Source organism: Parafrankia elaeagni (assembly GCF_000374165.1).
Classification (GTDB): Bacteria; Actinomycetota; Actinomycetes; order Frankiales; family Frankiaceae; genus Parafrankia; species Parafrankia elaeagni.
On sequence record NZ_KB893712.1, the window covers coordinates 115,344 to 162,237 of the forward strand.

Sequence of the window (46,894 nt, forward strand, 5' to 3'; positions counted from 1 at the left end):
GTGCGGAGGAGGCCAGGGCCTGGTAGGCGGCGAGCTTCTCGCCACGCTCGTAGGTGCGGTGGCTCAGCGCACGGATCGTGACGTCGTGGCCCTCGGCCCGGGCCCGCAGCGCGCCGACCGTGGCCTGTTCGCGCGGGACGTGGGAGAACGGGTCGAAGGAGTACCAGCGCAGGGCGTTCTCGTAGGTCATCCGGTTGATGTCCGGGTCGGGGACGGCGAACTTGTCCATCACCGCGCCCAGCTCCTCCGGGGCACCCGGCCACATCGAGTCGCTGTGCGGGTAGTCGCATTCCCAGGCGATGTTGTCGATGCCGATGTGGTGGCGCAGCTCGACCCCGAGCGGGTCACTGATGAAACAGGTCAGGAAATGCTCGCGGAACACCTCGGACGGGAGCCGGCCGCCGAAGTCCTGCATCGTCCAGGTGGAATGCATGTCGAAGGTGCGGTCGACGCGCTCCAGGAAGTAGGGGATCCAGCCCGTCCCGCCTTCGGACAGCGCGATCCTGATGTCCGGGAAGTTCTTGATGACCGGCGACCACAGCAGGTCCGCCGCGGCCGAGACGATGTTCATCGGCTGCAGGGTGATCAGGACGTCCGGTGGTGAGTCGGGCGCCGGGATCGTCAGCTTGCCGGACGAGCCGATGTGGATCGACAGCACGGTGTTCGTGTCGCACACCGCGCGCCACAGCGGGTTCCAGTACGTGTCGTGGAAGCTGGGGTAGCCCAGCGCCGCCGGGTTCTCGGTGAACGTCAGCGAGTGGCATCCCTTCGCCGCCGCCCGGCGCACCTCGAGGGCGCAGAGCTCGGCGTCCCAGATGACGGGCAGGGCCATCGGGATGAAGCGCCCCGGGTGCGCCCCGCACCACTCGTCGATGTGCCAGTCGTTGTACGCCTGCACCAGGGCCAGGGAGAAGTCCGGGTCCTCGGTGGCGAAAAGCCGCGCCGCGAAACCCGGGAACGACGGGAAGTTCATCGAGGCGAGAATGCCGCCGGCGTCCATGTCCTTGACCCGCTCGTCGACCTGGTAGCAGCCGGGGCGGATCTCGTCCAGGGCCTGTGGTTCTAAGCCGTACTCCTCCTTCGGTCGCCCTGCCACCGCGTTCAGGGCGACGTTGGGGACGATGGTGTCCCGGAACTTCCAGGCGTCGGCGCCGCCCGGCAGGCTGATGACGTGCGGCGCGTCGGCCTTGTACCGCTCCGGGAGGTGGTTTGCGAACATGTCGGGCGGTTCGACGATGTGGTCGTCAACGCTGACCAGAATCATGTCGTCATGGCGCATGGGAGTCCTTTCGCGGGTGCGGGACGGACCGGCGGGCCGGCGGTCGGCCTTTCGTGACAGCCGGGCCCGCCGTCCCGTGGCACCTACTCTCCCCTGTTACGTCGGTCACGTCATGGGGTCGCGGCGCCTTCCTTCAATGCCGACACGGCGGGCACCAGGACGTCCGTGGTGCCCGCCGGCCCCGACGAGCAGGCCGCGACGGCGGCTGCGGCCAGGTCTCGCCGGGCGGCGGGCAGCCCGGGGTAGGCCGGTACGAAGACCAGGCCGGTGAGCATCCGGGTGGCGCCCGGCGGAGCGGGTTCGACCGCGGCGATCTGGCTGGTGGCCGGGGTCGCGTCGACGCCGGCGGCCCGCAGCCCGCGGACGGCCCGGTCCGGGTCGTCGACGACGACGGGGAAGACCCAGTGAGTGTGCCGCGCCGCGGTGGCGCCGGGCCTGAAAACCCCCGGCGGGAGCACGGCCGCGAAGGCCTCGCCGGCCTCGGTGCGGCTGGCCAGCCGGTGCGCGGGGAAGTGGGCCAGCCGCCGGGCCACGGTCCGGGCAAGCGCGTCGCAGGGCCTGCGCCGCAGCCACCGGGTGAAGCCGGGCTCGTCCCCGGGGACCCGGGAACGAACCAGCGCGGTCGGGTCGCACCTGCGCCCGCCACCGAAAAGGAGGCCGTACGGCACCGGGCGGGACGCAACCAGCGCGACCATGCAGGTGAGCACCTTCACCGCGTACGCCCGCCGGGACTGCACGGGCCAGCCCGCGTGCCGGGCGCGCATGGCGGCGGCGAGCGCTGGCCGGCGCACCCACGTGACCGCTCCACCCATCGCGGTCGCGGTCTTGAGCAGCCCGAAGCTGAACAGGGACACGTCGGCCCGCGGATCGCCCCGGTCGTCGGGGCCCTGGATGGACTGGGCGCAGTCCTCGACGAGAAGCAGCCCGCGGTCGTGCGCTGTCCGCGCGGCGGCGTCCAGCGACGACCGCGCGCCGAAAAGATGGGTGACGACGAGGGCGCGGGTCAGATCGGTGACCGCCGAGTCCAGCGCCGTCTCGTCGACGGCGAGGGTGCCGGGGTCGATGTCCACGGGGACGGCGCGCAGACCGTGCAGCTCGATGATCCGCACCATGTCCGGGTGGGTCACCGCGGAGATGACGACCTCGCTCCCCGCCGGAAGCTCCGCCGCGCTCAGCAGCAGATGGAAGGCGGACCGCACGGACAGGCACAACAGGCCGTCCTCGGTCCGGCTGCCCCTGGTGTCGGCCCTGCCCCCGGTGTCGGCCCTCGTCCCGGCCGGGAGCAGGGAACCCGTGCTGTCCGGCGCCGGCCACCCGGCGGCCCCGGGCCAGCCCCCGGCCGCCAGAGCGAACAGGGCGAAGACGCCATCAGCGATGGTCGCGTCGATGCGGTGCCTGACGAAGAGAGCCACAGAACGCTGCCTATCAGGCCAGACCGCCGAATATCGGGCCGGGTGCGACGCGGCCGTTGCGCATACGGCCCGCGACGGCAGGTCCCGGAGTCTCCGTGTCTCCACGACCTCAGGCGCGGATGTTCCCGACCAGGGCCGAGTGATGGAGGAACCAGTCCCTGGCCAGGGTGGCCACCGTCTCCAGCGCGCCGGGCTCGGTGAACAGGTGGGTGGCCCCCGGCACCACCGTGAGCTGGTTCTCGCACCGCAGCTGCGTCTGGGCACGCCGGTTCAGGTCGAGCACGACGTCGTCCTGCCCGCCGACGATGAGCAGGGTCGGGGCGGTGACCAGAGCCAGCTTCGGGGCAGCCAGGTCGGGGCGCCCGCCGCGGGAGACGACGGCGCTGATGCGTGGGCCGAGTTCGGCGGCAGCCCACAATGCGGCCGCGGAACCGGTGCTGGCACCGAAGAAGCCGGTGGGGAGACGGGCGGTGGTCGGCTGCTGGCCCAGCCACCGGGTGACCTCGACGAGCCGTCGCGCGAGCGTGCCGATGTCGAACACGTTCGTGCGGTCGGCTTCCTCGTCCGGGGTGAGCAGGTCGAACAGCAGCGTGGCCAGGCGGGCGGAACCGAGGACCTGGGCCACGTGGCGGTTGCGCGGACTGTGCCGGCTGCTGCCGCTGCCGTGGGCGAACACGACCAGCCCGCACGGATGTTCCGGCACCGTGAGCTGCCCGGTGAGTCGTGCCGCGCCGGCGGGGACGGTGACCTCGATCCGCTGGCCCGTGCCCGTGCCCGTGCTTCCTCCTGCGTCGGGACCGGGCATCCGGGCGGGCTCCGGCGGGGCGGCCAGCGCGGCCTGCCGTAGCAGGTCCGTCACCTCCTCATCGGGTGTCTGGGCGAAGTCGGCGTAGAACGAGCCGATGGCGAAGAACTCCTCCGGGGCGGCCAGACAGACCACCTCGTCGGCGTCCTGGCGCAGCCAGGCGATCCGGTCCGGCGGGGCGACCGGCGCGGCCAGCACCACGCGGGCGGCGCCGGCGGCACGGACCGCCCGGCAGGCGGCGGAGGCTGTCGCACCGGTGGCGATGCCGTCGTCCACCACGACCACCGTGCGGCCGGCCAGCGGAACCCGCGGGCGTGACCCGCGGAAGCGGCGGATCCGCCGGTCCAGCTCCACCCGCTCGCGGGCTTCGACGGCGGCGAGGTCCGCCGGGCTGATGGCCAGGTGCCGGGTCTCGTCGTTGATGACCCGCACGTCGCCCTCGGCGATGGCACCCATCGCCAGCTCCGGCTGGAAGGGCACACCCAGCTTGCGGACCACGATGACGTCCAGCGGCGCGCCCAGCACCCGCGCGACGTGGTAGGCGACCGACACCCCGCCGCGGGGGAGGCCGACGACCACCACGTCCGGTCCGCGCAGGTACGCCAACCGCCTGCCGAGCTCGCGACCCGCGTGTCCGCGATCACGGAAGAGCATCTCGTCGCTCCCTTCCGCCTCCTGGCGGTCTGTGCGCCCGGTGGCCCGTCCGCCCCTGAAACCCCCTGTTCCTCCTGCCCCGCCGCCAGCCGTCCGAACATCGGTGCCCCGGTCGTGGGTCAGCCCCGCTGCTGCGTGGATCCCGCCTCGGCCGCCGCGGTGGGTCCGGAGATGCTGATGTGGTGGGGCTCGCTGCGGCGGGCCTTCGGGAGCCGGACGGTCAGCACGCCGCAGTCCAGAGCCGCGGTCACCGTGTCCGGGTTGACCTCGCCGGGGAGCGTGATCTGCTGTTCGAACCGACCTGTCCGGCGGCCCTGCCGGCGCAGCGTCCCCTCACGTTCCCGCGCCCTGATCTCGCCGCTGATGGACAGCTCGTTGTCCCGCAGGTCGATCGAAAGGTCGTCGGCCCGGATACCGGGTGTCTCCAGTTCGACGATGAACGCCTCGTCGGTCTCCTCGATGTCCACCGCGGCCGTTCGGCTGCCCATGGCCCCGTAAGGCCGGTGCTCACCACCACCACCGACGACGTCGCCGAGCAGGCTGCCCATCCGGCTCCAGGCGTCCTCGATCTCGCGGAACGGGTCGAAGCGGACGGTGGGCAGCGGACGGCTGGCCCCGGCGCGCACAGGCTGAGTCATGATGCGTAGACCCCCTTGACTGTGACTTGGCGCTCTTGTCTGACTACGGAACCATCGTCGGTCGGGCCTGCCTGGCCGGCAAGCGGATGCCCGTCCGGCGGATGCCCGTCCGGCGGGTGGCGGTCCGCCCTGCGTGTGCCGGCGCGGGCCGACACCGGCTGGTTCGCCATGCGTGCCGGTCCGCCGTTTCCGTTTTCGGGCCGGCGGTAGGTGGTACCGGTCTGTCAGGTGGCAGTGCCACGGTTCCCCGCACACGCGCATCTGCGTGCATATGTCCACGCATATGTCGGAGGGGAGAAAGCGTCTCGTACCGGAAGGCTCTCGTCGGGAGGACATCGTGGGAAAGGCCGTGGGAATAGACCTCGGTACGACGAACTCGGTCATAGCGGTTGTCGAGGGCGGTCAGCCCACCGTCGTTCCCAATGCGGAGGGCTCCCGTACGACACCGTCGGTGGTCGCGTTCACGGAGAGCGGTGAACGCCTCGTGGGGGAACTGGCGCGCCGGCAGTCGATCCTGAACCCGAAGGGCACGGTCACCTCGGTCAAGCGGTTCATCGGCCGCCGTTACAGCGAGGTCTCCAGCGAGCGCAGGACCGTCACCTTCGACCTCGAGCCGGGCAGGGACGACGCCGTCCGGATCGCCGTGCGCGGGCGGCAGTACGCGCCCGAGGAGATCTCGGCGATGGTGCTGCGGAAACTGGCGGACGACGCCGGCCGGTTCCTGGGGGAGCGGGTCACCGAGGCGGTGATCACCGTGCCGGCCTACTTCAACGACGCCCAGCGGCAGGCCACGAAGGACGCCGGCCGGATCGCGGGCCTGGAGGTGCTGCGGATCATCAACGAGCCGACCGCCGCGGCGCTCGCCTACGGGCTGGACAAACGGTCGCACGAGACCGTGCTGGTCTTCGACCTGGGCGGCGGCACGTTCGACGTGTCCGTTCTCGACGTCGGTGACGGCATCGTCGAGGTGCGGGCCACCGCGGGTGACACCCATCTGGGCGGAAACGACTGGGACCGGCGCCTGGTGGACCTTCTCGCCGACGACTTCCAGAAGACGTCCGGCATCGACCTGAGGATGGATCCGCAGGCACTGCAACGGCTCTTCGAAGCGGCGGAGAAAGCCAAGACCGAACTCTCCTCGGTGACGCAGGCACAGATCAACCTGCCGTTCATCACCGCCGACGCGAACGGTCCGAAGCATCTCAACACCACCCTCACCCGGGCACAGTTCGAGGCGAGCACGTCCGACCTGCTCGAGCGGTGCATGCCCGCGCTGCGGCAGGCGATGAAGGACGCCAAGACCGCGCAGGGGGACATCGACGAGGTCATCCTGGTCGGTGGCGCCACCCGGATGCCGGCGGTCCAGGCCGCCGTCCGCCGTTTCGCGGGGGGCAGGGACCCGAACATGACCGTGAACCCGGACGAGGTCGTCGCGGTCGGGGCGGCCGTGCAGGCCGCGGTGCTCAGGGGCGAGGTCTCCGACGTCCTGCTGCTGGACGTCACCCCGCTCTCCCTCGGCGTGGAGACACTCGGCGGGGTCAGCACCACGGTGATCGAGCGGAACACGACAATCCCGGCGCGCCGCAGCGAGACGTTCTCGACCGCGGAGGACAACCAGTCCGCCGTCGACATCGTGGTGCTGCAGGGCGAGCGCGAGATGGCCGCGGACAACCGGACCCTCGGCCGGTTCCGCCTGGAGGGTGTCCGCCCCGCGCCGCGCGGCCAGGCCGAGGTCGACGTCACCTACGACATCGACGCGAACGGCATCCTCAACGTCACCGCGAAGGACAGGGAAACCGGCGCGGAGCAGCGGATCACCATCTCCGACAACACCAACCTCCCGCCGGACGAGATCGAGCGGATGGTGGCCGACGCGGAACGCAACCGGGCGCAGGACAGCACCCGGCGGGAGAACGCCGACGCCCGCAACCAGCTCGACTCGATCGTCTACCAGGTCGAGCGGCGGATCTCCGAGCTCGGTGACCAGGTGCCCGTGCACGAGAAGGCCCGTGCCGAACAGCTGGTCAGCGACGCGCGCCGCGCGCTCGACGAGAACGCCGACGTCGAGCGGGTCCGCCCGCTGGTGAACGATCTGCAGCAGATCCTGTTCGGCCTCCCGCCCGTCGGCGTCCGGCAGACGGCGTCGGCCGCCGACGATGTGATCGACGCCGACTTCACCACCCGTGACGATGACTGAGCCGTCCGGCCTGGCGGCCGAGCTGGAGGAATGCCAGGCCAGACAGCTGCGCACCCTCGCCGACTTCGACAACTACCGCCGCCGGGCCGGGCGGGAGCTCGACGCGGCCCGGTCGGCCGAGCGGGACAGAGTCGTCCTCGCCTGGATTCCGGTCCTCGACCATCTCGACCTGGCTCTGGAGCACGCGGCCGCCGACCCCGGCGCGCTGGTCGACGGCGTCCGCGGCGTGCGTCAGCTCGCGCTGGACGCGCTGCGGGTCAGCGGCGTCAGCCGGCTGGACGACGAAGCCGGCCCGTTCAACCCGAAGCGGCACGAGGTCGGGGCGGTGGTCGACGCCTCGACCATGCCGGAGCCGCCACCCGCCGGCACCGTCGTCGAGGTCCTGCGCCCCGGGTTCGCCGCGGACGGGCGGCTGCTGCGCCCCGCGACCGTCGCCGTGAGCGCCGGGCCGCAGGCGGACGCGCCGCAGGAGGAAGCGCCGTCATGAGCGGCAGGCGCACCGGGCCGGCGACCAGCCAGGACTTCTACCAGGTCCTGGGGGTGGCACGGGACGCGGATGCGGACGCCATCCAGCGGGCCTACCGCCGGCTCGCGCGGAAGTACCACCCGGACATCAACTCCGACCCGTCGGCGGAGGAACGATTCAAGGACGTGTCCGAGGCGTATGACGTGCTGTCCGATCCGCGGACGCGGGCCCGCTACGACCGCTTCGGCCCCGACTTCCGCCGGGTGCCCGAGGGGGCCGAGGGCGCCGAGGCCTGGGCCGGTCGCCCGGGCGGCGGCCCCGGCGGCGCAGCCGCCGGCAGTGGTGCGGGTGGCAGCGGTGCGGGTGGCGGTGCCGGTTTCGGCTTCGGCGCTGGTCCGCGCGGCGGTGGGTTCGGGTTCGGGGGGTTCGATTTCGCCGACCTGTTCGGCGCGGGTGCGCAGGGGTTCGCCCGCCGCGGCCGGGCCGGGGCGGTCCCCGGCGCCGACCAGGAGGCCGAGGTCCAGGCGACGCTCGGTGAGGCGTACCAGGGCGGGCGGCGCCGGGTGGTCCTGCCGGGCGCCGACGGCCCGCGTGAGATCGAGGTGACGATCCCGGCCGGGATCCGCGACGGCCAGCGGCTGCGGCTGGCCGGGCAGGGCGGCCGGGGGCGTGGCGGCGGCCCGGCAGGTGACCTGTACCTGGTGGTGCGGCTGCTGGCCGACCCGCGGTTCCGGGCGGAGGGCCGGGACGTCCACACCGATCTGCTGCTCGCTCCCTGGGAGGCCGCGCTCGGCACGACGGTCGCGTTGGACACCCCGGACGGGCAGCGGGTGAGCCTCGCCGTGCCGGCGGGGACGCCCAGCGGCCGTGCGCTGCGCCTGCGCGGACGGGGCCTGCCGGCCTCCGGACCGGGGGCGGACGCCGGTGACCTGTACGCACACGCCCGGATCATGGTGCCGCCGAAGCCGACCGAGCGGGAGAACGAGCTGTTCCGCCAGCTGGCCCGGGACTCGTCCTTCAACCCCAGGGGGCCGTCATGACGACGCTGCTGGTCCGTATCCGCCCGCCCGGCACCGGCGTCGGAGCCGATGCCGGTCTCGGCTCCGACGCCGGTGCCGGGCGAGACAGCCCGGTGCCGGGACTCGACCTGGAGGCGTTCGGCCTCGCCTCCGGGCTGCACCCCGATCTGGTCCGCCGCCTCGTCGCGCTCGGCCTGCTCGACGCCGAGCCCGACGCGTCCGGGCGCTACGTCCTCGCCGCACGGGCGGTGGCGCGCGCCGGGCGCATCGAGCGGCTTCGTCGTGACCTGGGGATCACCTACACGGCGACCGGGGTCGTCCTCGACCTGCTCGACCGCATCGACGAGCTGGAACGCCTGCTGCGGGCCCGGCCGGCGCGCGGCGAGGCGCACCGGCCGCCCGTCAGCTGACCGTGCCGGGCCCGCTGCCCGGCCTACCGGTTGCTGACCACCTTCGCCGACGACCTGGCGGGATGGTGGAGCTGGTCGTGGGTATCGGCCCAGGCGTACGCCTCGGCGGCGACCCGGGTGAAGGAGGCGGGCCCGAGCCGGCACTCGGCGCAGGACACCCCGAACAGACGACTGAACGTCCGCCCGCCGAACGTGGGCGTGGGGTCGGACTCGCGGGAGGCGTCGGAACGACGGCGGAAAAGTCCCATCAGATCGACCTCGAGGGCGACCCACCTGCCGATGGTGGACGACCGGTGACCTCTCCGGTGGCGGGTCGGCTGGTGCCGGCCGCCAGGTCGCCGTCCCGGGGCCCCGGGACGGGCAGCGTGGTCAAACACCGCAGGTTCATCTCGCGATGGTAGGACGAAGCCGGCCCGGACTCGACCGGTAAGGCCTGTACGGCATGTGTCAGCCGTGTCGGCTGCCCTCGACCTCGAAGACATCCGGTGCGGTCTCGCGGGAGGTCGAGCGCACCCGGTGTGCCCACTCGTTCCGCGGCCAGGTGGTCGCCGCGGACCAGCGGAGCCGGTCGAGCCGGGCCGCGCACAGCACCGCCTCACCGAGTTCGGTGCCCCGGGCGTCGGCGCCGCGCAGGTCCACCCGGTGCAGCCGGGCCCCGGCCAGCCGCAGGCCGCGCAGGTCGGCCGTGCGCAGGTCGGCCGTGTCGAGGATCGCGTCCGTCGCGTCCGCCCCCGCCAGGACGGCGCCGCGCAGGATGGTCGCGCCGGCGTCGGCGTCGCGCAGGTCGGCGCGACCGAGGAACGCCCCGCGCAGGTCGACGTCGCGCAGGTACGCCCCGCGCAGGTCGGCGCCACGCAGGTCCGCGCCGGTGAGGTAGGTGCCGACGAGCATGGCCCCGCTGAGGTCCGCACCGGCCAGCACCGCGCCGCTCAGGTCGGTGTCCCGCAGGTCGGCGCCGCGCAGCTGGGTGCCCCGCAGGTCGGTGCCGCGCAGGTCCGCGCCGCTCAGATAGGCCCCGCGCAGGTCGGCCCCGCGCAGCCCGCGGCCGCTGAAGACCCGGCCGGCCAGGTCGGCGCCGGCGAGCTCGGCCGCGGCGCCCCGCCGGCCGGGCCACAGGCCACGGCGGGTCGAGAGGCCACGGCGGGTCGAGGCGGCTCCGGATAACCGGTCCGCGACCACCCCGGTGCCGCCTGAGCGGCCCCGGCCGGTGCGATTGTCGCGCGTCATGACAGGTGAGATTAGCCACACAACCGGCTTCGGGGGAACTGTTACGCCACCTTCGGCTGCTCCGTCACCGGGAGCGGACGTGGTGGTCACAGCTCCGGCAGCTCACCGATGCCGTCGATGCAGCGGGCGACCCAGGCGGCTGACCTGGCGAACTCGTGGTTCGCGAGGCGCGGGTCGGTCGCGGGGGCGGTCCGGTCGGCGCGGGCATAGGAGCCGAGGAAGCGGATTCTGCTGCTGATCCGGTGCAGCCCCGTCAGTGCCTCCCGGACCGGGCGGTCGGTGACGTGCCCCTCGGCGTCGATCGAGAAGGAGTACCGGCCGAGTCCCTCGCCGGTCGGCCGCGACTCGATCCGCAGCAGGTTCACCCCGCGCACGGCCCACTCCGCCAGCAGCGCCAGCAGCGCCCCCGGCTCGTCGGCGGCCGGCCAGACCACGATGGACGTCTTGTCCATGCCGGTCGGCGCGGCGACGCGGCCGGGACGTCCGAGCAGCACGAAGCGTGTCATCGCGTCGGGAGCGTCGTTGATCTCGGTGATCAGCGCCTCCAGCCCGTAGCGGCGCGCGGCGAACTCCCCGGCGAAGGCGCAGTCGAAGCGGCCGTCGCGCACCAGGCGGGCACCCTCGCCGTTGGACGCGGCGGACTCCCACTCGGCGTGCGGAAGGTGCCGGGCCAGCCAGCGCCGCACCTGCGCCTGGGTCACCGGGTGACCGGTGACGCTCTTGACGTCGTCCAGGGTCGTGCCCGGCCGGACGAGCAGCGCGAAGCTGATCGGCAGCAGCACCTCGCGGCGGATCGTCAGCGGCCGCCCGGTCGCGAGCTCGTCGAGCGTGGCGGTGACCGCCCCTTCGACCGAGTTCTCGATCGGCACCAGCGCGGCGGCGGCCTCCCCGCCCCGCACCGCGTCGAGCGCACCCGCCACCGAGTCGGACGGGAACACCTCGTGCGTGGCAGCCTCGGGAAGGGTGCCCAGCGCGGCTTCGGTGAAGGTTCCCTCGGGGCCGAGGTAGGTGCATCGCTGCGGGTGGGCAGGCAAGACATCCCTTCCGGGACCGGCCAGGGCACGGGCCTCGCCGGTCTGGTGCGGCACGGAGATCGCCGGCGCGGGCCGGGGTGTCGCCACCACCGGCGCCGTGCCGGGCGAGACGGTGAGCGGGACCGTCGGCGCGGCCGGGCGCGAGGCCGGGCGCGAGGCCGGGCGCGAGGCCGGGCGCGATGTCGGGGACGGGGCTGGCGGAGCCACCGGGCGGGTCGTCACAGGTACCGGAGCAGCCGGACGGGGTTCTCGACGGCGTCGGCGACGAAACGCAGGAACGCACCGGCGGTAGCCCCGTCGCAGACCCGGTGGTCGAAGGTGAAGGACAGCTGCGCGACGCTGCGAACCGCCAGCGTTCCGTTGACCGCCCAGGGCCGCGGGATGATCCGGCCGATACCGATCATCGAGGTCTCCGGGTGGTGGATGATCGGAGTGGCTCCGTCGACGCCGAACACTCCGTAGTTGTTCAGCGTGAAGGTGCCTCCGGAGAGCTCCGCGGGGGTGAGGCTCCCAGCCCGCGCGGCGGTGGTCAGCCGGGTGATCTCGCCGGCGAGCGCGGCGGTGGTCAGCGCGTGGGCGTCCCGGACCACGGGGACGACCAGGCCCCGCGGTGTCTGCGCGGCGAAGCCGAGGTGCACGGCCCGGTGCCGGCGCACCGCGGTGGCCCGGCCGTCGAGGTCGGTGACAACCTGCGAGTTGAGGTCGGGGAAGCGCAGCAGCGCCGCCACGCAGACACGGGCGACGATCGCCAGCAGCCCGATGGAACCGCCACCGTCCGTGCCGGCCGTGCTGCTCGTGCCGGCCGTGCTGCTCGTGCCGGCCGTGCTGCTCGTGCCGGCCGTGCTGCCGGTGCCGGGTGCGCCGGCGGTGGGTGCGTTCTGGTTGAGGGTCGCCCGGGTCGCGAGCAGCGCGGTGGCGTCCGCGTCGACCCAGCAGGTGGAGTCGGCCACCTCACGCCGGCTGCGGGTGAAGGCCTCCGCCGCGTGCCGGCCCAGTGGGCTGAGCGGCACCACGTCATGGTCATCCGTGCTGACCGTGCTGACCGTGCTGGCGAGCGGGCTGCTGGACGTCGCGGTACGGGCCGTCATGACCGCGGCCTCGACGTCCCGGCGGCGGATCAGGCCGTCCGGCCCGCTGCCGGCGAGCGAACGCAGGTCGACGCCGTTGTCCCGGGCCAGGCGCCGGACCAGGGGCGAGACCACCCTGACGACCCCGTCCGCCGCCCTGGCCGCCGGTTCGGTCACCGGCCGCGGAGCTGGTGCCGACCGTGGGGCTGGTGCCGACCGTGGGGCTGCTGCCGAGCGGGAGGCTGGCGCCGAGCGGGAGGCTGGCGCCGGCTGAGGGGCCAGGCCGCTCCGGGCCCGCCGGCCGGTACGGGCCGGCTGCTCGCGGGTGCCGTAGCCGACGAGAACGCTGCCGGACCCGCCCGCCCCGTCCTCCGACCCACGCGCGGGCCCGTCGGACGGCTCACCCGCGGACCCGACCGCGACGGTGATCAGCGGCCTGCCGACCTGCAGCTCGGTGCCGGCCGGGCCGGCCAGTGAGGTGACGACGCCGGCGTGCGGGCAGGGGACCTCGACGACCGCCTTGGCGGTCTCGACCTCGGCCACCGGCTGGTCGACCTCGATGACGTCCCCGACCTCCACCAGCCAGTGGACGATCTCGGCCGAGGTCAGCCCCTCGCCGAGATCGGGCAGGGCGAATACGTGTACCGCGGCCACGGGTTCACTGCTCCCACTGGAGTCGGGCGACGGCATCGAGGATCCGGTCGACGTCGGGCAGGTAGTGGTGCTCGAGCAGCGGCGGCGGATACGGGATGTCGAAGCCCGTCACCCGCAGCACCGGCGCGGCGAGGTGGTGGAAGCACCGCTCGGTGACCCGGGCGGCGATCTCCGCGCCGACGCCGCCGAACCCGGCCGCCTCGTGGACGACCACGGCCCGCCCGGTGGCCCGGACCGCCGCGCACACCGTCTCGTCGTCGAACGGCACGAGCGAGCGCAGGTCGACGACGGCCAGGTCCCAGCCCTCGGCCGCGGCGGCGTCGGCGGCCTGCAGGCAGACCGGCAACGAGGGCCCGTAGGTGATCAGCGTGGCCGCGTTGCCGTGCCGGCGCGTCACGGCGCGGCCGATGGGCGGTACCGCGCTCGGGGTGAACTCCTCGCTGGACCAGTACAGGCGCTTCGGCTCGAGGAAGACCACCGGGTCGTCCGAGGCGATCGCGGCGCGCAGCAGCCCGTAGCAGTCGGCGACAGTCGCCGGGGTGACCACGTGCAGCCCCGGCGTGTGGGCGTAGTACGCCTCGCTGGAGTCACTGTGGTGCTCGACCCCGCCGATCCCGCCGCCGTAGGGGATCCGGATGGTGATCGGGAGCGGGACCCGGCCGGCCGTGCGGTTGCGCATCTTCGCCACATGCGACGCGAGCTGCTCGAAGGCCGGGTAGGCGAAGGCGTCGAACTGCATCTCCACGACGGGCCGCAGCCCGTACATGGCCATGCCGACCGCGGTGCCGAGGATGCCGGCCTCCGCCAGCGGGGTGTCCAGGCAGCGGTGGGCCCCGAACTCGGCGGCGAGCCCGTCGGTGACCCGGAAGACGCCGCCGAGCGTCCCGACGTCCTCACCGAGGACGTGTACGTCCGGGTCCTCGCGCAGCGCGTCGCGCAGCGCGGTGTTGAGCGCCCGCACCATGGTCGTCCTGGTGCTGCTGGTGCTGCTGGTGCTGCTGGTGCTGCCGCGGGAGCGCCCGCCGGGCCGGCCGAGCGCCCCGGCGGGCACCGCGGGCCTGGTGGCCGCGCCGGCCTCGGCCCCGGCGACCTCGGCGGCTGCCCCGGCCGCCCCGGCGGCGGTGGCGCCCGCCGGGGCGCTCGCGGTCGTGGCGATCGTGGGGGGGATGCTGGTCGCGTTGCTCATGACAGGTCACTCCGGGTGCCGGGGCCCGCCGCGGGCTCCGCGGCGGCGAGGTCCCCACGGGCGTCAGGGTGGACGTCCGGCCGGGCGCTCGGACCGGAGTCCGGGCGGACGTCGAGATCGGCGTCGAGGTCGAGATCGGCGTCGAGATCGGCGTCGAGGCGGGCGGCGAGCTCGGCGGCCTGCTCGCGAAGCTGGCTGGTCGGCTCGGCGTAGACATGGGCGAACAGCGTGTGCGGGTCGGGAGCGGGTGCGTGCGCGGCCTGGGCTACCTGCGCGCGCATCCGGGCGGCGAACTCCTCGGCGGCCCGGGTGACGGTCGCGACGCCGGTGTCGTCCAGCTGCCCGGTCTCGCGCAGGTGCTGTTCCAGGCGGGTGACCGGGTCGTGCGCCCGCCAGGCGTCGACCTCCCCCTGGGACCGGTAGCGGGTCGCGTCGTCGGCGCTGGTGTGCGCGTCCAGTCGGTAGGTGATCGCCTCGACGAGCACCGGGCCGTGGCCGGCCCGTGCGTGTTCGACCGCCTCGCTGAGCACGGCGTGGACCGCGGGGGCGTCGTTGCCGTCGACGAGACGTCCGGTGACGCCGTAGCCGACCGCCTTGTGGGCCAGGGTCGGCGCCGCGGACTGCCGCGACAGCGGCACCGAGATCGCGTAGCCGTTGTTCTGCACCAGGAACACCACCGGCGCCCGCAGCACCCCGGCGAACGTCAGCGCCTCGTGGAAGTCACCCTCGCTGGTGCCGCCGTCGCCGACCAGCGCGAGAGCGACCACCTCCCGGTCCGCCGCCGGATCGGCGGCCGCGCGCAGCCGGGCGGCGTGGGCCAGACCGACGGCATGGCAGGCCTGCGTGGCGAGCGGAGTCGACAGCGGGGCGGTCCGGGCGTGCCTCGGGTCGTAGCCACAGTGCGTGTGACCGCGCATCAGCGCGAGGACGTCCATCGGCGGCACGCCGCGCGCCGTCACGGCCAGGGTGTCGCGGTAGCTGGGGAACAGCCAGTCCGTCTCGCGCAGCACCATCGCCGCGGCGATCTGGCAGGCCTCCTGGCCGGTGGACGCCGGGTAGACCGCGAGGCTGCCCTGGCGGGCCAGGGTCGTGGCCTGCTGGTTGAAGCGGCGCCCGAGGACCAGGCGGCGGTACAGCTCGCGGAGCAGACCGGGGTCGACCTCGCCGGCGGCGTCCGTGCCGAGAACCCGCACCGGCTCGGGGTCGGGGAGCAGCGGCGCGGGGTCGCACCGCGGGCCGTGGGAGCTCGGCGGGCCCGTCTGGCCGGGTGCGGCGCTGGCGTCGACGATCGTCATAGTCCACCTTCGGCGGTTGGTGGCGGAGTGCGGTCTGCGGCGCCGGGGCCGGCGGCGGGGCCGCGCCCGGCGCGGTCGGGCGTGCTGCCCCCGCGACGTCCGCCGTTCAGGAAACGAGCTGCGGTGAGCGGTGGCCGGACCCGGCCTGTTTCGGCTCGCCGGCACGCCCTGCCCGGGCGATCTCCGTGATCACGATCCTTCTCCGCTCAGCTTCTCGGTACCGGCTGGACCTCCGCGGCATCCCGTAACCCGAACCCGAACCGAACCCGGGCACTAGCCGGCCGCTGCTCACCGATTTTCCGCCTCGGGTGAGTGGCTGGATCGTGTTCAGAATCACCCCGGGGCCTCGTCCGGGGGTGACCCGCCTCCGCCGACCGGTGTGTGGGAAAGGGGAAGAAAGCCTGGCGGACGTGCCGATGGTGTTACCAGGTCGTGCCGGGTATGCGTTCCCGGGAATGCCGCCCCGGCCTGTGCGGCGAGGTCGACATGTCGGATCGACGGCGCTGTAGCCTCTGGTCAGAGGCATGATCGTGAAGCTTCTGTCGGTCGGGGCAGGGCGGAAAAGGCGCAGAACGGTGTACTGGTTCCGCCGGGGATCGTTGTCGGTCGCCACGGCCTGAGGGTGGACGGAGTGGGCGCCGGAGAATCCGGGTGGTGGTACCCGAAAGGCCATTCTCTGTGGCTGTGACAAGGGTCTCCGGGGTGCCCGCCGAAGGTGCCTTCGGGTGCTGTCGGCTAGCCGTCCAGGCCGGGTCTGGCCCTTTGCGAAGGTGTGGCTTCAGACCCGTCCGCGATTTACCGTTGTCATGGTGCGGGCCGTTTCCCGTGCACCCTGCCGCCCGGGTACGGAATCGCGGGTGCAGCATTCCGGGTGCCGTATCCCGAGTGCCGGGCTCGGGTCCTTGGGCCGCCGGGTCGTGGGGTCGCCAGGTCATCGGGCCGCCGGGTCGATGGTCCCTCGCGGGAGCGCACCTTGGTGCCGGTGGCCCGGTTGTACGGTTGTCATGAGAAAACGCGCTGTATCCGCAGGTTGCCGACTCTGACCGCTGCGAGTGATCAACCTCTTGCTGTGCGTCCCATATGCCAGACGGGAGACGTCCACCACAACCCTGGATGTCGTGTCAGGCACGGGCAGTAATTGATGCATGGGTATAGGTTCCTTTTGCGCACAGATGCGCCAATTTGTCAGGGCTGACGATCGGACGCTCCAGACCTGTACCCACTGCCCGCGGACGGGTGGGGGGAGCGTCTGATGGCTCTGCTCGGCGCGATCAGAAAGTCCGACTACACGCCGGCGCACGTGCGCCCGCTGACCCCGGGAGACCGGGCCTATCTCGCCTTCGTCCAGCGCAACCCCGGTGAGCACCAGGACATCGGCGCGCTGCTGTTCTTCGACGGCCCGCAGCTCGACCTCGCCGAGCTGCGCGCGCACGTCGCCGAGCGGCTGCGCGCCCCGGAGGCGCGGACGCTCACCGACCGACTCGACACCGTGACGATCTGGTCGCCCGAGCGGGGGGCGTCGGCGCGCGAGACCCGCTGGGTCTCCGATCCGAACATCGATCTCACCGATCATGTCGTCGCGATCGACCTGCCCCCGGTCGGCGACCTGACCGCTGACGGTCCGAGGGGCGGTGGGGAAGACGCCGGTGCCGCGGCGGGCATCGGCGCCCGCGGCGGTGTCGACGACGCCCGCCTGCGGGCCGCCGTCGACAACATCGCCAGCCGGCCGATCGACCTGACCCGGCCGCCGTGGATGCTGTACCTCCTGCGTGACCCCAGCCCGGGCGCGACGGGCACGGCGCTGGTGTACCGCTCCAGCCACGTCCAGCAGGACGGGATGGCCATGTACCGGGCCATGCACCTGCTGTTCGGGGAGAGCGACACGGTCGATCTCGGCCTGCCGGCGACGATCCGCCGCCCCCGGCCGGCCGAGTACGCCAAGTTCGTCGGGCGTGGGATCAACTGCCTGCTGCCGACCCGCCGGCTGCGCGGCTGGGGCGGGCCGCCCACCGGCCCGGCCCGGCACAACTGGGTCACCGTCGAGCTGGGCACCCTGCGCTCGATCGCCCGCCAGCACGGCGTCACCGTGAACGACATCTACCTCGCCGCGCTCGCCGGCGCACTGCGGGCCTGGTCACCGGCGGACTGGAGACGCGGCACCCGTCCCATCCACGCGCTGATGCCGGTGAGCATCCGCTCCGCGGCCGAGCAGGACGTCCTGTCGAACTACAACACAGGCGGGCGGGTGCCGCTGCACTGCGGTGAGCCCGACCCGGCGCGGCGGCTGGCCCGCATCGCCGCGGCCACCACCCGGATGAAGGAGGGCGGCCTGGGCCTGGTGGAACGGCGGCACTTCCCGGCGATGGCCCGGTTCGCCTCCCAGCGCATGCTCGCCGGCGTCGGGAGCTACCCGACGCAGATCAGCAAGATGGCGCTGGTGGCGACCAACGCCCGGTCGATCCGCGGCCCGCTGTCCGTCGCCGGCCGCCGGATGACGGGGCTGATCGGCACCGGGCCGCTGCTGATCGGGCGCCAGCACCTGGCCGTGGCCATGTTCGGCATCGACGACCAGGTCGGGGTCATGTTCGTCGCCAGCGAGAGCGTGCCGGGCCACGAGCGGCTCGCCCAGCTCTGGCTGGACGAGCTCGACGCCCTGCGTGCCTGCGCCCCCCGGCAGCGGGTCAACGTCCCGGCCCAGCGGCTGCCCGCGGCGGCCGCCGCCGTGACGGCGATGATGACCGGCACCGTGACCGGGGCGGTGACCGGCGTCGTCACGAACGAGGTCGGCGGTCGGCTCCGGCCCCGGCGCCGCCGCACGACGGCGCCGTCCGCCTCCGCCGTCTGACAGCGGGGCCAACGCCCGCCCTGCGGCGCGCCGTGCCGGTGCCGTGGGGCGGGCAGGTCTGGCACGATTGCGGCCCCGGTAACCGCTCCGACCGCGGCCCGGCCTGAGGAGGGCTGCCAGATGGTCCCGTTCGATGATCACAGCTGGATGAGGCGGGCCATCGAGCTCGCGCGCCGATGCCCGCCCGCGGCTGGTGCCTATTCCGTGGGCGCCGTCATCGTCGGCGCGGACGGATCCGAGATCGCGTCCGGCTACTCCCGGGAGGTGGACGACGCGGTGCACGCCGAGGAGTCCGCCCTCGCGAAGATCCCCGTGGATGACCCCCGGCTCGCCACGGCGACGATCTACAGCACGCTGGAACCCTGCTCGCAGCGGAGGTCCCGACCGCGTACCTGCGCCCAGCTCATCCTGGCTGCCGGCATTCCCCGGGTGGTGATCGCCTGGCGCGAGCCCAGCCTGTTCGTCGCCGACTGTCAGGGATTCGAGCTCCTCACCGCCGCAGGCGTCACCGTCGTCGAACTCCCCGACCTCGCGGACCAGGCCCGTGCTGTGAACGCCCACCTGGCCCTCTGAGCCGGGCCCGGACTGCCTGGCTGGAGATGTGCGCGGGCGGTGTGGCCGGCGGTTTGGTGCGCCTCCCGCGGTCCGGGTCCGGGTCCGGGTCCGGCGATCTGACGCTGTGACCAGCGTTCTGCCGCGAGGTCAGGTGTTGCGTTCTCGAGACTAAAGGGCCACACGTGTCTCCTCTCTCGGAACCGTTGACACCCCGGTGTGGGCGCTGTCCGCAAACCCTCGCCGACGGTGGCCACCAGGAGACACCACAGGCCATCCAGCCCCGGAGATCGGACCTTGTCCTTGCCCCGCAGGCTCCAGAACCCCCTGGTCGTCGGCCTGACAGCCTCCCGGAGCGGCCCGAGGGCGTCCCCCCGAAGCCCGTCCTGACCGGCCCCCGCGCCTTGCTCGGGCGTCGACGTCCGGAGGGTCGACCAGCTGGCCGCGAAACTGTGCCGGACGGGCCGCCGCGCCATCCACCTGGTTACCCGATTCATCGCGGAGTCGAAAATCTGACATTGCTGGCACCCTGACCCAGGAGCGACGGTGCGGCAGCGGCGGCCGGGAGTTGCCCGGCGGTTTCCCGCCTGTGTCGACTACGGTGACAATGATGCCAGAAGTGATCCCGGTGGTCGGCCAGGCGCCCGGGTGGACGTCGGGGTGGCCCGTCCGGGATGGTGCTCGGTGTGTGGCGGTAGGCCGGCCGGACGTCGGTGCTGTGGGGGACCGTGACGGTCGGCCAGGGGTGGGGTTCGCCAGCTCGCGACTGGGCTCCGAAGCGGCTGCCAGGGCGGCTGAGCAGGAGTTTTGAAGGCCCGCCAAGGACGGACAAGGTCCGCCTCCGGGGCTGGATGGCCTGTGGGTGTCTCCTGGTGGCCACCCTCGGCGAGGGCTTGCGGAGAGCGCCCACACCGGGGTGTCAACGGTTCCGAGAGAGGAGACACGTGTGGCCCTTTAGTCTCGAGAACGCAACACTCGAGCTCGCGGCGAGGAAGTGGCCACAGCGTCAGATCGCCAGCGGCAAGGCCTGGGCGGGGAGCCCTGGCAGCGAGGCGCTCGGCCTCTCGATGGGCGCAGACCATCGTCGTGCAACCGGCTGAACGAGGACCTGCTGGACTTTCTCACCGCCGGCCCCCGGCGCGGGCGTGATCCGCGGCCGGGGGCGCCGACGCCACGTCGGCTGGTACGACGTCGTCTAGTACGACTTCGGCAGGCCGAGGACGTGCTGCGAGACGTAGTTGAGGACCATCTCCTGGCTGACCGGGGCGAGCCGCATGATCCGTGACTCGCGGAAGTAGCGCTCCACGTGGTACTCGCGGGCGTAGCCCATGCCGCCGTGGGTCTGGATCGCCTGGTCGGCGGCCTGGAAACCGGCCTCGGCGCAGAGCCACTTCGCCGAGTTCGCCTGCTGGCCGCAGGGCAGGCCCTGGTCGTAGCGCCAGGCGGCCTGGCGGGCCATCAGCTCGGCGGCGTCCAGCCGGATCTGGGCCTCGGCCAGCGGGAACGCGACACCCTGGTTCTTGCCGATCGGGCGGCCGAACACCACCCGCTCCTTGGCGTAGCGGGTCGCCTTCTCCAGCGCCGCCCGCCCGATGCCGAGCGCCTCGTGGGCGAGCAGGATGCGCTCCGGGTTGAGCCCGTCCAGCAGGTACTTGAAGCCCTTGCCCTCCTCGCCGATCCGCGCCGACTCGGGGACGAACAGGTTGTCGATGAAGACCTCGTAGGAGGAGACCGCGTTGCGGCCCATCTTCGGGATGGCGCGCAGGTCGATCTTCTCGCGGTCGATGTCGATGAGGAACAGGGTCATCCCGTCGGTGGAGCGGGTGACGTCCTCACGCTTCGTCGTGCGGGTGATCAGGATCATCTTCTGCGAGTCGCCGGCCTTGGTGATCCAGACCTTCCGGCCGTTGATCACATAGCCGCCGTCGACCTTCTCGGCGAAGGTCGTGATGCTGGTGGTGTCGGTGCCGGCGTTCGGCTCGGTGACCCCGAAGCAGACGTGCAGCGACCCGTCCGCCGCGCTCGGCAGGATCTCCTTCTGCAGGTCCGCGCTGCCGTGCTTGACGATCGTGTTCAGACCGAAGATCGTCAGGTGCATCGTGCTGCACCCGTTCATGCCGGCGCCGGAGGCCGCGATCTCCTCCAGGAGCAGCGCCGCCTCGGTGATGCCCAGCCCGCCGCCGCCGAACTCGGTGGGGATCGCGATGCCGAGCCACCCGCCCTCGGCGAACGCGTTGTAGAACTCCCAGGGGAACTCGACCTTCTGGTCCTTCTCCGCCCAGTAGTCGTCCCCGAAGCTGCGGGCGAGTTCGCGCGCCCCGGCCCGGAGCTGCTCCTGATCCGGAGTGAGTTCGAAGTGCATCAGTCGACCTTCCGCTGGACGAGGTGGGCGGGGCGGTGGCGAAGCGGCCGCCCCCCACACGATCCCGCGTAAGACGGGACCACGCATCTGATTCGCCGCAGACGAGTATTACATTCCGTAGTTTTCAGGTTGCCGGGATCGCCCGTCGGGGGGCGGAACGGGTCAGCCGGCCCGGGCGAGGAAGGGGAGCAGGGCGGCCAGGTAGGCGTCGCGGTCACGGCTCCACAGGTCGTGCCCGGCGTCGTCGACGGTCGCCAGCTCGACGGTCGGGAGTGCCTCCCGCCACTGCGCGGCGACCTCGTCGGTCACCACCGCCCCGCGCCGCCCGCCGCGGATCACCAGGACACCGCAGCGCAGCTCGCCGAGCCGGTCCCACAGCGGCACGTCCCGGGCCTGGGCGAAGACGGCCCGCGCCGCGTGGCCCGGCATCCGGTCGGCGACGGCGACGCCCCGGATCCGGGCCGTCAGCTGTCGCTCCACCGCGGCGTCGGGCGGCCGCGCGTGCCGGGCCCAGTAGTCGCCGACGACGAGGCCGCCGACCTCGTCCGGGTATCGCAGCGCGTACCCCAGCGCGTAGGACGAGCCGCGGGAGAACGCGACCAGCACGGGCCGGTGCAGGCCGAGCGCTTCCACGACAGCCCGCAGATCCGCGATGTGGTCCTCCCAGGAGTACCCGGCGGAGTCGGCGGGCGGCGCGTCGCTGCCGCCCCGCCCACGCAGGTCGACGGCGACGGCCCGACGGTCGCCGAGCCGATCGAGTAGCCACCCGTACTCGCCGGCGTACTCGCCCATGCCGGGCACCACCACCACCGGTGCCGGTGACCGGTCGGCCTGATCGGCCTGATCGGCCTGATCGGCCTGATCGGCCTGATCGGCCTGACCGGACGGCGCGGCTCGGTCGTTGCCGAGGACGTGCAGCCGGACCGGGCCATGCTGGACGAAGGTGCTCACGCCGGTCGCCGCGCTCTCGGGAGCTGTCACCGGCCCGGACCTCCTTCCAGGGCTTCCGCCGGCCTGATCGGGATGGGCGAGACGGCCGAAACCGCCGGGACGGCCGGGGCGGCCGGGCTCTCGTCGTCGTGGCCGGCCGCCCCGCCGAGGCTGCGGGCGAGGGCGAACGTGGCGCTGTGTAGTGCCGCCAGCGGCACCACCGCGGTGACCAGGCCGAGGCTCTGCGCCTCGGCCGCGGTCAGTGTCCCGGTGCCCCCACCTCCGGGTGCGGGCCCCGGGTCGGCGCCGCCCACGGCCAGGCGGACCTCGGAGGCGCAGAACTCGGCGTCGTCGGCGGCGATGACGTGGTCGCACGGCCAGCACAACAGGGCGCCGCCGGCCGCGCACCGGCCCTGGACGGCCGCGACGGCCGGTTTGGGCACGGCCTTCCACGCCCGGGCGTAGCGCAGCTGCCAGGCCTGCCCGCCCTGCACCGGTGGGCCGGCGGCCGGCGGGTCGAAGAAGTGCAGGCCGGTCCCGCGGAGCACGATCACCCGGACCCGGCTGTCCGCGCCGGCGGTCCGCCAGGCGTCGTCGAGCTCGCGCATGAGCTGGGCACCGTGCGCGTCGGCCGGGTCGCCGGCCGCGGGTGCGCCGACGGCGCGGGGAAGGCGAAACTGGAACGTGATGACGCCGATGTGCTGGTCGACGACGTCGTACTCGACATGTTCGGGACGCATCGGTCTCCCTCGCCGGTCGCAGGCGGACGGAAGCAAACCGCGGTCGACGGTCCCCCCGGGGACAGCGACGTCGATGTCGCATTGACCCACACCTCCACACCGAGGGTCAACAGATCCACACGCGCGGCGCTCGCGCGCGCCCGCCGAACGCCCGATGGCAGGGTGGGGCGGGGCCGAGGGAGGGATTGGTGTGGAGATCACCGGAATGATGCTGGCGCTGCTGGACGTCGCGGCGGAGCACACGGTCGACTACAACCGCTGGTACGACCTGGACCACATGCCCGAGCATCTCGCCAAGCCGGACGTCCTCGCCGGCCGGCGCTACGCCGCGCCGCGGGACCTGCGGGCGGTGCCGGGGGCTGTCCGGTCCGAGCTGATCGGCGGGCATCCGTCCTACCTGACCACCTACTGGTTCGGCGGCCCGCTCGACATGACCAGCCCGCAGGCCCGGGAGGGCTGGCTCACGCTGGACCGGACGATCCTGCGGGCCGGCAGGTTCTGGCGCCCCGGCCAGGTGCGGCACAACTCGCGGTGGCGGGTCTCCTCGGCGTGGACCCGCCCGGGCTGTCTGGTGCGTCCCGTCGCTGTGCCCTACCTGGCACACCGGGGAGTGATCATGGCGTTGGGGCGGGCGCCGTCGCCGGAGCGGGTGGACGAGGCGGTGGCCTGGTGGGAGGGCGTGCACCTGCCCGACCTGGCCGCGGTGCCCGGAGTGCTCGCCGCCGTCCGGCTGGCCCGGGCCGACGACGAGGGCGGCGGCGAAGCCCTGCCCGGGGCTGCCGCCGCGTCGGCGTCGGTATCGGCCGGGCCGGCCGTGCGGGTGGCGGAGTCGGGGCTGGCGGAGCAGACCGGCCTGGTTCTGCACCTGCTGTTGTGCGAGGACGACCCGGCGGTGGTCATCGGCCGCATCGCGCGGGCCCGCCGGTCCTGGCAGGCGGTCGGCCGCTTCCCGGCGCACCGCGGCGCGTACGAGGAGCTGGCCTTCCTGCCGTACCGGCTGATCCTGCCGCTCCAGTACGACTTCGACATGGGCGAGGACGATGCCGACGCGGGCCCGGTTGCCGGTGTCGACGGGGGTCCGGTGGGGGGGCGGTGAGCTGACTGCGAGCTGACTGCGAGCTGACCGCGGTCCCAGTTGCTCGCCCCGGGCGGCCCGGCTGGGAGCCGTTCCGGCGGTCCCAGGCCAGTAGATGCCGGGGTCGGGACTTGTCCCCGGGGCCGCTGTCGGGTTACCTGTTGAACACCGGTCAAATTCGCCTATAGGTTTTTCTCACCTCCTGCGGTGCTGGGTGTCGCGCGGGGGCTCAAGCGACGTGGAGGTAGGACTGTGCTGCTGGAGTTGGACGCCGATCAAGAGGTGCTGCGGGAGGCGACCGCCCGGTACCTGAGCGACCAGGTTCCGGTCGACCGGATCCGCACGCTCCGCGACAGCCCCGCCGGTTTCGACGCCGACTACTGGCGGGCCGGCGCGGAGCTCGGCTGGACGTCCCTGCTCGTCTCCGAGGAGAACGGCGGCGGCTCGATCAGCGGGGCGGGCCTGGTCGACCTGACCATCGCCGCCCACGAGTTCGGGCTGCGCGCGGCGCCCGGGCCGCTGGTGCCGACGAACGTCGTCGCGGCCGCGCTCAGCGCCGCCGGCGGCGAGGCGCACACCGAGGCGCTGGAGAACCTGCTGGCCGGCACGACGGTCGCCTCCTGGGCGCACGCCGAGCCCGCGCCGCACGACCGGCTGGGCACGGTGGGGCTCACCTGCCGCGTCGAGGGCGACGAGATCGTCCTCGACGGGGTGAAGCGCCCGGTCGAGTCGGCCGAGCAGGCCGGGTACCTGCTGGTCACGGGGCGGACGGCGGAGGGCCTCAGCCAGGTGCTGGTGCCGGCCGGCACGCCCGGGGTGACGATCACTCCGCTGAAGACGGTGGACCTGACCCGGCGGTTCTTCACCGTCCGGTTCGACGGTGTCCGCGTTCCGCGCGGCGCCGCCGTCGGCGAGCTCGGCGGCGCGGCGGACCAGGTGGAGCGCCAGCTGCAGCAGGCTCTGGTGATCCAGTGCGCGGAGAGCGTCGGCGCGATGCAGGCAGCCTTCGACCTGACGGTGCAGTGGTCGTTCGAGCGCTATTCCTTCGGCCGGCCGCTGGCCTCCTACCAGGAGCTCAAGCACCGCTTCGCGGACATGAAGTCGTGGCTGGAGGCGGCGCACGCGATCAGTGACAAGGCGGCCAGGGCCGTCGACGCCGAGACCCCGGACGCACCCGAGCTGGTCAGCGTCGCCAAGGCCTTCATCGGCGACTACGGCTCCGAGCTGCTGCAGGACTGCGTCCAGATGCACGGTGGCATCGGCGTGACCTTCGAGCACGACCTCCACCTCTTCCTCCGCCGGGTCGTGCTCGACCGGGCGCTGTACGGAACACCGTCCGAGCACCGGCAGCGGATCGCCGGCGTCGTCGAGCACCTGAAGGAGCGGGCATGAGCACGGGCGCCACGAGCGGCGGGACAACCCCGTCGGGCGACATCGAGGATGTCGAGAGCTTCCGCCAGCGGGCGCGGAGCTGGATCCGCGCCAACCTCGCGCCGCTGCCGCCGAACGCCGGCGTCGGCGTGATGCGGGCGGGGCACAGCGACGAGGAGGAACTCGCCGGCGTCGCCCGCCAGCGCGAGATCCAGCGGATGTTCTTCGACGCGGGCTTCGCCGGCATCTGCTTCCCGAAGGAATACGGCGGGCAGGGCCTCACTCCCGACCACCAGCGGGTGTTCAGCGAGGAGATCACCGGCTACGAGTACCCGTCCGAGATCCAGGCGCCGACCTTCTCGCCGTGCGCGGCGGTGCTGCTGGACTTCGGCACCGAGGAGCAGAAGCGCACGCACATCCCCGCGATCCTGCGGGGCGAGGAGCTGTGGATGCAGTTCCTCTCCGAGCCCAGCGCCGGGTCGGACGTCGCCGCCGCCATGACCACCGCCGTCCGTGACGGCGACGACTGGATCCTCAACGGCTCCAAGATCTGGACGACCGGCGCCTGGTGGTCGGACTGGGGCCTGGTGCTCGCCCGGACGAACTGGGACGTCCCGAAGCACCGCGGGCTGACCGTGTTCATCATGCCGATCCACCAGCCCGGCATCGAGGTGCACCGCATCGAGATGCTGAACGGCAACAAGGAGTTCTGCCAGGAGTTCATCACCGACGTGCGGGTACCCGACTCCGACCGCGTCGGCGAGGTCGACGACGGCTGGACGGTCGGCACCCGGTGGATGTTCCACGAGCGGATGCTGCACAACTCGCCGCTGGTCACCATCCCGAAGGGCGGGGCCCGCGGCAGCATCCGCGCCACCCACCTGGTGGAGATCGCGCGGGACGCCGGCCGGCTCGACGACCCGCTGGCCCGCGATCTGATCGGCGAGGGCCGGATGCTCGACATCGTCACCCACGCCCTGCAGGAGCGGCTCTCGCAGGGCCTGCGCTCCGGCCGGATCCCGGACCAGTCCGCGGCCGTCGGGCGGCTGTTCACCGGTGTGGTGGCAGCCCGGACGTCCACCCTGTCCTTCGAGCTCGCCGGCGGTGCCGGGGCGGCCTGGGCGGACGACGACGGCGCCACCGCCGAATGCGGCAACGACTACCTGCTGCGCCAGGTGAGCTGCATCGGCGGCGGGACCACCGAGATGGCCCGCAACGTCATCAGCGAACGGGTGCTGGGCATGCCGCGGGAGGTGGCGCTCGACCGCGGGGTGGCGTTCCGGGACGTCCCGCGGGGCGGTTCGAGCCGGCGCTGACCGCGGACCGCCGGCCGGCGGACCTGGACCTGGACCTGGACCTGCCAGCGGTGGCCGGCGTCGTCGGGTGCGACGCCGGCCACCGCCGGGCCCGCCCCGCCGGCACGCCTGCGGAGACCGGGTGGGCCGTGGCCGGGAAAGGGCTGCGGATCACCCCCTGGAACCGTTTGACCGTTCAACCTTTCTGAAGTGCGATGTACCGCCCTCGGGATCGCTTCCGCGTACGGTTTTCGTGACGGCCGGGATCGATATCCGGGAAACCTGCCACGATTTTCGTTTATGTTTCGAGAAACACGCTCTCACCAGAAAGAGTATCGTTACCGCAGCTGTCTCCTCGAAGTCGTCGTCGCACCGCGGTGGTGCCGTTCGTGCGGCGTGCCACGGTGGCGGGCGGTCGCCGGCGGAAGCCCGGCGCGGTGCCCGGGTGAGGCACTCCGCCGCCGTTGTCCGCTGGTGGTGGAGCTGTCCGGCTGCCCGGCGGGGCCTCCGGCGGCTGTCGCCGCCGGGTTCCGTGCCGTCGCGCCGCGCATATCACACGCATTCTCGGATGCGCCATATAGGCTTCTTCCAGATGGCGGTGAGATGGCCGGGAATGTCCGGTGCCGCGACTCGCCGCGGCCCGGTGTCGGGTTGTCCGGTGTGGGGCAGTGGCTCAATCTGTGGCTCTTGACCGACCGAACGACAGATGATAGCAATTTTTTAGGATTCGTTCGGTTTGCGTGATGCTGTGTCCGGCTGGTCGTCGGGCCTGGTCATCCGCCGGGCGTTCGCTGCTTCACGGGCGGAGGGCTCTGAAGACATGGCACGGATCGAACCGCGTCCCCTGCGGCAGTGGCCGAAGGAGATGCGCGAGGCCCTGGCGGCGATGACGCCCGAGGCGCCGCGGCACCCCCCGCTGCCCACCGAGGGGCGTTCCAAGGCCCTGAACACGCTCGGAACCCTCGCCCACCATCCCGAGCTGGCCCACGCGTTCTTCACCTACAACGGGCACATCCTGCGCGGCACCACGCTCACGCTGCGCCAGCGCGAGACGCTCGTCCTGCGGGTCTCCGCGGTGCGTAAGAACGCCTACGAGTGGGCCCAGCACGTGATCATGGCCCGGGATCTGGGCATCACCGACGCGGAGATCGCGCGTATCGCCTGGGGGCCGGACGCCCCGTTCCTGGACCCGCTCGACGCCGCGCTGGTCCGCGCGGTCGACGAGCTGATCATCGACGGCGAGATCGCGCTGCCGACCTGGGAGGTGCTCAGCGCCAAGCTCGACGTCCAGCAGCTGCTCGACGTCATCTTCACCGTGGGCACCTACGAGACGCTCTCCATGATGATGCGCTCGTTCGAGCTGCCGCTCGACGACGACCTCCACGAGAGCTGAGGCCACTGTGGCCGTCACTGTCTCCGCTGTCAGCCCGGGTGTCGGCGTCGAGGTGGCCGGCCTCGCCGGGCCCCAGCTCGTCGCCCCGGCTGTCGCCGCGGAGTGCCAGGCGCTCCTGGAGAAGCACGGCGTCGTCACACGGCGACGTCGCACCGGCTGATGCACCGAACGACCCTGCGGGGCGAAGAAGTCGTAGCCTGACCTCCGCGCATCGAGCAGATGCGCGGCAGGATGACGCCCATCGGAGCGCCGGCCAGGTCTGCCAGGCCGGACTTGGCGGCGCGGCGGACGTGATCCCGGTCTGGAGTGTGTCGGTCTGACGGAGGGTCAGCATGCGAGTGGTCGTGGATTTCAAACTGTGCGAGAGCAACGCGCTGTGCGTGGGCATCGCCCCGTCGGTGTTCGAGCTCGACGACAACGACTATCTGGTCATCCTCGACGAGGAGCCGGACGAGGATCTGCGTAAGGACCTCAAGGCCGCCGTCTCGGCCTGTCCCAAGCAGGCCATCGCCATCGCCGAGGACTGAGCCTCGGCCCTGGGAGCCCGGGCACCGGCACGGGCGGACCCCGCCCGTGCACACGCCGCCCGGGGCTCCCCACGGGGGAGAGAAACACTTTTTGTCAGGTGATACGCGCTCTGCGCGCCTAGGATCATCCAGGATGAGCCGTCTGCCCCCCGTCGCCGCGCGCGTGTCCCGCCTGCGGCGGGTGCCCCGCGGTCGGGTGTCTGCCGCGGCGGCCGCACCGGTCGGGGCCCGGGCGGCGGGCCGCCGGCGGGCGGCGCAGCAGTTCTGGCAGCTTCCCGAGCCCGAGCTCGACCGCCTGCTGGCCCTCGCCAGCGAGGTGGACCGGGTCGAGCTCAAGCTGATCGTGCCGGCCCACGCGCACGGGAGCACCTGTGAGGCCCTCGGGGTCGACTTCACCCGGGCCCGCAGGCTCCGCGTGTGCTACCTCGACACCCCGGACCACGCACTGCACCGCAACGGGGCCGTGGCCCGGATCCGGAGCATCGCCGGTGGGCCCGACGACGCCGTCGTCAAGCTGCGCCCGGTCGTCCCCGCCGACATCCCGCGGCGGCTGCGGCGGGCCCGGGACTTCGTCGTCGAGGTCGACGGGATGCCCGGCTACTACGTGTGTTCCGGGGCGCTGCGGGCCCGGCTCGGCGCGGACGACGTCGCCCGTGTCATCGCCCGGCGCCGCGCGGCGCACCGCCTGTTCACCCGACGGCAGCTGCGGCTGCTGTCGTCCCGCCTGCCCGCCGGTGTCCGGCCGGAGGACCTGGTGATGTTCGGCCCGGTCGACGCCGGCCGGACCAAGATCCGGGTGGCGGGCCTGGACCGCCGCCTGCTCGTCGAGCGGTGGACCTACCCCGACGGCTCCCGCCTCCTCGAGCTGTCGACCCGCTGCCTGCCCGCCGAGGCCCTGCGGGTCGGTGCCCGCACCGCGGACGTCCTGCGCGCCCACGGCGTCGAGCTCACCGGCCCGCATCCGACCAAGACCCGGGCCACGCTGGACTACTTCGCCGGCGCCGCGGCGGCCCAGCGCCCGCACTGACGCGCACCGAGGCGCACCGAGGCGCACCGACGCGCACCGAGGCGCACCGACGCGCACCGACGCGCACCGAGGCGGTCCGGGACGGATGCGCCGGACCGGTGGCCTGGGAGAAGCTGTACAGATGGTGTCCTGACGGGCGGATACCGGGGACCGAGGAGGCCGATACCGTGATCCGGCTCAGCGTGCTGTACCCGAGGAGCGAGGGCGCGACCTTCGACCACGAGTACTACGTCACCAACCACATCCCGATGGCCTGCCGGATGTGGGGGCTGACCGAGGTCGAGGTCGACCGGGGCATCCGCGGGCCGTACGTGGCGGCGGCGCACTTCCGCTTCGCCTCGATGGAGGACCTGAAGAAGGCGATGAGCTCCGACGCCTCGGAGATCAGTTCCGACCTGGTGAACTACACCACGATCACCCCGGTTATGCAGATCAGCGAGTTCACCGGCTGACCAGCCCCAGCCGCCCCCGCAGCCGCAGCCGGTCACGTCGGCCTGCGGCTGCGGGGGCGGCGGGGGCTGCTGGGACGCCCGGTGACTACGCCGGGTCGTAGGCGAGGTTCGGCCGCAGCCACCTCTCGACCTCGCCGATGCTCATGCCCCGCCGCCGGGCGTAGTCCTCGACCTGGTCGCGGCCGATCCGCCCGACGGTGAAGTACCGCGCGGACGGGTGGGCGAAGATGATCCCGCTCACCGCGGAGGCGGGTGTCATCGCGAACGACTCGGTCAGTGCCATGCCGACCCGGTCGGCCTTGAGGAGGGCGAACAGCGCCTGCTTCTCGCTGTGGTCCGGGCTCGCCGGGTAGCCGAACGCGGGCCGGATCCCGCGGAACCGCTCGGCGTGCAGGTCCGCCAGCTCCGGCTGCGCGTCCGGCTCGAACCAGGCCCGGCGGGCCTCCAGGTGGACGTACTCGGCGAACGCCTCGGCCAGTCGGTCGGCCAGCGCCTTCACCATGATCGCCCGGTAGTCGTCCTGGTGGGCCTCGAAGCCGGCGGCGAGCCGGTCGGCGCCGTGCACGGCCACCGCGAACGCGCCGAGATGGTCACCGGCCGGTGCCACGTAGTCCGCGAGGCTGCGGTTCGGGCGCCCGGTCGGCTTCGCCGTCTGCTGGCGCAGCATCGGCAGCCGCAGCCGGCCGCCCTCGGCCGGGGCGCTGGTCGCGCCCGCCTCGGCGGTCTTCACCCCGGCGGTGTCGATCACGGCGGTGTCGATCACGATGTCCTCGCCGTCGGCGACGGCGGGCCAGAAGCCGTACACACCCTCGGCCCGCAGGCCGCCGTCGGCGATGATCTGGTCCAGCAGGGTGTTCGCGTCGTCGTACAGCTCGCGGGCGACCGGCTGGTCCAGGATCGCCGGGAACTTGCCCTTGAGCTCCCAGGCGAGGAAGAAGAACTGCCAGTCGATCATGGCGCGCAGTTCGGTGAGTGCCGGTGTGACGACCCGCAGCCCGGTGAAGTCGGGGACGGGCAGATCGTCGAACGCGACCTGCTCGCGGTTCGCCCGGGCCCGGTCGAAGGTGAGCAGCGGCTGCTGCTGGCGCCTCTCGTGCTGTTCCCGCAGTTCCTGCTGCTCCTGGCGGGTGCGCGCGGCGAGTTCGATCGCCCGGTCGTCGTCGAGCAGGTCGGAGACCACGCCGACGACCCGGGAGGCGTCCAGCACATGGACGGTCGTGGCGTCGTAGGCGGGAGCGATGCGCACGGCGGTGTGCTGGCGGGAGGTGGTCGCACCACCGATCAGCAGGGGCAGCTTCAGCCCGCGGCGCTGCATCTCGGCGGCCACCGAGACCATCTCGTCGAGGGACGGGGTGATCAGCCCGGAGAGGCCGACCGCGTCCGCGCCCTCGGCCACGGCGGTGTCGAGGATGACCTTGGCGGGGACCATCACCCCCAGGTCGATGACCTCGTAGTTGTTGCAGCCCAGGACCACGCCGACGATGTTCTTGCCGATGTCGTGGACGTCGCCCTTGACGGTCGCCATCACCACCCGGCCGTTGCCGCGGCGGCCCTGGTCGGCGTCGGCGGAGCCGCCGGCGGCGAGCAGCGCCTGCTTCTCCGCCTCCATGTACGGCTCCAGGTAGGCGACGGAGCGCTTCATCACCCGGGCGCTCTTGACCACCTGCGGCAGGAACATCTTGCCCGCGCCGAACAGGTCGCCGACGATCTTCATCCCGTCCATCAACGGGCCCTCGATCACGTCGAGGGGACGGGCGGCCTCGGCGCGCGCCTCCTCCGTGTCGGCCTCGATGAAGTCGACGATGCCGTGGACGAGCGCGTGCGCGAGGCGCTCCCGGACCGGGGCCTCCCGCCAGGACAGGTCCACCACCCGCTTCGTGCCGCTGCCGCTGACCGTCTCGGCGAACGCGACGAGCCGGTCGGTGGCGTCGTCCCGCCGGTCGAAGAGCACGTCCTCGACCAGCTCGAGCAGGTCGGCCGGGATGTCCGCGTACACCGCGAGCTGGCCGGCGTTGACGATGCCCATGTCGAGCCCGGCGCGCACCGCGTACAGCAGGAACGCCGAGTGCATCGCCTCGCGGACGACGTTGTTGCCCCGGAAGGAGAACGACAGGTTCGAGATGCCGCCGGAGAGGCGCACCCCCGGGCAGCGTTCCTTGATCAGCGGCAGCGCGTCGATGAACGCCTTGGCGTAGCCGTTGTGCTCGGCGATGCCGGTGGCCACCGCGAGCACGTTCGGGTCGAACACGATGTCGGTCGCCGGGAAGCCGACCTGCCCGGTGAGCAGGTCGTAGGCCCGCCCGCAGATCGCCACCTTGCGTTCGGTGGTCTCGGCCTGGCCCAGCTCGTCGAAGGCCATCACGACCACGCCGGCGCCGAAGTCGCGGATGCGCCGGGCCTGCTCCAGGAAGGGGCCCTCGCCCTCCTTGAGGCTGATCGAGTTGACGACGCCCTTGCCCTGCACGCAGCGCAGGCCCGCCTCCAGCACGCTCCAGCGCGAGCTGTCGATCATGATGGGCAGGCGGGCGGCCTCCGGCTCGGTCGCCAGCAGGTTCAGGAACGTCGTCATCGCCCGCTCGCTGTCGAGCAGGTCGGCGTCCATGTTGACGTCCAGCAGGTTCGCCCCGCCACGGACCTGCTCGAGGGCGACGTCGATCGCGGCCTGGTAGTCGTCCGCCTCGATCAGCCGGCGGAAGCGGGCCGAGCCGGTCACGTTCGTGCGCTCGCCGATCATGACGAACCCGGTGTCCGGACCGATCTCGAACGGCTCCAGGCCGCTGAACCGGGTCCGGTCCGGCGGCTCGGGGACCGGGCGCGGCGCGGCGCCCTTCACCGCGTCGGCGATCCGCGCGATGTGCGCCGGGGTCGTCCCGCAACAGCCGCCGACCACGTTGACCAGGCCCTCGGCCGCGAAGCCGCCGATCAGCCGGCCGGCCTCCTCCGGGGTCTGGTCGTAGCCGCCGAACGCGTTCGGCAGGCCCGCGTTGGGATGGCAGGCCGTGTACGTGCCGGCAAGCCGGGCCAGGTCCATCACATGCGGGCGCATCTCCTCGGCGCCCAGCGAGCAGTTCACCCCGACGACCAGCGGCTCCGCGTGCGCGATGGAGCTCCAGAAGGCCTCCACCGTCTGCCCCGACAGCGTCCGCCCGCTCATGTCGACGATCGTCACCGAGATCCACAGCGGCAGCTGCGGGGCGACCTCGCGGGCCGCGGCGATCGCGGCCTTCGCGTTCAGCGTGTCGAAGATCGTCTCGATGAGGAGGAGATCGACACCGCCCTCGGCCAGCGCGGCGATCTGCTCGGCGTAGGAGTCCCGGACCTGGTCGAAGGTCACCGCCCGGTAGGCCGGGTCCTCCACCCGCGGAGACAACGAGAGGGTCACGTTCAGCGGCCCGATCGACCCGGCGACGAACCGGGGGGTGCCCGTCCGCTCGGCGGCCTCGTCGGCGGCCTGGCGGGCCAGCCGCGCACCCTGCACGTTCATCTCCCGCACCAGCGACTCCAGGCCGTAGTCGGCCTGGCCGATGCCGGTGGCGGTGAAGGTGTTCGTCGTGGTGATGTCGGCGCCCGCGGCCAGGTACTGCCGGTGCACGTCGAGGATGACGTCCGGCCGGGTCAGGTTCAGCAGGTCGGGGTCGCCGGTGATGTCCTTCGGGTGGTCGGCGAACCGCTCGGTGCGGTAGTCGGCGGGGGTGAGGCCGGCGTTCTGCAGCATCGTGCCCCACGCGCCGTCCAGCACGACCACGCGCTGTGCCAACAGCTCCCGCAGCACCTGCCCGCCGGCCCCGGCCGCCTGGGCATCGGGACTGCTGACAACCGCGCTACCGAGGACCTCGGATCCCGCCATGACACACACCTCCCTGTTGAGGGAGGCGCCCTTACGGAGTGGTACCGGCCGAGCGTGGCGGACCTGAGCCCGTTACAGAACCAGGGTCCGTTGCAGCGCCCCTCGACTTGGTTGCCGACATTACACGGTGCCCCGCGAGGCACCGACGTCCAGCCGGACCCCTGGCCCGACGTCCCGCCGGGGTTCCCGCCCGGGTTCCGGCCCGGCCTGCGCAACGACCTCCGGGCCGCCGGTGAGCAGGTCGCGCAGCATCGCCCGCAGCGAACGCCGGTCGCTCCACATCGGAGCTGTGGCGGGAAAAACATGCGTCCTCGCATGGGGGAGGGCGGCAGCGACCTCGCCCACCACCAGGGTGCGGTGGATGAAGTCGCCGTCCTGCCCGACGACCAGCACCCGCGACTGGACCCGGGCCAGCCGCCCACGGTCGGTGACCGGGGCGTTCCCCGGGCGCTGCGTCGGCGGTGTGCAGGCCGCCAGCATCAGCGCGTAGGCCCGCAGGTACGCGTCCGCGCCGCGGACCGACAGCAGCTCCGGGGACATGCACGCCGCGATCTCGGTGCGCAGCTCGTCCGGGTCGCCACCGTGTCGGGCCAGGTGGATCCGGCGGAACAGTTCCCCGACATCCGGCGGGATCGGCTCGTCCAGCGCCGGCGGCAGCAGCAGCGCCAGTGCCTCGAACCGGCTCGGCTCCCGGTCGACGAGTGCCATCAGCGCACCGGCCCCCATGCTCTGCCCGATGGCGGAGGTCGCCCCGACCGCATCGGCGACCGCGGCCAGCTCCGCGGCGAGCTCGGGGTATGTCCAGCCGTCGGGCCGCGGCGACGAACCGCCGTAGCCGCGGAAGTTCACCACGGCCTTCGTGCCCGGCAGGTTCAGAACAGTGGGCAGCATCACCCGCGCCGACGCGCCCCAGGCGTGCGCGGCGAGGATGACGGGCTCTCCCTCCCCGACCACGAGCACCTCGTTCGACGCACCGGGCCCGCCGACCGTGACCGTCCGAACCTTCTTCGGCACTGCCCGGAGCTGCCCCGTCCCTGTTGCCTGCACCGACACCCCGTCCCTGCGCTGTCGCGGTCCCCCGCGCTGTCGCGAAGACCATCCTGCCCTCCGCTGACGATCCCATCGTGGCTCTCCCGGTGTCGGACAGGGCACCGGGCGTCACACCCGAGCAACGGGGGAGTCGTCAGCTGCCCTGCGTCGTCAGCTGCCCTGCGTCGGGAGCTGCGCGGCCAGGAGCTACTCGTTCCGGACCTTCGGGGGGAGCTGTTCCTCGCCGGTGAGGTAGTCGTACGGGTAGGTCGTGGTGGTTCCCGACGGCCCGGCCCATACGAATGTCCCGGGGGTGGGCTGACGGACCCTCCACAGCCGGCCTGGCCGGTGCCGCATGCGGTGGTGACGCTTGCAGCAGGGGCCCAGGTTGATCGTGAGGGTGGGCCCGCCCTCGGAGTAGGGCACGGTGTGGTCGGTCTCGGTGCGTGTCGCCGGGCGGGTGCAGGTGGGATGGACGCACTGCCGGTTCCGGGCCCGGACGTGGCGTACCTGGCCGGGGCTGGGGAGCCGCCGTTCGGCCACCTCCAGCAGCGCGCCCTGTGCGTCGGTGAGAAGACGGCGCCACGTGGAGCCTGGCCGCATCGCGATCTCTCTCGCGACCGCGGCGGGCAGCGGGCCGTAGTCGTCGATGGCCAAACTACATATGTGATGTGCATCACATATGCTGGTGAAGTCGCGCGTATGCCGCCGGGCCGGTCCACCTGGGCTTGGAGCGGCACGCCGCGCATGCCGGATGATCAATCGGTGGCGCTCGTCGACTTGAGGTCTGTGCGCGTGCCCCGCCCTGGTCGGCCGAGTAGCCACGCCTCGACCGTCGACGTCTTCCATCTGGGTCGGTCGGGCACCGACAGGTCATCCGGCTCGGGGAGCAAACCTTTATTGCGGTAGCTACGTAGCGTGCCTGGCTTGATGCCAGCCCGTTCCGCCATCTCCCGATAGCCGATCAACGGGTCTTCGTCCGACACGCATCTCCTCGTTCACCGGAACTATGGGACGCGGCGTCCTATAGTTGTTGTCATAGGCGGTTCCGGGGCAGAGCTTGCACCTCCAACCCCGGAACCTTGATCACAACCTGCGTGAACAGGGGTGACCCATGTCTAGTATTCCGCCGTCCGGTCCGGGTAGGTGGCGCAACCCGTTCGACGGACACCGGTTCGTTGCCGTGACGTCTCGCGCCCACGGGGTCTATGAGGTGACGGTCGCGGCTGGCGCGCTCCTGCGGGATCTCGTCGACGCCACGGCGACCCTGCCGCGGGCCATCTACACCGACCATCGCCCGGTTGCTCCGGGTCACACGGACGTGTTGTTGACCTTCCGGACGCTGGGTGACCGGCTGCCGGCGTCTGGTGGCGGTGACGGGTGGGTGCCTCCTGACGGCACGTGGGCGATGCCCGCGTGGAATTCCTTTCAGGAAGCTCTTCACGTGCTGCTGACCAGGATTCCGGGCGGTCCAACCGGTGAGCGGCTGTCCTCGGAGATCCTCGGGCTCGACCCTCGGTCCGTCGTGGCACTGGCGGACATGGTCCGCGACCATCGCCCGGTGCGCACGTAGCTTCGACAGGCCAGCTCTACGGCCGGCATCCGATCTTCGGATGTCGGCCGTTGCCATTGATCGGCTGCGTTCAGATTGTACAGAACATTAGCGACGGCGATCACCCTCTACATCAGAGGGTGTCACGGTCGCCGTTTTTGATCTCTGTGGTCCTGAGTGACCAACTCACGGTCGGATGAGAAGCGTAACTCGGGTACGTTCGCCCAGGCGGCCGGGTAGTTCGGTCAACGGGGCCCAGCGGTAGTCAGTGACCTCTTCCAGTTGCAGCGCCACGTTGGCGTTGCCAGCTGGTGGATCGATGGACAGCAGGAAGCGAAGATCGTAGTGGATGTGCTCTGGCTCCCGCTTCGCGGGATTCAGCGGGATCACGTGTGCGTCCACGTCCACGGGCCGTTCGAGGACAGGGCTGACCCAGGTCCGGGGAATCCCTGTCTCTTCGACCAGCTCCCGTAGGGCCGCGTCCAGAAGCGAGGCGTCATCCGGCTCGATGTGCCCGCCGGGCAGGAGCCATCGGTTCAGGCTGCGGTGGTGGATCTGGAGGACCCGGCGATCACGTGTGACTGCGACCACTCCGCAGGTCACGTGGCCGGGTGCGGTCGTCCTGGAAGCTAGGGGTGCATCGCTTCCGCGGGCCGTTTCCAGTAGAGGGGCCAGGGACTCCGTGTCCTCCGGGTGCGCATCGAGATGCGCACTGATCGTCTTGGCGATGTTGTCATTCGTAACGGGCACGGGCGTTCACTCCTCGTTGAAGCATCGCAGCCAGGACCGGGCGATGATTTCACGCTCCCGGTTGCCGACCTCGTGTAGGCCCGGCTCCATGACCTGTCCCGACGACAGCAGCGCGAGGGCCGCGAGGATCTCGCCCTGGACGAGGAAGATGAACGGGCCGACCGCGGCACCGTGGACGAAGTTGACTGCATTTCCATCATTGAGTAGATAGAAATGATGGTTCCACGAGGTCATGCGGCTGAGGTGCGGGCCGAGCCGCTCGATGCGGTAGGTTCCTCGGAGCGAGGCGAGGTTAAGTTCGTCGTCTGACGACGTCACAGACGCCACGTAGGAGCCGGGCCGTAGGTAGGTGAAGTCTTCACCCTCCAGCGCTCGGTTGCCGGTGGCGCATACGACGACATCGGCGCGGCCTAGCGCCTCGGCTTTTGACCATTTCACCGCGAAGCCGTGCGACATGGCTTCGACGGCACGCACCGGGTCCGTCTCGTACACGGTCGTGCGGACCGATTTGGCGCGGAGGGTGTTCGCCACGCTGCGGCCAATCTTGCCGTAGCCGATGACGCAGGTCTCGCGGCCGTGCAGGATGTCCCCGTGTTCTCGGAGGAGCGATTCGGTAGAGAACACGATGGACTGACCCACCAGATAGTCTTCCGGCTGTTTCAATGGACTGCGGGCTACCGAGAAAACCGGGCAGGGTAATTTTCCGCACGAAAGGTACTTGCGGTACCCGTTCTCCGTGTCCTCGACGACTCCCACGATTCGCCCGCTGAACTGTCGGCACAGGGAGGTCAGCGCGGGCGCGAAGTAGCCGCCGATATCCAGCAAGGCGAGGTCTCGACCCGCGGCCCGCTCCTCGATGTACGCAAGAACTTTCGCCGGATGGACGAAGCGGTCACGCTCCAGGTCATCGCAGTGGTACCGGCTGCTGACGGCAGCCCGTGTCCCAGGGTCACAGGACTTCGGCTTGGGGAGAATCGATATCAGGTCGTTCCCGTGCGCCACTGCGTCCAGGAAGAAGGGTCGGTCGGGCAGCATATGAGTGACGACGATGGTCGCCACCTCACGCGTTGACGGGAATGAGTTGTTGATCGTCAGGAAGTACTGCTCAATTCGTCTTTTTGTCGAAGGTTCGGCGACGATCGTCGCGTGCGTGGGGCGGTCGAGGGTCAGCCTGCCGTCCATCTCGTCCACGTTCGGTCGACTCCTAGATCCAGGACGGAATTATGCAGGGGGGTTGCTGTGGACCTGATTCTCGTCGGGGTTGCCAGGGGATGCATCGGTCTCCCCGTTCATCGGCTCGCAGCCACCGACCTTCGTGAAAATCGTCCACGCGATGAGTTCGCACGTCTCCCGTGTGATTCGCCGCGTGATCCGCTGCGTCCGATCCTCCACCTCCAATGGTAGGATAACGTCAGGGTTCTGTAGTTTCTCGTGTGCCCAGACGTGGGCCTCATCCCAGGTGGCGAAGATGGCGACCTGTACGCCGTATCCGTTCAGGACAGCGTAGGGTCGGATGTGCCGGGCAAGTACCTCCCCGAATTCCGCTCCTCTCTGCCCGTGATCTTTTCGATCTGATCCTTGATCCACCGGACCTCCTCCGTAGCGTTCTCCACTCGTTCCAGTAGTGCCGCGTACTCAAGGGGCTCGGCGGGGAAATAGCCCTTGTAGCCCGTGAGCTTGCTTTCCAGCTCCTCCATTGCGGTGACGGCAACGTCGCTCTGCAATCGCAGCAACCTCAAAGGAAGATCGCCGGGCAGCCTCGGGGCGCCCGACCAGCTTCCGCTCATCCGTTCCACTGCCCGATTTCTCCCTCGTTCGATGTCCGGCCCGGAGCGGCGCCCGAGGCCGAGGAGCCCACCACTGTCATCTGAAGAACGGTTTCCTCGACCCGGCCTCGGGGCCTGGAGGTAAGTTTGAGATCAACGATTCGTGATCACTAGACGTGGCACGCATAGGCGCCATGCGTCGTAGGTATGAGTGATCCGCGGCGCTGGATAGACTGCGCAAGCACCGTCCGGGCATGGGAGGTCACGAAGGGGCGCCCCTGCGATGAGCAACCAGGTAGACGATTCTCGCTACTGCCGTTGCGGCACACGCCTTGCCCGCGACAACGACCGGGGATCGTGCGGGCCCTGCCAGCGCCGGGCGCGAGAACAGGGCACGGCTGCGCCAGAGGTACCGGCCGGATTCTGGACCGCCTCCGATCAGCTTCAGGACGCCCTCGATGAGTGGCACATGGGCCGGGTGATCGCGGCCTACCGCAACCACCCTCATCACACCGTCGCCCTGTCACAAGAGACGGTGGCCGGGTGGATGGGCATCACCCAGACCCAGTTGAGCCGCATCGAATCGGGTGAGCCGGCGACTGACCTTACGAAACTCATCCGGTGGGCTGAGCTCCTGCACATCCCGGAAGATCTGCTGTGGTTCAAGCTCCCACGACAGCGCCCCAACGAGGCAACCTCTGCCCCTGCCCCGGTTGTCTCTCCCACCGCACCGGCGGTTCCCGACATCCTCGGGGTACCGCCGGGAGACAGCGCGGCTCCGCCGGCGGACCCATACCGGGTGATCGCAAACGTAGGGGAGGTGGTCATCGTGGCCATCGATCGGCGCACGTTCCTCGCGGGAAGCGGTGCCGGGTTCCTAGTCGGTGGCACGGTTATGCCTCTTGCGTCGTATCAGCAGGTCGCACCTGAGGCCATCGAGTATCTGGTGGCCCAGCTTGACGGCTACTACCGGGCCGACGCCGCGTTGGGGCCACACGCCGTGATTCCGTCGGTGCTGGTGCAGCAGGAACTCATCCGGCAGTTCCTGCGCGTCGCCCGGGGGCCCGAACGGCACGCCCTGTTGCGCACAAGCGTCGCCTACGCGGGCCTGACGACCTGGCTTTACCAGGACGCGGGAGACCTCGTGACCGCGTCGCACTGGGCGAACCAGGCACTCGAACTCGCCCACCGGGTGGGAGATACCCAGCTCGTCCGGCACGCCCTGACAAACAAGGCCATGATCTGCACCGACCAGCAGGACGGACCTGGCACTCTCGACTTGACCAGCGCGGCCCTGACGGACGAGAACGGGCTGTGCGCGAAGGTCCGGGTACAGGCGATGCAGCAGACCGCCCACGGTTACGGCCTCATCGGCGACCGACGCGGTGCCGAGTACGCCTTGGACAAGGCTGCCGCGCTGCTGGCCCGCGTCGACGATGACTACCCCTGGTTCAACGCCTGCCGGCGCACCCCCGGCTACATCGAAGTGCAGCGGGCTACCTGCTACAACCGGCTTGGCCTCGGCCGCGAGGCCCTGCCGCTGTGGGAGCAGGTCATCTCGGCCCTGCCCTCCACAGCCCGCCGAGACAAGGGCGTGTACCGGGCGCGGCAGGCCACCGCGCACGCCCAAGCCGGAAACCCTGAGGCCGCCGCGGACGCCGTGACGCACGCCGTCACCGTTGCCCAGGAGACCAGTTCGGCGCGGCTACGGCAGGAACTCCACGGAGTTTGGCAGCACCTCACGCCGTGGCATGACCATGAGATTGGACGACAGGTCAAAGCTCTGCTGGTCACGCTGTAGGAAGGGACAACGAGCATGGGACTACGCGACCCGCTGTCGGCCGAGGAGGTCACCCGACGTCTGGCCACGCTGGACGGATGGGTGAAGGCCACCGACCGCGAGGAGATCCACAAGACCTTCCCCGTGGAGTATTACGCCGCGATCGAGGCACTCGGCGCCGTGGCCGAGTCCGCGAAGGAACTGGAGCACCACCCGGACGTCGAACTGCACTGGGGAGAACTGACGTTCAGCCTCACCACCTACAGCGCCGGGCAGCAGATCACCGAACTCGACTTCCGGCTGATCGACCGTATCGAAGATGTGCTGGCCCGCTACGTCCAGGAAGAAACGGCGGGATAGCCGAAGAGCACCCAGAGGGGGACATCTGAAATCCGCGGTCTCTACTCGATCCGCTCCCTCGACTGACGACCCCGCGACCTTCCCCGTGCTCCCCCGGCGGATGTGGTCCGGGGTCGTCTTCGGTGTGGGGACGTGGGACAGCCCCGGGGCTCGTCCGCTGGTGTGGCGGGTGCCCCGGGGCTGTGGGGTGTGCTGGTGGTGCGCGGGGTGGTGGTGTGTGGGTCATGCGGCTTTGCGTCGCTGTTGCCAGATCTCCCAAGCGATGTCGTGGAGGTAGGTGCCTTCGCGTCGGGGTCGGCGGAAGGCTCCTGGGGTGATCCCGATGCGTTTGGCGGCGCGTTTGCGTCGGTCTTCGATGCCGTTGTGCCAGGTTCCGGGTTCCAACCCGAGCATGATCCGCATCGCCGCGCTGACGTCGGTTCCGAGAGGCTCGATCGCGTCACGGATGATCTGCTCGGCGGCGATGGCCCGTTCGTCGGGGCTGCCGGTGTGGCTGGGGGTGAGCAGGTCGACCAGGTGTGGCGCGTGGGTGGCAAGGCGCGTGGCGCGGACGCCGTGGCGCATTGCCTTCCGGAGGTGCTGGGTGAGCGTCGGGACGTCGATCGGGTGTTCGGTCGTCATGTGCGGTCTGGCTGGGGCCGTTGATCGGCCCCCGCTTTCCCCCGCCGTTCCCTCCTCTCGTGTGTGTCGCCCGGAACGCGGGGGTTCGGGGCAACGCTGAGCATTCTGACACGTTGACCCACGTGTTGCGGTGTTTGCATCCACTAGCCTCCAGCAACGCACCCTGTGATCACCTGGCGTCTCTCCGAATCCGGTCTGTCTGATCCGGTGCGGTGCGCGTCCTGGCGGGGGTGCCCGGGTTCCGTCTTCCGGCGCGCGGGGCGCTGGGGCCTGTGAGTGCCGGGGTGTCTGCATGCAGCAAGGATGCCCACCATCGGGGGCTATCGCAGGTCGCTGGACGCTACGGCCGTTGTTCGGATCCGTGACGTTGTGTCCGCCAGTGTCCGCCAGTGTCCGCCAGTGTCCGCCAGTGCCCGCCAGTGTCCGCCAGTGCCCGCCGGTGTCGGAATGTGCCGCTCCGTCCGGCCCAAACTTTCTCGGTGTGACTGGCACTTAAGTGGGGGTGGGCCCGCGCTGAGACTCCCACGGCCCGGCCTACGGCACCCAGCGACCACCCCCGACGCTTTGTGGTACAGCTCACAAAGAGGCGAATCGGGGCTGTAGGTCCCCGATGGGGTGTGCTGCGGGGGTGCTGGCTGGCGGTGCGCGCGTCGGGGTGGTTGACCTGGGCGTATGCCGGTCGTGTGCCAGTGGGGTGCCGGCCGCGGTGGCGGGCTGATACCGGTTGAGCGCCTTTCCTGTGCCGCTTTGATGCTGGTTAGCGGCCGGTTATGGGTGCAGCGCGCTGCCAGCGTTTCGAGGAATTCTGCGTGCACGGCGGGAAACGCCCCGCCAGATGCCCCGCATGGGGCGTCACGTTCTTTCCTCGGAAGGTGGTTCCTGGTGGCTCGGTATGTGTATCGGCGGTCGTTGTGGTGGACGTTCGCGAAGATCTGCGCGGCGATGTGCGCGTTGTATCTGGTGCTCGCGGCGGTGGAGTGGGTGTTCGAGACGGCGCCGTATCTGGTCCTCGGGTCGTTGACGGTGGCGGCGGGCGCGGTGGCTGCGCGGGTGATCCGCTGATGGGGGAGGACATCGCCCGGCGACAGCGCATTCTGTTCTGGGCCGCGTTGCTGGCTCTGAATGTGGGTGTTGCGGTCGCGTCGTTCTCGGTGATGGCGCTGGTCGGGGTTCTCGCTCGGCCGGATCCGGCTCCGTTGGCACCGGTGTCGGTGACGGCGGACCGCGTGGACCGGGTGGAGGTGTCGCGGTGACCCTCCCCGAGCTGGCGGATGTGTGGGTGGAGCTGGACGGCACGGTCCGGCACGGCGCGCGGGCGCAGGCGCTCGTGGAACACGCCCCGGACCTGGTTCGACTCTTGGCCCCGGACGACGCAACCCCCCTGGTCATCAGGGCTATCACGGCGGAAGGACTGCTCCGGCTGGCGGTGGCCGGTCTGGGCGGGGTTCAGGGTGTGGCGGTGGCTGCGCTGTTCGGGCTGGCGGACGGGATGGGCGGGCAACCCCTCGGGGTCCGGCGTGAGCACGCGGCGGCGGTGTTGGGGCTCACCGGGTGGGCGTTGCAGAAACCCGCCCGTCGTGACGGCCTGGTCCTCGGGCTCGCGGTGGAGGTCTGCCGGGTACTCCACGCGGTCCGAAACGACCAGCACCGGCCGTAGAACGGCGATCCGCTGGCGGCGGTCCGATTCCCTTCCTTCTCCGGTCCGTGTTCTGTCCTGCAACTTTCCGCAAACTCGGCTGCCCTTTTCCTCTTCGACCGGTGGATCGTTGAAGGACGATGAAAGCCGGTCGGCACCCCCCACTCGACAACCCTTGGAGGTTTTCTGATGCGTGTGATTCCGATCGACGTGGCGGCGTTCACGGTGACGTTGGCGATGGGTCCGGCGGCGCCGGTGATGGAGATGGACAAGAAGAGCCAGCGCGCTAACACGGACGGCGAGGCTTTGTATCAGGTGCCGGTGGCGTTCGGAATGTCGGACGGCACGGCGAGTGTGGTCAACGTTCGTGTGGCGGGTGCGGCTCCGACGGTGCAGGTCGGCGCTCCCGTGGTGATCACGGGTCTGGTCGGGCGGGTGTGGGAGATGGGCGGCCGTCACGGCATCTCCTACTCCGCGGCGTCGGTCCGGCCGGCGGTCGGGTCGCCCTCGAAGGGCTGAGTAGACGGGGCGGCGGTCTGGTGATGTGCCGGGCCGCCGTGCCCTTTCCCGGTTCTGGCTGATCTTCATGTGAAGGGTGGTGGGTGTGGTGCCGGTGTTGCAGGTGCGGGCGGGCAGGCTGCGGCCGGACAACTTCCGGCTACGGCTGCGTCCCTCGGTCTGGGAACTGGCGTTCAAGTACGGGGCCCGGACGCTGTGGGGGTGGCGCCGTGAGCTGGGGGTGCTGGGCGGGCTGGTGTGGCTGCGCGGGCAGCTGGCCGGACTGTTCGGCGCGGACGGCGGCATGGTCGTGCTCGGCGTGCTCGCCGTGCTGGTCCTGGTCGTCGCGCCGTGGCGACGCGCGGTGCTCGGCTGGCTGGGGGTCGGGCGGCTGCGGCGGCGCTGGTCGGCGGCGTGTCGGGCGTCCGGGTTGGAAGTAGCGGGGCGTTCTCCGGGGATCCGGCGGGTGCGACGTACCGCGGCGGGGCGGACCTTCCGCGTTCGTCTGCGTCCCGGTCAGGACGTGAACGATCTGCAACGGGTCGCGTTGAAGCTCGCGGCGGCGCTCGGGGGCCGTGATCTGCGGATCGCTGCGGACCTGGCGCATGCCGGGCGGGCGGATGTGGTGTTGGTCAACCGGGAGGCGCTCGGGGCCACGGTCGGCGCGGTGGACCTCGACGGCGGCGGCGATGACCTGTCGGATCTGGATGCGGTGCCGGTCGGGCGGCGTGAGGACGGCGGCCCGTGGCTGCTACGGCTCCGTGGCTCGCATGTCCTTGTCGCTGGCGCATCCGGTGCGGGTAAGGCGTCGGTGTTGTGGTCGATCGTCCGCGCGTTGGCGGTGGCGATCCGCTCGGGGCTGGTGCAGGTGTGGGCGGCCGATCCCAAGGGCGGGATGGAGCTGGGGTTCGGTGAACCGCTGTTCCGTCACTTCGCTACGGATATCGAGGGCATCGCGGATCTACTCGAAGACGCGGTGGGCACGATGCAGCGGCGGACGGGCTGGCTCCGTGGCCGGACCCGGCTGCACACCCCGACCCGGAAACACCCCCTGATCGTGATCATGGTGGATGAGATCGCCGCGCTGACCGCCTATGCGGCGGACCGGGAGACCAAACAGCGGATCTCCGGGGCGCTGTCGCTGCTGCTATCCCAGGGCCGTGCGGCCGGGGTCGTCGTGATCGGCGCGGTGCAGGACCCGCGTAAGGATGTGGTGCCGTTCCGGGACCTGTTCCAAATCCGGGTTGCGCTACGGATGAAGGCCGCGGAAGCCAACCTGGTGCTGGGCGAGGACGCCTACCTGCGCGGCGCGTGGACCGACCGGATCCCGATGTCGCTGCCGGGTGTCGGCTACGTGTTGGAAGACGGCGATCCCACCCCTGTGCGGGTGCGCGCCGCGTGGGTGGACGACCAGGACATCCACACCATGGCGGCGCAGTACGGGCAGGCACCGCAGTGGGCGGCCCCGGCCTGGGCGGCGCTGCCGCACAGCGCTCCGGCACCGAAGCTGCCCCGCCTCGTCCCGCCCACGGCGGCACTGCCCCCACCGGTACGGCCTGCCGCCCCACCTCCACCCGTGCCACCCCCGGCGCCATCCTCGGCGGGGGCTGCGGCGGCTGGCGGCTGGGTGCCTGACCTGAGCGCGTACGGCGTGGATGACGACCCGACGATTCCGCTTCGCCTGCCGCTTCCCCCACCCCCGGCGTTGCCTCCGGTGCCTCCACCGACAGCGGATGACGGAAGTCCCGCGTCTGAGGCGCTGTGGGAACGGTTCGCGCGCCGTCAGCGCCCCCCTGAGCAGAGCTAGCCCGAAAGCCCCTCCTCTCCTTCTCGTCGCAGGGGCGTGACCGGCCTGGCGTTCGTGCCGGGCCGGTTCCCGCCGTGCCCGAAAACAGGGACACGATCATGAGTGAGGCTTCCCCCGACGATCGGTCGATCGCGGGTGGCTGTTCCCGTCCGATCCGCCTGGCGGGACATGTTGACCATGTTGATACGGCTACGGGTGAGATCCGCCGGGCGTTCACCAGCTCGGATCAACCGGGCGGGGTGCTGCATGTGCGGTGCAACAACCGGCGGGAGAGCGCGTGTCCGGCCTGCTCGGCGGTGTACAAGCGGGACGCGCGGCGGCTGGTCCTGGCCGGGCTGGCGGGTGGCAAGGGTGTGCCGGAGACGGTCACCGGGCATCCGGCGTGGTTCGTCACGCTGACCGCGCCGTCGTTCGGCCCGGTGCATTCCCGCCGTCAACAGGGCGGGAAAACCGGTCCGGTGCGGGCGTGTCACCCCCGGCGGGGGCTGTGTCCGCATGGCCGTGCGGCGGGCTGTCATGAGCGGCACCGTGAGGATGATTCCCGGCTCGGTTCCCCGATCTGCCCGGACTGCTACGCCTATGGCCGGTCGGTGACCTGGAACGCGCTCGTCCCCCGGCTGTGGAAGGCCACCCGCGACGCGACGGAATCCGCGGTGGCGGCGGCGGCCGGGTTGACCGTGGCGGGGCTTCGCCGTTCGGCGCGGTTGAGCTTCGTGAAGGTCGCGGAGATGCAGGCACGGGGCGTGGTGCACCTGCATGTGGTGGTCCGGGTCGACGGGCCGGACGGGCCTGGTTCTGCTCCCCCGGGGTGGGCGGATGGAGAGCTGGTCGCGGACGCTCTGCGGGATGTTGTCGGGTCGGTTGCGGTCCCTGCTCCCGATCCGGACGCGCTCACCCACGGCACGGGCACGGGCACGGGTGCCGATGACGGGTGGGCGGTGCGCTGGGGTGTCCAGGTCGACATCCGGCGCATCGCGCTCGACGGTCCCACCGACGTCGGGCGAGTCAGCAACTATCTCGCGAAGTACATCACCAAGTCGGCAGCGGCCGGTGGGGCGTTGGATCATCCGGTGCGGTCGTTGGCCGCACTCGGCCGGCTGGTCCTGGCGCCCCACGTGCGGCGGCTGGTGGAGACCTGCTGGCGACTCGGCCACGACCCGGCATTCACGGCGGCGTTGGATGCGGCACTCGGCCGGGACTCCGGTGATGTCCCGCGGCTGCTGCGCTGGGCCCACCAAATGGGGTTCGGTGGCCACTGGCTCACGAAATCGCGGGCCTACTCGACGACGTTCACCGCGTTGCGGACGGTGCGGCGGGTGTGGTCCCGCACGATCGG

At 71.5% G+C, this 46,894-nt stretch carries 44 protein-coding genes, 1 pseudogene and 1 riboswitch (1 of these 46 running past the window's edge); of the genes and pseudogenes, 24 read left to right on the top strand and 21 right to left on the bottom strand.

Features of this window, described 5'->3' with window-relative positions:
• The 4 genes from B207_RS0108045 to B207_RS0108060 all read right to left on the bottom strand — a co-directional run.
• Positions 1 to 1,279, bottom strand: partial view of an amidohydrolase family protein gene (locus B207_RS0108045; RefSeq protein WP_018636010.1) — the 5' portion only. 11 nt of this gene lie to the left of the window's left edge; 1,279 of the gene's 1,290 nt are visible here — the first part of the coding sequence; its start codon is at positions 1,277 to 1,279; the stop codon falls past the left edge of the window.
• A 110-nt stretch (positions 1,280 to 1,389) separates the two neighbouring features.
• Complete coding sequence (locus B207_RS0108050) at positions 1,390 to 2,691, bottom strand: DegT/DnrJ/EryC1/StrS family aminotransferase (protein ID WP_018636011.1); 1,302 nt, start codon at positions 2,689 to 2,691, stop codon at positions 1,390 to 1,392.
• Positions 2,692 to 2,800: 109 nt separating this feature from the next.
• Positions 2,801 to 4,150, bottom strand: a complete 1,350-nt coding sequence (locus B207_RS0108055) for a phosphoribosyltransferase family protein (protein ID WP_018636012.1) — start codon at positions 4,148 to 4,150, stop codon at positions 2,801 to 2,803.
• 119 nt (positions 4,151 to 4,269) lie between these two features.
• On the bottom strand, positions 4,270 to 4,788 hold the full coding sequence (locus B207_RS0108060; RefSeq protein ID WP_035740263.1) for an Hsp20/alpha crystallin family protein: 519 nt from the start codon (positions 4,786 to 4,788) through the stop codon (positions 4,270 to 4,272).
• A 337-nt stretch (positions 4,789 to 5,125) separates the two neighbouring features.
• Between B207_RS0108060 and dnaK the strand changes: the two genes are divergently transcribed.
• From dnaK to B207_RS0108080, 4 genes are read left to right on the top strand one after another with little or no spacing between them, the layout of a single operon-like run.
• Positions 5,126 to 6,985 carry a molecular chaperone DnaK gene (gene dnaK / locus B207_RS0108065; protein ID WP_026310815.1) on the top strand — a complete coding sequence of 620 codons (1,860 nt, stop codon included), beginning with the start codon at positions 5,126 to 5,128 and terminating at the stop codon, positions 6,983 to 6,985.
• On the top strand, positions 6,978 to 7,472 hold the full coding sequence (locus tag B207_RS0108070) for a nucleotide exchange factor GrpE (RefSeq protein WP_018636015.1): 495 nt from the start codon (positions 6,978 to 6,980) through the stop codon (positions 7,470 to 7,472). Before dnaK ends, B207_RS0108070 begins: the two co-directional genes overlap by 8 nt.
• Positions 7,469 to 8,491, top strand: a complete 1,023-nt coding sequence (locus B207_RS0108075) for a DnaJ C-terminal domain-containing protein (protein WP_018636016.1) — start codon at positions 7,469 to 7,471, stop codon at positions 8,489 to 8,491. Before B207_RS0108070 ends, B207_RS0108075 begins: the two co-directional genes overlap by 4 nt.
• Entirely contained in the window at positions 8,488 to 8,880 is a 393-nt protein-coding gene (locus B207_RS0108080) for a chaperone modulator CbpM (RefSeq protein WP_018636017.1), read from the top strand. The genes B207_RS0108075 and B207_RS0108080 overlap by 4 nt, the downstream gene beginning before the upstream one ends.
• 23 nt (positions 8,881 to 8,903) lie before the next feature.
• On the opposite strand, the gene B207_RS0108085 is transcribed toward B207_RS0108080, so the two are convergent.
• From B207_RS0108085 to B207_RS0108110, 6 genes are all read right to left on the bottom strand, one after another.
• Entirely contained in the window at positions 8,904 to 9,128 is a 225-nt protein-coding gene (locus B207_RS0108085) for a hypothetical protein (protein ID WP_018636018.1), read from the bottom strand.
• Positions 9,129 to 9,327: 199 nt separating this feature from the next.
• Positions 9,328 to 10,107 carry a pentapeptide repeat-containing protein gene (locus B207_RS0108090; RefSeq protein WP_018636019.1) on the bottom strand — a complete coding sequence of 260 codons (780 nt, stop codon included), beginning with the start codon at positions 10,105 to 10,107 and terminating at the stop codon, positions 9,328 to 9,330.
• A gap of 86 nt (positions 10,108 to 10,193) precedes the next feature.
• Positions 10,194 to 11,141, bottom strand: a complete 948-nt coding sequence (gene pheA / locus B207_RS0108095; RefSeq protein WP_026310817.1) for a prephenate dehydratase — start codon at positions 11,139 to 11,141, stop codon at positions 10,194 to 10,196.
• 218 nt (positions 11,142 to 11,359) lie between these two features.
• Entirely contained in the window at positions 11,360 to 12,862 is a 1,503-nt protein-coding gene (locus tag B207_RS0108100; RefSeq protein ID WP_018636021.1) for a dihydrolipoamide acetyltransferase family protein, read from the bottom strand.
• Positions 12,863 to 12,866: 4 nt separating this feature from the next.
• A complete protein-coding gene (locus B207_RS0108105; RefSeq protein WP_026310818.1) occupies positions 12,867 to 13,826 on the bottom strand; it encodes an alpha-ketoacid dehydrogenase subunit beta in 960 nt (319 codons plus the stop codon).
• A 218-nt stretch (positions 13,827 to 14,044) separates the two neighbouring features.
• The gene (locus tag B207_RS0108110; protein WP_018636023.1) at positions 14,045 to 15,343 is read right to left on the bottom strand and encodes a thiamine pyrophosphate-dependent dehydrogenase E1 component subunit alpha; all 1,299 of its coding nucleotides are present in this window, start codon (positions 15,341 to 15,343) and stop codon (positions 14,045 to 14,047) included.
• A gap of 1,252 nt (positions 15,344 to 16,595) precedes the next feature.
• On the opposite strand from B207_RS0108110, the gene B207_RS0108115 reads away from it, so the two are divergent.
• Both B207_RS0108115 and B207_RS0108120 read left to right on the top strand, forming a co-directional pair.
• Positions 16,596 to 18,188, top strand: coding sequence for a WS/DGAT domain-containing protein (locus B207_RS0108115; RefSeq protein ID WP_018636024.1), 1,593 nt, complete (start codon positions 16,596 to 16,598; stop codon positions 18,186 to 18,188).
• Positions 18,189 to 18,308: 120 nt separating this feature from the next.
• A complete protein-coding gene (locus B207_RS0108120) occupies positions 18,309 to 18,761 on the top strand; it encodes a deaminase (RefSeq protein WP_018636025.1) in 453 nt (150 codons plus the stop codon).
• A gap of 1,174 nt (positions 18,762 to 19,935) precedes the next feature.
• Here B207_RS0108120 and B207_RS0108125 read toward each other — a convergent pair.
• From B207_RS0108125 to B207_RS33060, 3 genes are all read right to left on the bottom strand, one after another.
• A complete protein-coding gene (locus B207_RS0108125; RefSeq protein WP_018636026.1) occupies positions 19,936 to 21,102 on the bottom strand; it encodes an acyl-CoA dehydrogenase family protein in 1,167 nt (388 codons plus the stop codon).
• 162 nt (positions 21,103 to 21,264) lie between these two features.
• Positions 21,265 to 22,083 (bottom strand): alpha/beta fold hydrolase, encoded by an 819-nt coding sequence (locus B207_RS0108130; protein WP_018636027.1) that lies wholly within the window; start codon positions 22,081 to 22,083, stop codon positions 21,265 to 21,267.
• Positions 22,080 to 22,772 (bottom strand): enoyl-CoA hydratase-related protein, encoded by a 693-nt coding sequence (locus B207_RS33060; protein ID WP_018636028.1) that lies wholly within the window; start codon positions 22,770 to 22,772, stop codon positions 22,080 to 22,082. Before B207_RS33060 ends, B207_RS0108130 begins: the two co-directional genes overlap by 4 nt.
• Positions 22,773 to 22,962: 190 nt before the next feature.
• Between B207_RS33060 and B207_RS0108140 the strand changes: the two genes are divergently transcribed.
• The 8 genes from B207_RS0108140 (at position 22,963) to B207_RS0108175 (ending at position 29,912) form a co-directional block, all read left to right on the top strand.
• Positions 22,963 to 23,868, top strand: coding sequence for a hypothetical protein (locus B207_RS0108140; RefSeq protein ID WP_018636029.1), 906 nt, complete (start codon positions 22,963 to 22,965; stop codon positions 23,866 to 23,868).
• A 231-nt stretch (positions 23,869 to 24,099) separates the two neighbouring features.
• Complete coding sequence (locus tag B207_RS0108145; RefSeq protein ID WP_018636030.1) at positions 24,100 to 25,239, top strand: acyl-CoA dehydrogenase family protein; 1,140 nt, start codon at positions 24,100 to 24,102, stop codon at positions 25,237 to 25,239.
• Entirely contained in the window at positions 25,236 to 26,534 is a 1,299-nt protein-coding gene (locus B207_RS0108150; protein WP_018636031.1) for an acyl-CoA dehydrogenase family protein, read from the top strand. Before B207_RS0108145 ends, B207_RS0108150 begins: the two co-directional genes overlap by 4 nt.
• A gap of 799 nt (positions 26,535 to 27,333) precedes the next feature.
• The gene (locus B207_RS0108155; RefSeq protein ID WP_018636032.1) at positions 27,334 to 27,906 is read left to right on the top strand and encodes a carboxymuconolactone decarboxylase family protein; all 573 of its coding nucleotides are present in this window, start codon (positions 27,334 to 27,336) and stop codon (positions 27,904 to 27,906) included.
• A gap of 7 nt (positions 27,907 to 27,913) precedes the next feature.
• Positions 27,914 to 28,066 carry a hypothetical protein gene (locus tag B207_RS39580; RefSeq protein ID WP_018636033.1) on the top strand — a complete coding sequence of 51 codons (153 nt, stop codon included), beginning with the start codon at positions 27,914 to 27,916 and terminating at the stop codon, positions 28,064 to 28,066.
• Positions 28,067 to 28,238: 172 nt separating this feature from the next.
• Positions 28,239 to 28,433 (top strand): ferredoxin, encoded by a 195-nt coding sequence (locus B207_RS0108165; protein WP_026310819.1) that lies wholly within the window; start codon positions 28,239 to 28,241, stop codon positions 28,431 to 28,433.
• A 133-nt stretch (positions 28,434 to 28,566) separates the two neighbouring features.
• Positions 28,567 to 29,460 carry a CYTH domain-containing protein gene (locus B207_RS0108170; RefSeq protein WP_230204908.1) on the top strand — a complete coding sequence of 298 codons (894 nt, stop codon included), beginning with the start codon at positions 28,567 to 28,569 and terminating at the stop codon, positions 29,458 to 29,460.
• 167 nt (positions 29,461 to 29,627) lie between these two features.
• On the top strand, positions 29,628 to 29,912 hold the full coding sequence (locus B207_RS0108175; RefSeq protein ID WP_026310820.1) for an EthD family reductase: 285 nt from the start codon (positions 29,628 to 29,630) through the stop codon (positions 29,910 to 29,912).
• A gap of 85 nt (positions 29,913 to 29,997) precedes the next feature.
• Here B207_RS0108175 and metH read toward each other — a convergent pair whose 3' ends face one another.
• The 4 genes from metH to B207_RS38075 form a co-directional block, all read right to left on the bottom strand.
• Positions 29,998 to 33,759, bottom strand: a complete 3,762-nt coding sequence (metH, locus tag B207_RS0108180; protein WP_018636037.1) for a methionine synthase — start codon at positions 33,757 to 33,759, stop codon at positions 29,998 to 30,000.
• A gap of 16 nt (positions 33,760 to 33,775) precedes the next feature.
• A riboswitch (S-adenosyl-L-homocysteine riboswitch) is annotated at positions 33,776 to 33,869 on the bottom strand.
• Between the two features lie 10 nt (positions 33,870 to 33,879).
• Complete coding sequence (locus B207_RS0108185; protein WP_230204909.1) at positions 33,880 to 34,806, bottom strand: alpha/beta fold hydrolase; 927 nt, start codon at positions 34,804 to 34,806, stop codon at positions 33,880 to 33,882.
• Between the two features lie 189 nt (positions 34,807 to 34,995).
• Complete coding sequence (locus B207_RS0108190) at positions 34,996 to 35,445, bottom strand: HNH endonuclease signature motif containing protein (protein WP_018636039.1); 450 nt, start codon at positions 35,443 to 35,445, stop codon at positions 34,996 to 34,998.
• 101 nt (positions 35,446 to 35,546) lie between these two features.
• Entirely contained in the window at positions 35,547 to 35,774 is a 228-nt protein-coding gene (locus tag B207_RS38075; RefSeq protein ID WP_035740268.1) for a helix-turn-helix transcriptional regulator, read from the bottom strand.
• A 227-nt stretch (positions 35,775 to 36,001) separates the two neighbouring features.
• On the opposite strand from B207_RS38075, the gene B207_RS37525 reads away from it, so the two are divergent.
• Positions 36,002 to 36,361 (top strand): hypothetical protein, encoded by a 360-nt coding sequence (locus B207_RS37525; protein WP_018636040.1) that lies wholly within the window; start codon positions 36,002 to 36,004, stop codon positions 36,359 to 36,361.
• 165 nt (positions 36,362 to 36,526) lie between these two features.
• Here B207_RS37525 and B207_RS0108205 read toward each other — a convergent pair whose 3' ends face one another.
• The 3 genes from B207_RS0108205 to B207_RS39585 form a co-directional block, all read right to left on the bottom strand.
• Positions 36,527 to 37,090 carry an NUDIX hydrolase gene (locus B207_RS0108205; protein WP_026310821.1) on the bottom strand — a complete coding sequence of 188 codons (564 nt, stop codon included), beginning with the start codon at positions 37,088 to 37,090 and terminating at the stop codon, positions 36,527 to 36,529.
• 6 nt (positions 37,091 to 37,096) lie between these two features.
• Entirely contained in the window at positions 37,097 to 38,281 is a 1,185-nt protein-coding gene (locus B207_RS0108210; RefSeq protein ID WP_018636042.1) for an adenosylhomocysteinase, read from the bottom strand.
• A gap of 302 nt (positions 38,282 to 38,583) precedes the next feature.
• Complete coding sequence (locus B207_RS39585; protein WP_154675207.1) at positions 38,584 to 38,886, bottom strand: hypothetical protein; 303 nt, start codon at positions 38,884 to 38,886, stop codon at positions 38,584 to 38,586.
• 439 nt (positions 38,887 to 39,325) lie between these two features.
• On the opposite strand from B207_RS39585, the pseudogene B207_RS42290 reads away from it, so the two are divergent.
• The 3 genes and pseudogenes from B207_RS42290 to B207_RS0108225 all read left to right on the top strand — a co-directional run.
• A pseudogene (locus B207_RS42290) lies at positions 39,326 to 39,502 on the top strand (helix-turn-helix domain-containing protein); the annotation flags it as partial.
• Positions 39,503 to 39,685: 183 nt separating this feature from the next.
• Entirely contained in the window at positions 39,686 to 40,657 is a 972-nt protein-coding gene (locus tag B207_RS41195) for a transcriptional regulator (RefSeq protein ID WP_230204913.1), read from the top strand.
• 15 nt (positions 40,658 to 40,672) lie between these two features.
• Entirely contained in the window at positions 40,673 to 40,996 is a 324-nt protein-coding gene (locus tag B207_RS0108225) for a 4a-hydroxytetrahydrobiopterin dehydratase (protein ID WP_018636046.1), read from the top strand.
• A gap of 222 nt (positions 40,997 to 41,218) precedes the next feature.
• Here B207_RS0108225 and B207_RS0108230 read toward each other — a convergent pair whose 3' ends face one another.
• A complete protein-coding gene (locus B207_RS0108230) occupies positions 41,219 to 41,617 on the bottom strand; it encodes a hypothetical protein (RefSeq protein WP_018636047.1) in 399 nt (132 codons plus the stop codon).
• A gap of 882 nt (positions 41,618 to 42,499) precedes the next feature.
• On the opposite strand from B207_RS0108230, the gene B207_RS36750 reads away from it, so the two are divergent.
• From B207_RS36750 to B207_RS0108260, 6 genes are all read left to right on the top strand, one after another.
• A complete protein-coding gene (locus tag B207_RS36750; RefSeq protein WP_018636048.1) occupies positions 42,500 to 42,679 on the top strand; it encodes a hypothetical protein in 180 nt (59 codons plus the stop codon).
• Positions 42,679 to 42,870, top strand: a complete 192-nt coding sequence (locus B207_RS0108240) for a hypothetical protein (protein WP_018636049.1) — start codon at positions 42,679 to 42,681, stop codon at positions 42,868 to 42,870. Before B207_RS36750 ends, B207_RS0108240 begins: the two co-directional genes overlap by 1 nt.
• Positions 42,867 to 43,274 carry a hypothetical protein gene (locus B207_RS36755; protein WP_018636050.1) on the top strand — a complete coding sequence of 136 codons (408 nt, stop codon included), beginning with the start codon at positions 42,867 to 42,869 and terminating at the stop codon, positions 43,272 to 43,274. The genes B207_RS0108240 and B207_RS36755 overlap by 4 nt, the downstream gene beginning before the upstream one ends.
• 168 nt (positions 43,275 to 43,442) lie before the next feature.
• On the top strand, positions 43,443 to 43,772 hold the full coding sequence (locus B207_RS0108250) for a hypothetical protein (protein ID WP_018636051.1): 330 nt from the start codon (positions 43,443 to 43,445) through the stop codon (positions 43,770 to 43,772).
• Between the two features lie 88 nt (positions 43,773 to 43,860).
• Positions 43,861 to 45,558 carry an FtsK/SpoIIIE domain-containing protein gene (locus tag B207_RS0108255; protein ID WP_026310824.1) on the top strand — a complete coding sequence of 566 codons (1,698 nt, stop codon included), beginning with the start codon at positions 43,861 to 43,863 and terminating at the stop codon, positions 45,556 to 45,558.
• A 98-nt stretch (positions 45,559 to 45,656) separates the two neighbouring features.
• A partial coding sequence (locus B207_RS0108260) for a replication initiator (protein ID WP_035740306.1) occupies positions 45,657 to 46,894 on the top strand: 1,238 nt, incomplete at its 3' end.

What these genes read in the sequence shown, in the direction of transcription:
- B207_RS0108070 (WP_018636015.1), top strand. Translation starts at nt 6,978, where the DNA reads ATGACTGAGCCGTCCGGCCTGGCGGCCGAGCTGGAGGAATGCCAGGCC.
- B207_RS0108090 (WP_018636019.1), bottom strand. Translation starts at nt 10,107, where the DNA reads ATGACGCGCGACAATCGCACCGGCCGGGGCCGCTCAGGCGGCACCGGG.
- B207_RS0108240 (WP_018636049.1), top strand. Translation starts at nt 42,679, where the DNA reads ATGGGGGAGGACATCGCCCGGCGACAGCGCATTCTGTTCTGGGCCGCG.
- B207_RS0108115 (WP_018636024.1), top strand. Translation starts at nt 16,596, where the DNA reads ATGGCTCTGCTCGGCGCGATCAGAAAGTCCGACTACACGCCGGCGCAC.
- B207_RS0108085 (WP_018636018.1), bottom strand. Translation starts at nt 9,128, where the DNA reads ATGGGACTTTTCCGCCGTCGTTCCGACGCCTCCCGCGAGTCCGACCCC.
- metH (WP_018636037.1), bottom strand. Translation starts at nt 33,759, where the DNA reads ATGGCGGGATCCGAGGTCCTCGGTAGCGCGGTTGTCAGCAGTCCCGAT.
- B207_RS0108165 (WP_026310819.1), top strand. Translation starts at nt 28,239, where the DNA reads ATGCGAGTGGTCGTGGATTTCAAACTGTGCGAGAGCAACGCGCTGTGC.
- B207_RS0108060 (WP_035740263.1), bottom strand. Translation starts at nt 4,788, where the DNA reads ATGACTCAGCCTGTGCGCGCCGGGGCCAGCCGTCCGCTGCCCACCGTC.
- B207_RS0108170 (WP_230204908.1), top strand. Translation starts at nt 28,567, where the DNA reads ATGAGCCGTCTGCCCCCCGTCGCCGCGCGCGTGTCCCGCCTGCGGCGG.
- B207_RS0108155 (WP_018636032.1), top strand. Translation starts at nt 27,334, where the DNA reads ATGGCACGGATCGAACCGCGTCCCCTGCGGCAGTGGCCGAAGGAGATG.
- B207_RS0108230 (WP_018636047.1), bottom strand. Translation starts at nt 41,617, where the DNA reads ATGACGACCGAACACCCGATCGACGTCCCGACGCTCACCCAGCACCTC.
- B207_RS33060 (WP_018636028.1), bottom strand. Translation starts at nt 22,772, where the DNA reads ATGCGTCCCGAACATGTCGAGTACGACGTCGTCGACCAGCACATCGGC.
- B207_RS0108110 (WP_018636023.1), bottom strand. Translation starts at nt 15,343, where the DNA reads ATGACGATCGTCGACGCCAGCGCCGCACCCGGCCAGACGGGCCCGCCG.
- B207_RS0108225 (WP_018636046.1), top strand. Translation starts at nt 40,673, where the DNA reads ATGGGACTACGCGACCCGCTGTCGGCCGAGGAGGTCACCCGACGTCTG.
- B207_RS0108125 (WP_018636026.1), bottom strand. Translation starts at nt 21,102, where the DNA reads ATGCACTTCGAACTCACTCCGGATCAGGAGCAGCTCCGGGCCGGGGCG.
- B207_RS0108150 (WP_018636031.1), top strand. Translation starts at nt 25,236, where the DNA reads ATGAGCACGGGCGCCACGAGCGGCGGGACAACCCCGTCGGGCGACATC.
- B207_RS0108120 (WP_018636025.1), top strand. Translation starts at nt 18,309, where the DNA reads ATGGTCCCGTTCGATGATCACAGCTGGATGAGGCGGGCCATCGAGCTC.
- B207_RS0108055 (WP_018636012.1), bottom strand. Translation starts at nt 4,150, where the DNA reads ATGCTCTTCCGTGATCGCGGACACGCGGGTCGCGAGCTCGGCAGGCGG.
- B207_RS0108075 (WP_018636016.1), top strand. Translation starts at nt 7,469, where the DNA reads ATGAGCGGCAGGCGCACCGGGCCGGCGACCAGCCAGGACTTCTACCAG.
- B207_RS0108080 (WP_018636017.1), top strand. Translation starts at nt 8,488, where the DNA reads ATGACGACGCTGCTGGTCCGTATCCGCCCGCCCGGCACCGGCGTCGGA.
- B207_RS0108105 (WP_026310818.1), bottom strand. Translation starts at nt 13,826, where the DNA reads ATGGTGCGGGCGCTCAACACCGCGCTGCGCGACGCGCTGCGCGAGGAC.
- B207_RS0108250 (WP_018636051.1), top strand. Translation starts at nt 43,443, where the DNA reads ATGCGTGTGATTCCGATCGACGTGGCGGCGTTCACGGTGACGTTGGCG.